The organism is Mycobacterium sp. NGS67, assembly GCF_059812185.1.
Genome location: NZ_JCALCF010000028.1, coordinates 1 through 56,499, shown reverse-complemented (window position 1 = coordinate 56,499; position 56,499 = coordinate 1). Strand labels below are relative to the sequence as shown.

Annotated in this window: 54 protein-coding genes and 3 tRNA genes (1 of these 57 only partly in view); 36 read left to right on the top strand and 21 right to left on the bottom strand. The window is 65.6% G+C overall.

Annotated features, from left to right (window positions below):
• From AC5Y4D_RS21940 to AC5Y4D_RS21915, 6 genes are all read left to right on the top strand, one after another.
• Positions 1-2,661: the 3' portion of a type I restriction endonuclease subunit R gene (locus AC5Y4D_RS21940; protein WP_500038190.1), read on the top strand. 465 nt of this gene lie to the left of the window's left edge; the window shows 2,661 of its 3,126 coding nt (coding positions 466-3,126); its start codon lies off the left edge, out of view; it ends in the stop codon at positions 2,659-2,661.
• Positions 2,658-3,392 (top strand): hypothetical protein, encoded by a 735-nt coding sequence (locus AC5Y4D_RS21935; RefSeq protein ID WP_499944318.1) that lies wholly within the window; start codon positions 2,658-2,660, stop codon positions 3,390-3,392. Before AC5Y4D_RS21940 ends, AC5Y4D_RS21935 begins: the two co-directional genes overlap by 4 nt.
• The gene (locus tag AC5Y4D_RS21930) at positions 3,392-4,216 is read left to right on the top strand and encodes a GIY-YIG nuclease family protein (RefSeq protein WP_499944319.1); all 825 of its coding nucleotides are present in this window, start codon (positions 3,392-3,394) and stop codon (positions 4,214-4,216) included. Before AC5Y4D_RS21935 ends, AC5Y4D_RS21930 begins: the two co-directional genes overlap by 1 nt.
• Positions 4,217-4,220: 4 nt before the next feature.
• Entirely contained in the window at positions 4,221-4,751 is a 531-nt protein-coding gene (locus tag AC5Y4D_RS21925; protein WP_499944320.1) for an SHOCT domain-containing protein, read from the top strand.
• Positions 4,752-4,844: 93 nt separating this feature from the next.
• A complete protein-coding gene (locus AC5Y4D_RS21920; RefSeq protein ID WP_499944322.1) occupies positions 4,845-5,258 on the top strand; it encodes a hypothetical protein in 414 nt (137 codons plus the stop codon).
• Between the two features lie 156 nt (positions 5,259-5,414).
• The gene (locus tag AC5Y4D_RS21915; protein ID WP_499944323.1) at positions 5,415-5,618 is read left to right on the top strand and encodes a zinc-ribbon domain-containing protein; all 204 of its coding nucleotides are present in this window, start codon (positions 5,415-5,417) and stop codon (positions 5,616-5,618) included.
• An 8-nt stretch (positions 5,619-5,626) separates the two neighbouring features.
• On the opposite strand, the gene AC5Y4D_RS21910 is transcribed toward AC5Y4D_RS21915, so the two are convergent.
• From AC5Y4D_RS21910 to AC5Y4D_RS21885, 6 genes are all read right to left on the bottom strand, one after another.
• A complete protein-coding gene (locus AC5Y4D_RS21910; protein ID WP_499944324.1) occupies positions 5,627-6,412 on the bottom strand; it encodes an emopamil-binding protein in 786 nt (261 codons plus the stop codon).
• Between the two features lie 91 nt (positions 6,413-6,503).
• On the bottom strand, positions 6,504-6,782 hold the full coding sequence (locus AC5Y4D_RS21905; RefSeq protein WP_499944325.1) for a hypothetical protein: 279 nt from the start codon (positions 6,780-6,782) through the stop codon (positions 6,504-6,506).
• 16 nt (positions 6,783-6,798) lie between these two features.
• Positions 6,799-7,368 (bottom strand): isomerase, encoded by a 570-nt coding sequence (locus AC5Y4D_RS21900; RefSeq protein WP_499944327.1) that lies wholly within the window; start codon positions 7,366-7,368, stop codon positions 6,799-6,801.
• A 23-nt stretch (positions 7,369-7,391) separates the two neighbouring features.
• Positions 7,392-8,369: a YihY/virulence factor BrkB family protein gene (locus tag AC5Y4D_RS21895; RefSeq protein WP_500038189.1), complete on the bottom strand. Its 978-nt coding sequence runs from the start codon at positions 8,367-8,369 to the stop codon at positions 7,392-7,394.
• Positions 8,370-8,627: 258 nt separating this feature from the next.
• Positions 8,628-9,431, bottom strand: coding sequence for a mycofactocin-coupled SDR family oxidoreductase (locus AC5Y4D_RS21890; RefSeq protein ID WP_500038188.1), 804 nt, complete (start codon positions 9,429-9,431; stop codon positions 8,628-8,630).
• Positions 9,432-9,481: 50 nt separating this feature from the next.
• A complete protein-coding gene (locus tag AC5Y4D_RS21885; RefSeq protein WP_500038187.1) occupies positions 9,482-9,748 on the bottom strand; it encodes a hypothetical protein in 267 nt (88 codons plus the stop codon).
• Positions 9,749-9,869: 121 nt separating this feature from the next.
• On the opposite strand from AC5Y4D_RS21885, the gene AC5Y4D_RS21880 reads away from it, so the two are divergent.
• Positions 9,870-10,829 (top strand): DNA polymerase domain-containing protein, encoded by a 960-nt coding sequence (locus AC5Y4D_RS21880; protein WP_500038186.1) that lies wholly within the window; start codon positions 9,870-9,872, stop codon positions 10,827-10,829.
• 13 nt (positions 10,830-10,842) lie between these two features.
• The gene (locus AC5Y4D_RS21875; protein ID WP_500038185.1) at positions 10,843-11,112 is read left to right on the top strand and encodes a hypothetical protein; all 270 of its coding nucleotides are present in this window, start codon (positions 10,843-10,845) and stop codon (positions 11,110-11,112) included.
• 6 nt (positions 11,113-11,118) lie between these two features.
• Here the strand turns inward: AC5Y4D_RS21875 and AC5Y4D_RS21870 are convergent, their stop codons facing one another.
• Entirely contained in the window at positions 11,119-12,477 is a 1,359-nt protein-coding gene (locus AC5Y4D_RS21870) for a hypothetical protein (protein ID WP_500038184.1), read from the bottom strand.
• 168 nt (positions 12,478-12,645) lie between these two features.
• Here AC5Y4D_RS21870 and AC5Y4D_RS21865 point away from each other — a divergent pair, with 168 nt between their 5' ends.
• Positions 12,646-14,088: an amidase gene (locus AC5Y4D_RS21865; protein WP_500038183.1), complete on the top strand. Its 1,443-nt coding sequence runs from the start codon at positions 12,646-12,648 to the stop codon at positions 14,086-14,088.
• A 29-nt stretch (positions 14,089-14,117) separates the two neighbouring features.
• Here AC5Y4D_RS21865 and AC5Y4D_RS21860 read toward each other — a convergent pair whose 3' ends face one another.
• On the bottom strand, positions 14,118-15,350 hold the full coding sequence (locus tag AC5Y4D_RS21860) for a cytochrome P450 (RefSeq protein ID WP_500038182.1): 1,233 nt from the start codon (positions 15,348-15,350) through the stop codon (positions 14,118-14,120).
• A 272-nt stretch (positions 15,351-15,622) separates the two neighbouring features.
• Here AC5Y4D_RS21860 and AC5Y4D_RS21855 point away from each other — a divergent pair, with 272 nt between their 5' ends.
• The 8 genes from AC5Y4D_RS21855 to AC5Y4D_RS21820 all read left to right on the top strand — a co-directional run bounded on the left by AC5Y4D_RS21855 (position 15,623) and on the right by AC5Y4D_RS21820 (position 23,518).
• Positions 15,623-16,801 (top strand): acyl-CoA dehydrogenase family protein, encoded by a 1,179-nt coding sequence (locus AC5Y4D_RS21855; protein WP_500038181.1) that lies wholly within the window; start codon positions 15,623-15,625, stop codon positions 16,799-16,801.
• Between the two features lie 4 nt (positions 16,802-16,805).
• On the top strand, positions 16,806-17,939 hold the full coding sequence (locus AC5Y4D_RS21850; protein ID WP_500038180.1) for an acyl-CoA dehydrogenase family protein: 1,134 nt from the start codon (positions 16,806-16,808) through the stop codon (positions 17,937-17,939).
• Entirely contained in the window at positions 17,932-18,432 is a 501-nt protein-coding gene (locus AC5Y4D_RS21845; RefSeq protein ID WP_499944339.1) for a MaoC family dehydratase, read from the top strand. The genes AC5Y4D_RS21850 and AC5Y4D_RS21845 overlap by 8 nt, the downstream gene beginning before the upstream one ends.
• Complete coding sequence (locus AC5Y4D_RS21840) at positions 18,429-18,854, top strand: MaoC/PaaZ C-terminal domain-containing protein (protein WP_499944340.1); 426 nt, start codon at positions 18,429-18,431, stop codon at positions 18,852-18,854. Before AC5Y4D_RS21845 ends, AC5Y4D_RS21840 begins: the two co-directional genes overlap by 4 nt.
• Positions 18,851-20,053, top strand: coding sequence for a thiolase family protein (locus AC5Y4D_RS21835; protein ID WP_499944341.1), 1,203 nt, complete (start codon positions 18,851-18,853; stop codon positions 20,051-20,053). Before AC5Y4D_RS21840 ends, AC5Y4D_RS21835 begins: the two co-directional genes overlap by 4 nt.
• 1 nt (position 20,054) lies before the next feature.
• Positions 20,055-20,462, top strand: a complete 408-nt coding sequence (locus tag AC5Y4D_RS21830) for a Zn-ribbon domain-containing OB-fold protein (RefSeq protein ID WP_499944342.1) — start codon at positions 20,055-20,057, stop codon at positions 20,460-20,462.
• On the top strand, positions 20,455-22,026 hold the full coding sequence (gene fadD1 / locus AC5Y4D_RS21825; RefSeq protein WP_499944343.1) for a fatty-acid--CoA ligase FadD1: 1,572 nt from the start codon (positions 20,455-20,457) through the stop codon (positions 22,024-22,026). Before AC5Y4D_RS21830 ends, fadD1 begins: the two co-directional genes overlap by 8 nt.
• Before the next feature lie 121 nt (positions 22,027-22,147).
• The gene (locus tag AC5Y4D_RS21820; protein WP_500038179.1) at positions 22,148-23,518 is read left to right on the top strand and encodes an HNH endonuclease signature motif containing protein; all 1,371 of its coding nucleotides are present in this window, start codon (positions 22,148-22,150) and stop codon (positions 23,516-23,518) included.
• A 15-nt stretch (positions 23,519-23,533) separates the two neighbouring features.
• Here the strand turns inward: AC5Y4D_RS21820 and AC5Y4D_RS21815 are convergent, their stop codons facing one another.
• Positions 23,534-24,778: a cytochrome P450 gene (locus tag AC5Y4D_RS21815; RefSeq protein ID WP_499944345.1), complete on the bottom strand. Its 1,245-nt coding sequence runs from the start codon at positions 24,776-24,778 to the stop codon at positions 23,534-23,536.
• Positions 24,779-24,897: 119 nt separating this feature from the next.
• On the opposite strand from AC5Y4D_RS21815, the gene AC5Y4D_RS21810 reads away from it, so the two are divergent.
• Positions 24,898-25,206 carry a hypothetical protein gene (locus AC5Y4D_RS21810; RefSeq protein WP_499944347.1) on the top strand — a complete coding sequence of 103 codons (309 nt, stop codon included), beginning with the start codon at positions 24,898-24,900 and terminating at the stop codon, positions 25,204-25,206.
• Positions 25,207-25,210: 4 nt separating this feature from the next.
• Here the strand turns inward: AC5Y4D_RS21810 and AC5Y4D_RS21805 are convergent, their stop codons facing one another.
• The 3 genes from AC5Y4D_RS21805 to AC5Y4D_RS21795 form a co-directional block, all read right to left on the bottom strand.
• Positions 25,211-27,355 (bottom strand): FUSC family protein, encoded by a 2,145-nt coding sequence (locus AC5Y4D_RS21805; protein WP_499944348.1) that lies wholly within the window; start codon positions 27,353-27,355, stop codon positions 25,211-25,213.
• 32 nt (positions 27,356-27,387) lie between these two features.
• On the bottom strand, positions 27,388-27,873 hold the full coding sequence (locus tag AC5Y4D_RS21800; RefSeq protein ID WP_499944349.1) for a hypothetical protein: 486 nt from the start codon (positions 27,871-27,873) through the stop codon (positions 27,388-27,390).
• Between the two features lie 128 nt (positions 27,874-28,001).
• Complete coding sequence (locus AC5Y4D_RS21795) at positions 28,002-30,377, bottom strand: lysylphosphatidylglycerol synthase transmembrane domain-containing protein (RefSeq protein ID WP_499944350.1); 2,376 nt, start codon at positions 30,375-30,377, stop codon at positions 28,002-28,004.
• A 181-nt stretch (positions 30,378-30,558) separates the two neighbouring features.
• On the opposite strand from AC5Y4D_RS21795, the gene AC5Y4D_RS21790 reads away from it, so the two are divergent.
• Genes AC5Y4D_RS21790 through AC5Y4D_RS21780 form a run of 3 tightly spaced genes read left to right on the top strand, consistent with a single transcriptional unit; the run spans position 30,559 to position 33,661 of the window.
• Positions 30,559-31,503, top strand: coding sequence for a class I SAM-dependent methyltransferase (locus tag AC5Y4D_RS21790; protein ID WP_499944351.1), 945 nt, complete (start codon positions 30,559-30,561; stop codon positions 31,501-31,503).
• Entirely contained in the window at positions 31,500-32,576 is a 1,077-nt protein-coding gene (gene galT, locus AC5Y4D_RS21785; RefSeq protein ID WP_499944352.1) for a galactose-1-phosphate uridylyltransferase, read from the top strand. Before AC5Y4D_RS21790 ends, galT begins: the two co-directional genes overlap by 4 nt.
• Entirely contained in the window at positions 32,573-33,661 is a 1,089-nt protein-coding gene (locus AC5Y4D_RS21780; protein WP_499944353.1) for a galactokinase, read from the top strand. The genes galT and AC5Y4D_RS21780 overlap by 4 nt, the downstream gene beginning before the upstream one ends.
• 22 nt (positions 33,662-33,683) lie before the next feature.
• On the opposite strand, the gene AC5Y4D_RS21775 is transcribed toward AC5Y4D_RS21780, so the two are convergent.
• Complete coding sequence (locus AC5Y4D_RS21775) at positions 33,684-34,808, bottom strand: DUF8808 domain-containing protein (RefSeq protein ID WP_500038178.1); 1,125 nt, start codon at positions 34,806-34,808, stop codon at positions 33,684-33,686.
• Positions 34,809-34,990: 182 nt separating this feature from the next.
• Between AC5Y4D_RS21775 and AC5Y4D_RS21770 the strand changes: the two genes are divergently transcribed.
• The gene (locus tag AC5Y4D_RS21770; RefSeq protein ID WP_499944355.1) at positions 34,991-35,956 is read left to right on the top strand and encodes a hypothetical protein; all 966 of its coding nucleotides are present in this window, start codon (positions 34,991-34,993) and stop codon (positions 35,954-35,956) included.
• Positions 35,957-36,048: 92 nt separating this feature from the next.
• Here AC5Y4D_RS21770 and recD read toward each other — a convergent pair whose 3' ends face one another.
• Genes recD through recC form a run of 3 tightly spaced genes read right to left on the bottom strand, consistent with a single transcriptional unit; the run spans position 36,049 to position 44,440 of the window.
• Positions 36,049-37,809, bottom strand: coding sequence for an exodeoxyribonuclease V subunit alpha (recD, locus tag AC5Y4D_RS21765; protein WP_500038177.1), 1,761 nt, complete (start codon positions 37,807-37,809; stop codon positions 36,049-36,051).
• Positions 37,806-41,156, bottom strand: a complete 3,351-nt coding sequence (gene recB, locus AC5Y4D_RS21760) for an exodeoxyribonuclease V subunit beta (RefSeq protein WP_500038191.1) — start codon at positions 41,154-41,156, stop codon at positions 37,806-37,808. Before recB ends, recD begins: the two co-directional genes overlap by 4 nt.
• Positions 41,156-44,440, bottom strand: a complete 3,285-nt coding sequence (recC, locus tag AC5Y4D_RS21755; protein ID WP_500038176.1) for an exodeoxyribonuclease V subunit gamma — start codon at positions 44,438-44,440, stop codon at positions 41,156-41,158. The genes recB and recC overlap by 1 nt, the downstream gene beginning before the upstream one ends.
• Positions 44,441-44,563: 123 nt before the next feature.
• Here recC and cynS point away from each other — a divergent pair, with 123 nt between their 5' ends.
• Both cynS and AC5Y4D_RS21745 read left to right on the top strand, forming a co-directional pair.
• Positions 44,564-45,022, top strand: a complete 459-nt coding sequence (gene cynS / locus AC5Y4D_RS21750; protein ID WP_499944359.1) for a cyanase — start codon at positions 44,564-44,566, stop codon at positions 45,020-45,022.
• A 19-nt stretch (positions 45,023-45,041) separates the two neighbouring features.
• The gene (locus AC5Y4D_RS21745) at positions 45,042-46,076 is read left to right on the top strand and encodes a patatin-like phospholipase family protein (RefSeq protein WP_499991170.1); all 1,035 of its coding nucleotides are present in this window, start codon (positions 45,042-45,044) and stop codon (positions 46,074-46,076) included.
• 11 nt (positions 46,077-46,087) lie between these two features.
• Here AC5Y4D_RS21745 and AC5Y4D_RS21740 read toward each other — a convergent pair whose 3' ends face one another.
• From AC5Y4D_RS21740 to AC5Y4D_RS21720, 5 genes are all read right to left on the bottom strand, one after another.
• Positions 46,088-46,567: a hypothetical protein gene (locus AC5Y4D_RS21740; RefSeq protein ID WP_499991169.1), complete on the bottom strand. Its 480-nt coding sequence runs from the start codon at positions 46,565-46,567 to the stop codon at positions 46,088-46,090.
• Complete coding sequence (locus AC5Y4D_RS21735; protein WP_499991167.1) at positions 46,564-48,900, bottom strand: molybdopterin oxidoreductase family protein; 2,337 nt, start codon at positions 48,898-48,900, stop codon at positions 46,564-46,566. The genes AC5Y4D_RS21740 and AC5Y4D_RS21735 overlap by 4 nt, the downstream gene beginning before the upstream one ends.
• A 54-nt stretch (positions 48,901-48,954) precedes the next feature.
• Positions 48,955-49,650 carry a crotonase/enoyl-CoA hydratase family protein gene (locus AC5Y4D_RS21730; protein WP_499991165.1) on the bottom strand — a complete coding sequence of 232 codons (696 nt, stop codon included), beginning with the start codon at positions 49,648-49,650 and terminating at the stop codon, positions 48,955-48,957.
• A 36-nt stretch (positions 49,651-49,686) separates the two neighbouring features.
• On the bottom strand, positions 49,687-50,520 hold the full coding sequence (locus tag AC5Y4D_RS21725; protein WP_499991164.1) for a DUF8453 domain-containing protein: 834 nt from the start codon (positions 50,518-50,520) through the stop codon (positions 49,687-49,689).
• Between the two features lie 116 nt (positions 50,521-50,636).
• Positions 50,637-51,353 carry an MBL fold metallo-hydrolase gene (locus tag AC5Y4D_RS21720; protein ID WP_499944365.1) on the bottom strand — a complete coding sequence of 239 codons (717 nt, stop codon included), beginning with the start codon at positions 51,351-51,353 and terminating at the stop codon, positions 50,637-50,639.
• A gap of 87 nt (positions 51,354-51,440) precedes the next feature.
• Here AC5Y4D_RS21720 and AC5Y4D_RS21715 point away from each other — a divergent pair, with 87 nt between their 5' ends.
• From AC5Y4D_RS21715 to rplA, 12 genes are all read left to right on the top strand, one after another.
• A complete protein-coding gene (locus AC5Y4D_RS21715) occupies positions 51,441-51,656 on the top strand; it encodes a type II toxin-antitoxin system VapB family antitoxin (RefSeq protein WP_499944366.1) in 216 nt (71 codons plus the stop codon).
• Positions 51,657-51,755: 99 nt separating this feature from the next.
• Positions 51,756-51,828 (top strand) — tRNA-Thr (locus tag AC5Y4D_RS21710).
• A 37-nt stretch (positions 51,829-51,865) separates the two neighbouring features.
• A tRNA-Met gene (locus AC5Y4D_RS21705) sits at positions 51,866-51,939 on the top strand.
• A gap of 45 nt (positions 51,940-51,984) precedes the next feature.
• Positions 51,985-52,152, top strand: coding sequence for a 50S ribosomal protein L33 (rpmG, locus tag AC5Y4D_RS21700; protein ID WP_036352522.1), 168 nt, complete (start codon positions 51,985-51,987; stop codon positions 52,150-52,152).
• A gap of 42 nt (positions 52,153-52,194) precedes the next feature.
• On the top strand, positions 52,195-52,671 hold the full coding sequence (gene hadA / locus AC5Y4D_RS21695) for a (3R)-hydroxyacyl-ACP dehydratase subunit HadA (protein WP_499991162.1): 477 nt from the start codon (positions 52,195-52,197) through the stop codon (positions 52,669-52,671).
• On the top strand, positions 52,658-53,086 hold the full coding sequence (gene hadB, locus AC5Y4D_RS21690) for a (3R)-hydroxyacyl-ACP dehydratase subunit HadB (protein WP_499944368.1): 429 nt from the start codon (positions 52,658-52,660) through the stop codon (positions 53,084-53,086). The genes hadA and hadB overlap by 14 nt, the downstream gene beginning before the upstream one ends.
• Before the next feature lie 3 nt (positions 53,087-53,089).
• Positions 53,090-53,590: a (3R)-hydroxyacyl-ACP dehydratase subunit HadC gene (gene hadC / locus AC5Y4D_RS21685; protein WP_500038175.1), complete on the top strand. Its 501-nt coding sequence runs from the start codon at positions 53,090-53,092 to the stop codon at positions 53,588-53,590.
• A 117-nt stretch (positions 53,591-53,707) separates the two neighbouring features.
• Positions 53,708-53,780 (top strand) — tRNA-Trp (locus AC5Y4D_RS21680).
• 147 nt (positions 53,781-53,927) lie between these two features.
• Positions 53,928-54,413, top strand: a complete 486-nt coding sequence (gene secE / locus AC5Y4D_RS21675; protein ID WP_499944370.1) for a preprotein translocase subunit SecE — start codon at positions 53,928-53,930, stop codon at positions 54,411-54,413.
• A gap of 31 nt (positions 54,414-54,444) precedes the next feature.
• Complete coding sequence (gene nusG, locus AC5Y4D_RS21670; protein WP_499944371.1) at positions 54,445-55,155, top strand: transcription termination/antitermination protein NusG; 711 nt, start codon at positions 54,445-54,447, stop codon at positions 55,153-55,155.
• Positions 55,156-55,196: 41 nt separating this feature from the next.
• Positions 55,197-55,628, top strand: coding sequence for a 50S ribosomal protein L11 (gene rplK, locus AC5Y4D_RS21665; protein WP_463825760.1), 432 nt, complete (start codon positions 55,197-55,199; stop codon positions 55,626-55,628).
• A gap of 78 nt (positions 55,629-55,706) precedes the next feature.
• Complete coding sequence (gene rplA / locus AC5Y4D_RS21660; protein ID WP_499991158.1) at positions 55,707-56,417, top strand: 50S ribosomal protein L1; 711 nt, start codon at positions 55,707-55,709, stop codon at positions 56,415-56,417.
• The last annotated feature ends 82 nt before the right edge of the window (positions 56,418-56,499 follow it).

Below are 56,499 nucleotides of genomic sequence, written 5' to 3'. Positions count from 1 at the left end.
GGCATCCCAGTTGCCACCGCCGAACTGAAGACTGACCTCAGCGTCCAGAACGTCACTGACGCCGTGCTGCAATACAAGCATCACCGGCTACCCAAGGGGGAACCGTTGTTGCAGTTTGGTTCTCGCGCATTGGTGCACTTCGCGGTCTCGAACTCCGAAGTGCAGATGACCACCAAGCTCGCCGGCAAGGACACCGTCTTTCTACCGTTCAACCGAGGCGATCACGGTCGTGCCGGAAACCCGGCCAACCCGCACGGCTCGTCAACGGCCTATCTGTGGCAGCAGATCCTGGACCGTAACACCTGGCTCGACATCCTCGGACGGTTCCTGCACCTGCAGATCGACGAGAAAATCGACCCGATCACCAACAAGAAGGTCCGCTCTCAAAAGATGCTGTTCCCCCGCTACCACCAGTGGGACGTCGTTACCCGACTGGTCACCGATGCGCGCGTTAAGGGGCCGGGGCAGCGCTACCTGATACAGCACTCCGCCGGCTCGGGAAAGACCAACTCTATTTCGTGGCTGGCGCATCGACTTTCGGTGCTGCACGACGACACCAACAAACCGGTATTCAACTCCGTCATCGTGATTACCGACCGAAACGTCCTCGACTCCCAGCTGCAGGAAGCGATCCGTCAGATCGACCGCACCCCAGGCGTAGTCGCCCATATCGCCGGGTTGGGCGGGCCGAAATCTCAGGAGCTGGCTGAGGCGCTGACCGGCGGGACGAAGATCATCATCGTCACCATCCAGACCTTCCCCTACGCCCTGCAACTGATTCAGGAGCAAGCCGACCTCAAAGACAAGAGCTTCGCGATCATTGCCGACGAAGCCCACTCCTCCCAGGCGGGCGACGCCTCTAAACGGCTCAAGGCTGCGCTCTCGGCAAGCGAACTCGAAGACCTGGAAGACGGTGGAACCGTCGACGCTGAAGATGTGCTGGCCGATGAGATGGCCGCCCGCGCCGAATCAAAGAACCTGTCGTTCTTCGCCTTTACTGCCACCCCCAAGGCCAAAACCTTGGAGTTGTTCGGCCACAAATCGAGCATCAACAGCAAACCGCACCCCTTTCACCTGTACTCAATGCAGCAGGCCATCGACGAGGGCTTCATCCTCGACGTACTGCGCAACTACACGCCCTACAAGACGGCATTTCGGCTCACCCACCACGGGCAGACTTTCGAGACTGAAGACACCGCCGCATCAGGCACCCTTCAGGTCTCGGGTGAATCCACCGGCGAATTGGTGGACAAGAGTGCGGCGATCAAGTCGGTGATGAACTGGGTCAAGCTGCACCCAACCAACATCAGTCAGAAGGTCGCGATCATCGTCGAGCACTTCCGCGACAACGTAGCGTGGCGGCTCGACGGGAAGGCCAAGGCCATGGTGGTCACCTCCTCGCGCAAGGCGGCAGTGCGCTACAAGCTGGCCTTCGACAAATACATTGCCGAGCGCAACTACACCAATATTGCGGCGTTGGTGGCCTTCTCCGGGGAGGTCACTGATCTCGATTCGGGGCTGGAGAAGGTCACCGAGACCAGCATGAATCCGGGACTCAAGGGTCGCGATCTGCGCGATGCGTTCGCCACCGACGAGTACCAGGTGATGTTGGTGGCCAACAAGTTTCAGACCGGCTTCGATCAACCGCTGCTGGTCGCGATGTACGTCGACAAACGCTTAGCAGGGGTGGCGGCGGTCCAGACCTTGTCGAGATTGAACCGGACTGCACCGGGGAAGGATCAGACCTTCGTCCTGGACTTCGCGAACACCGCCGAGGATATTGTGGAGGCATTCGAGCCCTACTACGCCGCTACCACCCTGGCCGATGTTACCGACCCCAATATCGTGCACCAGACGGTAAACAAGCTTGATGCTGCAGGGATTTACAAAGAGTCGGAGGTCAACGGTCTGGTCGCAGATTACCTCAAGTACGCCCAGCAGCCCGGTAAAGGCCATGAGGCACTGAACAAGTGGGTCCAGCCGGCGCGAGACGTGTTCCGGGACCGGGAACGCCGAGCTCGCGATGACGGTGACAGCCTGGCTTTGGAAAAGTTGGACATCTTTCGCAAGGACATCGGTACGTTCCTGCGCCAGTACGACTTCCTCTCTCAGATCGTCAACTACGAAGACCCCTCGATCGAGAAGCTCTCGATCTACCTACGGCACCTCGCGCCCGTGATCGCCAGCGAGCAGCTTCATCACGAGATCGACCTGTCCGGCGTCGACTTCGATTACCTAGCCCAGCACCCCGGGGGTTCCACCGACGGAAAGCTTTCCGGTGGTGTGACGCTCGAACCGGCGAAAGCCGGGGGGACCGGGATGGCCCACGATCCCGAACTAGTCGCTCTGGAGCAGGTCATCGCCCAGATCAATGACCTGTTCTCCGGAGACCACCCCGACTCCAGCGTCCGCAACGTCGTTACTCACATCAAGGACCGGCTCGAAGAAAGCGAAATCCTGCAACAGCAGGCCCAGAACAACACGCTGGCCCAGTTTTCGGTCAGCCCGGACCTGAAGAACGAGTTCGTCAGCGCCGTGATAGGCGCGATGGCCTCCTCCGAGGACTTGTCCACGCAGATCCTGGGCAATCCCGAGCTGTCGTCGAAGCTGCTCGGCGAACTTGTGCCCATCATCTATCAGGGGTTGAAGCCGACGGCATGACAGACTCCTCACCCGCAGCCTTGTTGCTGCGCAGTAGTTCTCAGTGGAGTGTGGCGATCCAGAATTTGAGCGACCTCAACCGTGCTCATGGTGCGGAAGCCCAAACAAAGGTGCTTGACTTCGTCACGAAGTATGAGAACGCGCGAGGCGCAATGATTGTCGACGTCGTTGCGTCGAGGCAACGTCGGTATACGACGCGGGTACACGACATCGTGGCAGACTGGAAAGCGCATAACGCCGAGCACACCATCGCGTGGCTAGCCGCCCACCCTCTGCAACGAGACAAGTACGGTCTTTCCGAGGACGAAGTTACGACGATTCACGAAGTGGCAAACAGGCTGTGCGCCTTTGCCTCCCAGGAGGGGCTGACTACCGCAGACCAAGAAGGCCAACTATGTCGGGTTTGGGCTGAGCGTTACGGAGCATTCGAGCATGCGCCCAAGCTCGACCCCGTAGTCGGTTCGGTCAAGGGTATCGGCGTCGCGCTCTTCGCCTATGCCCGGATGCGTTCAGGTGCCGATGCCATCAAGCCCGACACGCGCGTCGTGAAAGCACTGCGCTCACTTGGATTCTCGGTACCCGAAGATCCGCACGCGGTGCTCCTGGTGGCCCGAGCTGCTGCCGACGACATAGATGTATCACGACTTGTTCTCGACCAACTGTTGTGGTGGCAAGACAACGAGGACGTCCCAGTCTTTTCCCGACAAACCGTCACGGAAGGTCATAAATGATGGCTGCGATCCCGCTGAGGAGCTTGATCGGCGACCTTGAACCAACCGAGTGCAAATTGCACTGCGCGGTGTGGAACGGTGAAGACCACCCCATTGACGTGTTGACCCGCTCATGGGACGAGTGGGTCAATTGGAGCCAATGGCGGCCAGCTCGCGACGAGTTCAACCGGCGATACATCTTCGCGATGGCCCGAAGCCGAAATGACCCATCGCACTGGCTTTTTGGCGGTGTCTTCGAGGTACTGAACCGTCGCAACACTCCAAATGCCTATTCGTACGAGATCGCTCTTCGCGAGGATCTATTGAGTCCATTCATCAAGCGTCTATGGGTGCAGTTCCGCCCACCAGGGCGTGCCATCCGACTGAACCTGGAGACTCACCTGGACAACATCGAAGTAGTATCCATTCTCCGCCTTCCATACGCAGGGGAGCCATTTCCAGGCCATGACAGGATCAACCATTCGCTCGGAATATTGGAAACCGCAGTCACCCAAGATTGGAATGACTGGCGCGGTGCGCTTCAGTACATGAAGGGCGTGTACGTCATCCATGACCAGGAGACCGGCCAGGCTTACGTCGGCTCTGCCTGCGCCGACACCGGGATTTGGTCGCGGCTGCGTCAGTATGTCGATAGCCTGCACGGCAACAATGCCGCGCTTCGCGAGTTGGTCGGTCAGAAAGGGCCCGACTATGCGCGCAAGAATCTTCACTTCGCTCTTCTCGAGTTTTGGTCGATGCGAACCGACGACAATGAGGTGCTGGCCCGGGAGAGATATTGGAAAGACGTCCTGCTGTCGCGCAAGTTCGGCTTCAATAGGAACTAACGTCGTGCTGCAATGCCAGGTGTCCGATATTGGTGGTGTTTCTCGCGCGCTGATTAAGAACGAGGAAGGACTGAGTGCCGTGGCAGGCAAGCCAATCTCACATGGGCTGGGGTTCGGGAACGGAGGCTTGATTGAGCACCCTGACGGGACGGTCGAGTATCGGCAGACGGGGAAGCTGTTGCCTGCCTTCAGAGTGCGGGTGCGTGATGTGGCGGGATTCTCGGTTCGAAGGGTGACTCGGGACGATAAGAAGCGCCTGAAAGCGTCGAGTTTGCAGGAGGTGCTGACCGTGCAGGGATCTGGAACCACCCTCGCGGAGGTCGCGATCAACTATGGAACGGCTCAGAAAATCGAGGACTGGTTCCGTGCCCACCCAGATTTCGGACCCGCTCTGCAACCGCACGAGTCACGGCTTCCACCGCAGCAGGCGCCAACATCCGTCGCTGACGAGCTGATGAAACTTGTTCAGCTCAAGGATGCTGGCGTGCTCACACTGCAGGAATTTGAAGCGCAGAAAGCAAAGCTTCTTGGTTGAACGGGATGATCACGGAAACCGTTCGGATACAGTCTGTTCCGGTCCCGGACAAGGATCGTGGCGACTCGGAACAGATTTTGGACAGGTGGCACCGTGGCTGAGAACGAGGACCGCCTCGCAGCGCTTCGGATGCTGCCGATGTTGGCCAAGTCGCAGCGCTTCGCATCGGAGCGTGCGCAGACGCAGGATCGGGCCGAGTTCGCTGTGGTTTGCCTTCCCACCGACCGGTACTGGGACGTTGTCGAGAAGACCCGCCGCTACCCCGGCTGGGTGATCGTTTTTGTGGTGACGCTGCCTCCGGGCGGCAGTGGCGAGGCGAACGTCGATATTCGTGAGTTCTTCCCGAGGCAGTCGCAGCCGGGTGATATCGCCGCTGCAATGGATCTGACTATTGGGCAAGCGATGGCGATGTTTGCGCAGGCAGAGGCGGCGGGGATCGACCTACTCGAGCGGGACAGCCCGGTTGCCGGCTCATTCGCGCGGCAGCGTCCCGCGGCGCGTGTGTAGACGACTATTTGGCGCCTCTGGATAGTCGCGTTTACCACTTCAGACGTATTCGCATCTCAAGCACTGTTCGGCAATTCCGTCGCGAAGTTCGAACCTGTACCTGCCACCACGGCACCGTCCGCGCGTGACGCCACCGAACACCCCTACGCTGGTGTCGTGTTGCTCTTCTTCGGCTACGGCATCAAGCAGAAGTACGTTGGCGCTGGCCAAGTCCGGGACTGCCCGCGCTGCCACAACACCACGCAGTGGTCGCGGATACGGGAGTACAAGCAGATCAGTCTGTTCTTCATACCGGTCGCGCGCTGGAACCGTCAGGAGTTCGAGCTCTGCGGCATCTGCGGTGCCGCGGTCGCCGGCTGAGCGAAAAGTCACACCCGTGACGTGAGGACCCCCGCCCGCCGGGTCAGATAGTCGATCTGCCGATGGATTGAGTACAGCACCAGCGGGGGCAGCACGATGAACGGAATGTTCTCGGCGATGAACTTGAACCCCAGGCCCCACGCGCCCTGGCCGATGTGGCTGAAACCGGCGCCGACTTCGGCCAGGAAGTAGACGGCGGTGCTGCTCATCAGCACCGCGCACCCGGCGAAGGCGACCCACAGGCAGCGGATCCGCGACTCGTCCGGCAGGTTGGATCGGATCAGGCGGGTCCACATGACGAACACGGTGGTCCCGGTGATGACCCCGACCACCTCCAGGGCGAAGATCCACGGATTCCCGCTGACATAGCGGGTGTCGGCCAGCCCGTACTGCCACCACAACCACTTCCAGCCGGGATCGGTAGTGGGTGCCCAGAGTCCGAACGGATGCCCGAGCAGGAACACCAGTTCGTAGCCGATCTGGCTGCCCGCGGTGTAGGGCAGATAGAACAGGGTCAGCTCGGTCGCCTTGCCCAGCCCGGACCGATTCTCTCCCGGCGCGGTCCACAACAACACCAGCGGCAGTAGCAGCACCGGCACGCCGAAGATCAAGTTCACGACGACATCCACGGTGAAGCTGGGCGGGATGACTCCGGTGCCGACACCAACGGTCACCAACAGGAACACGGCGAAGGTGAAAAAGGCTGTGGCTTTGTAGATTCGGAGTCGATGAGGAGCCCACGGCTGGGCGAAGTCGGGTTCGCGTTGGTCGACCGTCGTCACGTCACTGTGCACGCTGCGTCCTCCGTCGCCGGTAAGTATCAACTACTTGTGATAGCGCGGAGCATACCCGTGGCGCGGTTGAGTTCGGAAGATGCGCGCTCAGTTATCGAAGGTCTCGATCCGCACGCAACTGCGAACGGACGGCCTTGACAGTGAGCACTATCCCGACCAGTGCAATCGCGGCGAACAGGAAACAGAGCGCCATGTTCGTCGCTTCTCCTTGCAGGCACGTGCCTCCGCGACTGCCGCTGCCGCAGGCGTAGGCGCGGTTGGCCTCGTCGTGCGCCAGCCACTTGTAGCCGAAGAAGGCGGCCATCGCGACGAATGCGGCGATCCCCAACGTGGCAAGCACCGCGTTCAGCCACAGTCCGGCTCTGGTCATGGCTCACGCTAACCCGTCAGCGGCGAAACCGTTTGCCGACCAGCTTGGCGAACTCCACCGCCGAACGGCGAACCGACGCGAATTCCAGCGACACTAACAACGTGTCCACCATCGCGAACGGCAACGTCGTGACGACGGCTCCTCGGCCGTATTCGATGTGCCACGAGCCGGGGTGGATCGTGAGGCCCCGGGCATGGCCTTTTTCCAGGCAGGTGTGCTCGCCCGGAAGCAACGTCATAGCAGCCGTGTCGTCGGACTCCACGTCGTAGGAGTCGATCCGGCCGGCGATCAGGAACTTGTGGACCTGCACTCGCTTGTAGCGACCCGAAAAGCCTTGCGTACCAGTGGGACTGCCGAAGATGACAATGTACTCGCGGGGACTGAAGTACAGGAATCGGACCTTGCCCAGGATGCCGCCCGCCTTGCTGGCCACCCACCGCCCGGGGGCGGGGTCGACGAGGTCGGGGTATTCGTCGGCCAATAGCCGGATCGCCTGGGCGATCAGTTCGTCGCCCTCCAATCGCAGGCCGACGACCTGCTTGGCGACCTTGCCCAACACGTCCGGATCGATCCGGTAGGAGGTCATCAGCGAACTCTAGCCGCCACTTCTCACGGCACCTGGTTCGGCTTGTGGGTGAGGTCGTCGAACTTGACGCTGACGCGCTGAAAGCCTTTGACGCGTTCGGCTTTCGCCTTCCTGGTGTAGGTCTTGCGGTCGGCTGTCGTCAGCTCGGCGTCGTCGGTGAACGGGGTGAGCAAGGCACGTGGATGCAGTTTCTCGACCAATACGACGTTGAGCTCGGCGCACAACACCAACGTCGAGGACACCAGAAACAGGAAGGCCAACATCCCGAGGACCAGCGCGAAGACGCTGTTGGTCGCACTCGATGTCTTGACGACATGCCCGATGTATCCCGCGCCGAACCATTGCAGGATCTGCCAAATGAACGCCGCCGCAACAGCTCCCGGCCACACCTGCCGGTAGGTGAGTTCTCGCGCGGTGGTCAGCCGGAACGCCACCAGGCAGATCCCCGCGTTGACGGCCACCGCGGCGACGACCACCCCGAACTTCCCCACGACCCCCAACGAGTCGGTCAAGTGGCCGATCCCGGAGAGGACGGTGGTGGCAATCACCGCCGAACCCAGCACCAACAACAGCATCAGGCTGTGACTGCGGGAGCGGAACGCGTCGCGGCGCTGGTGCCGGGGTACCGCCCACACCGAGTCCATCGCGTTCTGCACGGCCTGGCCTACGCCCAGACCGCCGTACAGTGCGCCCACGACGCCGATGATCACCGCGGCCGGTCCGCCGCTGAGTCCTTCAGGTTGCTGCAGCTGACTGCCGATGACCGGGAACTGGCTCAGGGTGCTCTGCAGGACGTGAGCCTGTAGGTCAGGTCTGCCCCGGAGCAGCACACCGAGTCCGGTGGTCAACAGCAGCAGCATCGGGAACAGCGATACGAACGCGTAATAGGTGATCAGCGCGGCCAGGTAGCTGCCCTGATCGTCGACATACTTGTAGACGACGGCGACGGCCAAACCCACGCCGCGGTTACGTCGCTGCAGCCTGTCCAGCCAGCCGACCATCGCCGCTCACTTCTGTCCCCGTCGTCGTCCCCATCCCAGGGCTGCCCGGGTAAATACCCCGAATAGGCGGTCGCCAACCGAGCCGGACTCGCTAGGGACTCCGCCAGACGAAGGCGTCGACGGGATGCTCGCGGCCCCGGGTTTCCGATCGCGGCAGCGGTTTCACCCGAGATAGCAACCACGCCGACGATCACGCGCGGCCGGCGGACGGCACATGAGGCGATTGCCTCAAGAAAGGCAACGGTTTTCGTAGATCCGTCAGTGGATGCGGGCGCTGCCGCCCAGGCCGACCTCCAGCACGCTGCCCGTCACGACGCCGCGGTCGGTGACCAGATAGAGCACCCCGTGGCTGACATCCTCGGCTTCGATCCAGGGCTGCGGTATCGGGTTGGCCTTCATCATGCGGCGCACCAATTCGTCGGGAACGCTTTCATCGCCTTCGGGCTGCACCATCGGCGTCCGGGTCGTGGTCGGACAGATGACGTTGACCGTGATGCCGTCCTTGGCCACCTCGAGCGCCACCGATTTGGCGAGCCCGATGATGCCCCACTTGGTGGCGTTGTAGGCCGCCAGTTCGGGGATGCCCATTCGGCCGCCCATCGACGAGGTCACCACGATCCTGCCGAATTGCTGGCGGCGCATCACTGGGATCGCCGCCCGCAGCGTGTGGAAGACGCCGGTCAGGTTGGTGTCGACCAGCTGCTGCCAGATGAGATCGCTGACCTGGTCCAACGGCCCGGTGCTGACCACCCCGGCGTTGGCCACCACGATGTCCAGGCTGCCCAGGTCGGTGACGGTCTGCGCGATGGCCGCGTCGACTTGCGCCGGGTCACGCACGTCGACGGTCAACGGCAGACAGCGCCCGCCCAGCTCCTCGACCAGCTTGGCCGTCACCCGCAGGTCGTCCTCGGTCCCGAGCGGGTAGGTCAGGTCCTGCATCGGCGCGGGCGCGTCGGCCGCGACGATGTCGGCGCCTTCGGCGGCCAGTGCCAGCGCGTGTGCGCGCCCCTGACCGCGAGCTCCTCCGGTGATCAGCGCGACGCGTCCGTCCAAGGCACCCATGGACGACGACGTTAACCGTTGCCCTCGAACCGGTTGCGGCGGGGCGTAGTTCAGCGTGGGGGCTTGGCCTTGGGCGGATTGGGCTTGGGGATGCACACGCCTCGGACGCACCCCAGGACACCGCGGGGGCGTTGCGGTGCTGCCGCCGGTGGCTGCGGGGCGCATCCTTGGTCACCGCAAGGCAATTCGTCGGGATCGTTGCCCACAAAGTGCATCTGGCTCGGGGCCGACGGCCCGGCTTGGACCGTCGGGACGTCCGCCAGCGTCACCGCACCCGCCAACAGCACGCCTGCCGTCAGCATCTTCAGAGCGGTCATCTTCATCGGTCCCCGACCCGTGTTACGTCCGGGTTACGACGCTACTCCGCGGCGCCCGCTTCGGGAACGTTCGGATCCGGCGCGAATTTAAGTCGCCGAGGTCCGGGCTTAGGCTGAAGGGATGGGTTCCGGGGAGCAGCGCGCCGGAGTCGATCTGAGCAATCTGGACCAGCCGCTGAGTCCCGACGCCGGAGCCAGCAAGCGCGACCTGGTGGACTATCTGGACGCCGTAGCCGATCGGATGTTGCCCGGTCTCGTCGACCGCCCGCTCACCGTGCTGAGGGTGCTGCGCGGGCGGGCGCCGTTCATGCAGAAGAACGCCCCCAAGTACACCCCGGACTGGGTGCGGACGGTCGGCATCTGGGCGGAGGCTTCGCACCGCGAGGTGCGCTATCCGGTTTGCGACGACCGGCGCACCCTGCTGTGGCTGGCCAATCAGCGCGCCGTCGAGTATCACCCGGCCCTGGGGTTGGCCGACGACATCTACCGGCCCACCCACCTGGTGCTCGATCTCGACCCGCCCGAATCGGGAGGCTTCGCCGCCGTGGTTCAGGTCGCCCACCTGGTGCGGCGGGCCCTCGCCGACTGCGGCCTGGCCGGGTCGGTCAAGACCAGTGGCGCCAAGGGCTTACACGTCTTCGTACCCATCGACGACCACGCACCCGTCGACGACGTCGCGGCGGCGACCCGCGCGCTCGCCGCTCGTGCGGAGGCGCTCGATCCCGACACGGCGACAACGGCTTTCATCGTGGAGGACCGTGCCGGCAAGGTGTTCGTCGACGCGACCCGCGCCGGCGGAGCCACCGTCGCGGCCGCCTACAGCCCACGGCTGCGACCCGGTACGCCGGTGTCGTTTCCGTTGGACTGGTCGGAACTGGATCGGGTGAGCCCCGCCGACTTCACCGTGCACACAGCTGTCGATGCCCTGTCCGGGCGCGCCTCGTGGGCCGAGTCGATGCCCGCGCCGCAGCGCCTGCCCAGTGATTTGATCGAGCAGGGCCGCGCAATTCCAGTGGCACGCGTGGCCGCCATGCATGAAGGAAAGCGACGCGCCCGGGCACGACGAGCCCACGAGAACTGAGGAGCAGCGCGAGTTGTCTACGTTCAAGCGGTACCTGGTGATTCAGGGAATGATGTTCGTCTTCGGCATCGTCGGACCGATCTTTCTGCTCATGTTCTTCGCTTCGCCACCGGATCCGGCGCTGCGGTGGGCGTTCTGGTTCGGGCTGGTCATCACCTACGCCGACATCATCATCGCGCTGGCGCTGACCAAGGGAACCGTCGCCGGTGACAAGATGCTCAAGCGCGTTCAGAGCAAGCGCGGTCAGGGCATCAGCCTCGACAAGTCCGCGTCGTCTGACTGACCGTCGTCAGAACCAGGGCCCCGGATAGCGGCCGTCGGCGTCGCGCACCAGCAGAATCTCGCGGCACTCACCGCTGGGCGGCGCGACAGTCTCGCCCTGGCACACCAGCGTCCAGCCGACTATGCGGCCGAACGGCCGGCCCGACCACGTGGACGCCACCGGATCGGTACCGGGCAACGCGAACACCGCGTAGGTGTTTCCGGCGTTGGTCACGTACAGGTGGTCGCCGAAGAAAGCCAGTTTGGAAATCGGCGGCGTCCTGGCTTCGTCCCGGCTCTTCAGCCAATCCCAATGCTGGGTACGCAGATTCCACACGCCGTACCCGAATGACGAAGTGTCCGAACCTCGGCCGTCGACGAACAGTTTGCCGTCGGACAGCGTCGCGGTCAGTCCGGCACCGGGCAGGCGGTCGGTGTCGCCGATTTTGATGGGCGACCTGGAAGTGAGGTCGAAGAACATGGTCGACTGGACCGGCGGATTGTGCGAATCCCAACGGGTGAGCTGTACGAGTTTGTCTGTGCCGTCGGACAATTCGCTGTCGACGCTGGCGATGTCGTTGTCCTGGAAGATGGGTTCCCCGGTGGGCAACCGCAATTCGAAGCCCGTCGTGCTGCCGGGCACAGTGCTGCGCGGGAAGGCCAGGACGTCCTGCCAGACACGACCGGGCTGCGGGTCGTCCCACAACGTCGACAGATCGGTATTCGACAGGATCACGGTTCTCGGTGGTGACGCAGCACCGCGCGCGTCGGCGAAAGCGTTGACCCACGCCACACCCGGAGTGGTTGGCGCCAAACGCCATTCCTTGGCCGACGCCAGTTTGAGCGCCGGGTTCGGCGGTTGCAGTTCCTTGGTCGCCAACGGCTGGCTCGACTTCAGGTCGAACACATAGCCGGTGGTCTTGGCGACTTCGGGTTGGGTGCCGTTGGCGGGTTTGACGGTCGCGACGACGTAGACGACTTTCATGTCGCTCTCGATGTTCGACAGCGCGCACATTGCGCCGGTGACGGTTTCGCCCGCGGCGACGGTCGGCACTGCCGGCATTATCAATTCGGCGGTCTTGGTATCGAGGACTTTCGGCCGGATGTCCTCGAGAGCGGATTTGCTGAGCGTGAATTCGGTGGGGCAACCGAAATAAACCGTGCCGCCATAGGTCTTCCAGTCCTTGGCGAGCGGACTGATATGCGGCGGGGGCGGCGCGACGGTGTTCGCGGCCGGCTTCGAGGTCGGTGCGGTGGTGGTCGCGGACTGGGCCGCCGGTGGTGACACGGTCGCTGAAGTGGAGCAAGATGCGGTGGCCAGGCAGGCAATGGCCGCGACCAACGCACGTATGCGCTCGGACGCGAACAACCTGTTCGGCACCTTCATCAGCGTTCCCCCCGTTGAGTGCTGGTTTCTCTGAGCCTAGGGCCGTCGGCGGTGCGGGGCGAATCGGACCATTTGCGGTGCACGGCTCGCGGTCTTACGAGTTTGCACGGATGTTTTGCTGTGATAGCGCACGCCTGATGCAAGGGCGGACCTGGTAGACCAACAGTCATGACTGGTCTTGCCGAACAGACGCGCTGGATGGACGCCACGGACCAGGCGGCGCTGGTCGCCGCCGGCGAGGTGACGCCGCACGAGCTGCTGGATGCGGCGATCGAACGGATCGAGCTGTCCAACCCTGCGCTGAACGCGGTGGTCATCGAATGGTTCGAGCATGCCCGGTCGGTGGCGGCCGACCCGTCGCTGCCCGACGGTCCGTTTCGCGGGGTGCCGTTTCTGCTCAAAGACCTCTACACGAGCTTTGCGGGTCAGACGTTGTCCAACGGCAATGTGGCGCTGAAAGAGGCGGGCAAGCGCGACACCGCCGACACCACATTGGTCTCCCGGTTCAAGGCGGCCGGACTGGTGATCGCCGGGCGGACGAACAGTCCCGAGATGGGCAGTTTGCCGACGACGCAGCCGTTGGCATGGGGCCCGACCCGCAATCCGTGGGCGCTGGACCGCACCCCGGGTGGGTCCAGTGGCGGTGCCGCGGCGGCGGTGGCGGCGGGGATGGTCCCGTTCGCCAACGCATCCGACGGCGGCGGCAGCATCCGCATTCCGGCGTCATGCTGCGGACTGGTGGGGCTCAAGCCGAGTCAGGGGCGGATCACGGTCGGCCCGCGGCGGGCCGAGGTGGGCCTGGGGGTGGAGCTGGGTGTCAGCCGTACGGTGCGTGACACGGCGGGCTTGCTCGATGCGGTGTGCGGTCCCGGAGTCGGTGACAGCGTGATCGCACCCGCACCGCAGCGGCCCTACGTCGAGGAGCTGGGCGCCGACCCGGGCAGCTTGCGGATCGGGTTGCTCGACGTCCATCCGCGCGGCGGGTTCCTGCACCCGGATTGTGTTGCGGCGGTGCGCACTTCGGCGTCGATGCTGGAGGGGCTGGGGCACATTGTCGAGCCGGCGTGGCCGTCGTGTCTTGCCGACAGCACGTTGCAACAGAAGTTCATGGCACTCTGGGCGACGCAGATGGCAATGGCGGCACGCGGATTCGCCGCGACGCTGGGCCGGGAGGTGACCGCTGCGGATATCGAGCCGGTGAACTGGGTCCTGATCGAACGGGCGCAGCAAGTGAACGCCGTCGACTACGCAGTCGCGCAGGATGCGGTGTACGCGTTTCGGCGCGCGTTGCAGCAGTGGTGGGCCGACGGCTGGGATCTGTTGCTCACTCCTACGGTGGCCGAGCCGCCCCCGGCGCTGCCAGAGTTCGACAACGACCCGGCCCACCCGACGGCTCCGATGCGCCGCGGGGGTGAATTCGCCGCATTCACCCCGCCGTTCAACATGAGCGGGCAGCCGGCGATCAGCCTCCCGCTGTACCGCAACGCCGACGGGCTGCCGATCGGTGTCCAACTTGCCGCGGCCTACGGGCGGGAGGATGTGCTGATTCGCGTTGCCGCGCAACTGGAGTCGGCTCATCCCTGGTCCTCGCACCGGCCCGCCGTGCCGTGACGCAAAGGACGCGCGCCCAGGGCCGGTGACTACCGGTTTTCGAACGAGATCGGAAGACTGACGGGCCCGCTCAGGCTCACCATCGGCTTCCACGGTGCGGGTCCGGTGATGCGCGGATTCTTGATGCGACGAGTGAGCACGGTGAGCGCTTCGGCGAGTTCGCGCCGGGCCAGGTTCGCGCCCAAGCAGTAGTGGATGCCGCCACCGAAGGTCAGGATGGCCGGAGCTCCGTCCCGGGTGATGTCGACGTGCTCCGGAGTTTCATAGACCGCCGGGTCGCGGTTGGCCGCAGCGGTATTCACCAGGATCATGGTGCCGGCGGGGAACCGGTAGCCGTCGACCTCGGCATCCTGGTTCACGAGGCGAAGGGTTCCGCAGGCGATCGGCGAGTGACGCATTGTCTCCTCGACGGCATGCATGGCCAGTTCGGGACGTTCGGTCAACAAGTCCCACTGTTCCGGATGCGCACAGAGCACCTGGACGCAGGCCGCCAGTTGATTGCGGGTGGTGTCGGTACCGGCCAGCAACAGACCCCCGGCCAGCATGCGCAACTCGGCGGGCGCGAGGCGGTCCCCGTCGTCCTCGGCGCGGATCAGGTCGGAAAGCAGGTCGTCGGTCAGGCTGTGTCGGCGGCGCGCCACCATCTCGTCGACGTACCGGTCGAGTTCGGCCCATGCGCGCATCACGGCCGGTTCGATTTCGCGGACACCCGCTATGAAGCTGAATGCCTTGAAGATCTCATCGGCCCAGAACGAAAATTGTTGCCAGTCTTCGCGGGGCGCGCCCAGCAGAGCGCAGATGATCGGCACGGGATACGGCCGCGCGAGGTCGGTGACCACGTCACAGCTGCCTCGCTGCACCACCCGATCGACCAGGCTGTCCATCGTCGACACCATCGTGTCGTGCAGGCGCGAAGTCGCTCTCGGCGTGAACGCCTTCGACGTCAGGCTGCGCAGCCGATGGTGTGCAGCGCCATCCAGGCACAACAAGCTGTTGGTCACCTTGTCCCACAGCGACCCCGAAGTGATGCCCTGCACAACGAGATTCAGGCCGGGTGGGATCTGAAAGCGCGGATCGCGCAGCACCGAGCGGACCAGGTGATAGGAGAGCACCTCGGGACCGAAAGGGCCCAGCGCAATCGGCGCCTGGCGCTGCGCGGTCCGGATGCGCGGGTAGACATCGGCAGGGATCTCGGTGGCCTCGTAGGCCAGGGTCGGCAGATCGGCCTCGAAAACACTTGGCGCAGCGGTGCCCACGGTCATAGCGGTCTCCTCGAGTTCGAACTGCAGGTGCCCGCCGACTGAACGCGAATCCGCCGGCACACCGCCGCGCGGACAACATCTCCAACAATGTATGGCCGATAGCGGGCACTGTCAACGACATCACTGCGGGAGGCTGGCCCGATCGCCCGCGCGGCATACAGAATGTGAACAACGTATGGTCTAGAACCGGTCGGGGGTATTGACCGGGTCGAAGCGCGCCGCCGTGGGCCTGTCCGACCAGGTGCAACCGGGGTGGGACTAGTGTCGCCGGTGTGGACTTCGAGCTCGACGACGAGCAGCGCGCCTGGCTGGCCGAGGTGCGTGAGTTCCTTCGGCAGAACGTCACTGCGGCGTTGCGCGCCGAGCTGGCCGAGCATGACCTCGAGTTTCGCGGCGGCGAGGTGTCGGCATTCCGTCGCAAGATCGGCGAGCGCGGCTGGTTCGGCCTGAACTGGCCGCGCGAGTACGGCGGACTCGGGCTCACCGCCATGCATCAGCACCTGTTGATGAGTGAGTTCGAATACTGGGGCGTGCCGGGGCCCGACCTGACCGTCACCTCGGTCGCACCGATGATCATGCGCCACGGCACCGAACAGAACAAGACCGAGTTCCTGCCGCCGATCGCACGCGGCGAGATCATCTGCGCCGTCGGCTATTCCGAGCCCAACGCCGGCACCGACCTTGCCGCTCTGAAAACCCGCGCGGTACGCGTCGGCGACGAATGGGTGATCAACGGATCCAAGATCTGGAACAGCGGGGCTCAACGCTGCACCCACGAATGGTTGTGCGTGCGAACCGATCCCGATGCACCGCGACATCGCGGCATCTCGGTGATCATGGTGCCCATCGACGCGGCCGGCATCGAAATCCGCCCGCTGTACGCATGGTCGGGCTACCGCACCAACGAGACGTTCTTCCACGACGTGCGAGTGCCGGTCACCAACCTGATCGGTGAGGTCGACAAGGGTTGGACCTACATCACCGGGGCGTTGGACCTGGAGCGCGGGGCGCTGACCAATGCCGGGGATCTGCGCCGCGCCCTCGACGATGTGATCGCGCTGGCGGTGCGACCACTTCGCGACGGGACGGTGCCCGCCCACGACCCGGCGTTCCGGCGCCGTCTCGCCGCGGCGGAGGCCGACGTCGAAGTTGCCAAGCTGATGGGCTACGAGGCGGCCTCGCTGCTCGACTCCGGTGCCATCCCCACCGTCGAGGTCAGCGTCGAGAAGATCTTCACCAGCGAATTGCGCCAGCGGATAGCGGATTTGGCGATCGACCTACTGGGACCCGACGGGCTGCTCGCGCATCGCAGTACCGCCGCGCCGCTCGACGGCTTCTTCGAGCGCCTGTACCGGGTGTCGCCGCTGATGCGGTTCGGTGGCGGCACCAACGAGGTGTTGCGCGATGTGATCGCCCAGCGGGGATACCGCCTGCCCTCCTACGGCCGGTGATCGCATGCGGCTGATACCCGATCAGGACGAACGTGACCTTGCGGCGATGTGCCGCAAGCTGCTGGCCGCCGGGTGTCCGGCGCCTCCGGCTCGCGGGTTGCAGCCACCGGACGGGGACCGCGTCACGCCATCGCTGTGGAAGGCGCTGGGCGAGTCCGGCGTGCTGGGGCTCGCGGTCGAGGAAGCGCTCGGAGGTGCTGGCGGCGGACTCGGTGAACTTGGCGTGTTCAGCGTGGAGGCCGGGCGTGCGTTGTGCCCGATGATCGTGCACAGCAGCATCCATGCCGCGCTCGCCATCGACTGGTTGGGCGGAGGTGACGCCCGGAAAGCGTGGCTGCCGGCGCTGGCGTCCGGCAGCGCCCGCGGGACGGTTGCGTTGTGCAATCCGCGCGACGCGGCCGACCTCACGCCGTCATTACAGGCACGCCGCGACGCCGACGGCCGCTACCGTCTGGACGGCACGGTGGATTTCGTCGCCGACGCCGACCTGGCCGACTTGATTGTCGTCACTGCCGACACCGGCGGCGCCGCACAGGGACTCGTGGTCGACACCTCGTCGTCCGGAATCTCGGCGGAACCCTTGAAAGTGATGGGGGCGCACCCCGTTTTCGCGTTGCGCTTCGAGGACGTGCTGATCGACGACCCCCGCCGAATTCTCGCCGGCGCTGCGGGTCTGACCCAGTCGGACCTGCGCCGGGTGGTCAACGCCACCCTGGCGCTGCTCTGCCTGGATCTGACCGGGGTGGCCGAAGGGGTGCTGCAGCGCACGGTCGACCACACCAAGATGCGTGAGCAGTTCGGGCGTCCCATCGCGTCGTTCCAGGCCGCTCAGCACCTGGTGGCCGACATGCACATCGCGCTGACGGCTGCCCGGCTGGCCGCCCACTCGGCGGTGTGCTGGATCGGCCGCGGCCGCACCGGCACCCGGGAGACAGCGATCGCGCGGATGCACGCAAGTCGGGTCAAGCAGATCACGCTGGATGCCCACCAGTTGCACGGCGGCATGGGTTATGTCGTCGACACCGACCTGCACCTGTTCTCCGAGCGTGCCCGAGTGCTCGCGACCCTGGGAGGCGGCGCCGATATTGCCGCGAGATGGCTTGAGGACGAGATGAATTGGGATGCAACCAGTGACTGACAGTCTCATCGATCCGGAAACCGCCGCGAGCGTCGGCACCGTCGTCGCCACCGCCAGCGGCGAAGTGAACCAGCGGGACTGGCAACGTTGGGCCGCCGCGGTCGATGATCGCAACCCGCTGTGGTTCGACGCCGACCACGCACGCGCGCACGGCTACCGCGACGTGATTTGTCCGCCGTTGTTTCTGCAGTACGCGGTCCTCGGTGTGGCCACACTGGACAACCTGCGCCCAGACGGATCTTCGGGCGCCGTCACCGGCAGCCTGGCCTTCCCGCGGGCGCCAAGGCGGATGGCTGGCGGTGAGAGCACCACGTTCCATCTGCCCGCCTATCATCGGGATCAGGTCGAACTGGTGCGTACCGTCGACGCCATCACCGAAAAGGAGGGCAGGTCAGGCAGGTTCGTGCTGGTGACCTGGCGCAGCGAATACCGCAATCAGCGCGGTGACCTGCTCGCCGAGGCGACCACCTCGATGATCGCGAGGCCCGCATGACCGGACAGCTGTACTACGAGGACATCGAAATCGGTTCTTCGGTAACGCCGTTGACAGTCACGGTGACCGAGACGCAGATGTTCTTCTTCAGCGCCGCGACCTACAACGGGCACCGCATCCACTACGACAAGGCGTGGGCCCGCGACGTCGAAGGTTACGACGACGTACTGGTCCAGGGACCACTGCAGGCGGCGCTGTTGTCGCGTGCCCTGACCGACTGGATCGGTGGTGCCGGGCGGTTGCTGCGTTTCTCGGTGCAGAATCGCGCGATCGCCTACCCCGGGCAGGAGTTGACCTTCGGAGGTGTCGTGACGGGGAAGGGGGAGGGCATCGTGGACCTGGACATCTCCTGTCGACGCGGCGACGAGGTGTTGATGCCCGGCACAGCCAGCGTCTTGTTGCCCCGCAGGAACATTCGGTGAGCGGCCTGCGCGGCGAGGCCGCCATCATAGGCATCGCAGAACTACCGGCGGAGCGGCGCCAGACCCGCCCGGCGTCCTTCACGTTGGATCAGTATGCGTTGCTCGCCAAGCTGGTGATCGAGGATGCCGGCGTGGAACCCACTGTGGTGAACGGACTGTCGTGCCATGGCATCGCCGAGTCGGACATGTTCGCACCGGCGACGCTGTCGGAGTATCTCGGGATCCCGCTGGATTTCGGTGACCGGGTGGACCTGGGCGGTGCGACGGCCGCCGGGATGGTGTGGCGCGCCGCAGCGGCGGTCGAACTGGGCGTGTGCGATGCGGTGCTCGCGGTGGTGCCGGGATCCCTGGAGATCCCCCGCTCGGAGCAACGACCCGGCCGCACGCTGGGCTGGTACGGCGCGTCGAGCAACAACTACGGCTCGCCGCAGGCTGAATTCGAGATCCCGTACGGCAACGTCGGCCAGAACGCCCCGTACGCGCAGATCGCCCAACGCTACGCCGCCGAATACGGTTACGATGCAGCCGCTTTGGCCAGGATCGCGGTGCAGCAACGGACCAATGCCTGCGCCCACCCCGGCGCGGTGTTCCACGGCAAACCGCTCACCGTCGACGACGTCTTGACCAGTCCGGTCATCGCCGACCCAATCCACATGCTGGAGACCGTGATGCGGGTTCAGGGCGGGGCCGGCGTGCTGGTGGCCAACGCCGAGATAGCGCGCCGCGCCCGCCACCGGCCGGTCTGGATCAAAGGCTTCGGCGAACACATCCGGTTCAAGACCCCCACTTACGCCGACGATCTCATGCGCACGCCGATCGCCCGTGCCGCCGAAAAAGCCTTCGCAATGGCGGGACTGGACCGTGCCGACGTCGACGTCGCCTCGATCTACGACTGCTACACCATCACGGTGCTGATGACCCTCGAGGACGCCGGCTTCTGCGGCAAAGGCGAAGGCATGCAATGGTTGACCGAGCACGACCTGACCTTCCGCGGCGACTTTCCGGTCAACACGGCCGGGGGCCAATTGTCGTTCGGGCAGGCCGGCATGGCCGGCGGCATGCATCACGTGGTCGACGGGGCGCGGCAAGTGATGGGCCGCTCCGGCGATGCTCAGGTGCGCGACTGCGACACCGCGTTCGTGACCGGCAACGGCGGCATCATGAGCGAGCAGGTGGCCCTGGTGCTAGGAGGTGACTGACATGAGCCGACCGTTGCCTGAGCCGACACCGGTATCCCAACCGTTCTGGGATGCGTTGCGCGAGCACAAGATACTGATCCAGTACTCGCCGTCGTCGCGCCGGTACGTGTTCTATCCGCGCACACTGGCACCAGGCACCCTGGCCGACGACCTGGAATGGCGCGAGATCGACGGCGCGGGAACGCTGTACACCTACACCGTTGCGCGGCGCCCGACGGGGCCGCCATGGGCTGAGCAGCTGCCGCAGCTGCTCGCCGTCGTGCAATGGGATGCCGGACCGCGGGTCAGCGCCGAGTTGGTGGATGTCGACCCGCAGGACATCCGTATCGGCATGCGGGTTGCGCCCGTCTTCTGTGACGTCCCAGGCCATGAGATCACGCTGTTGCGATACCGGCCGGCCGATGTTTGAGACGGTGCAGCAATTGCTGCGATCGCGGATGGACGACGACACCGTCGCGGTGCGGGACGGGGATCGGACGTGGACCTGGCGCGAGCACCTCGGCGAAGCTGCGGCCGAGGCGTCGGTGCTGCTGGAGCGGCTCGATCCGGCGCGGCCGCTGCATGTCGCTGCGCTGCTGGGCAATTCGCCGGCCATGCTGCGGTCGATGGCCGCGGCTGCGCTCGGCGGGTATGTGCTGTGTGGGATCAACACGACCCGCCGCGGGCAAGGGCTGGCCGCCGACATCAGGAGGTCGGACAGTCAACTGGTGCTCGTCGATACCGAACACCTGGCGTTGCTCGACGGGCTGGATCTGCCCGTCCTGAATGTCGACGGCGCCGAATACCGCGAGGCGGTGACTGCCGCGCAACCCCTTGTGCCGATTCAGGTTTCCGGCGCCGACCCGGTGATGATGATCTTCACCTCCGGCACCAGCGGCGACCCCAAGGCGGTGCGTTTCGCACACGCGATGGCGGTCATGTGCGGCGCCAGCCTGGCCGAGCGGTTCGAGCTGACCGCCGCGGACGTGTGCTATCTCGCGATGCCGCTGTTTCACTCCAACGGTGTCGCGGCCGGGTGGGCCGTTGCCATCAGCGCCGGTGCCGCGATGGTGCCCGCCAGATTCTCCCCGTCACGATTCCTCGCCGACATCCGGGGCTACGGCGTCACCTACATGAACTACGTCGGCAAGCCGCTGGCGCTGGTGCTGGCCACCCCGGAGCGTCCCGACGACGCCCACAACACGCTGCGCGCCGCGTTCGGCAACGAGGCAACCGAGCGTGACCTCGACGAGTTCGCCAGGCGTTTCGGATGCCGGGTGGTGGACAGTTTCGGATCCAGCGAGTTCGCCGTCGTCGTGATGCGTGAGGACGGGACACCGCCGGGTTCCATCGGCAAGGGATATCCGGGTGTCAGCGTGTACCACCCGGAAACCCGGACCGAGTGCGCCGCAGCGGTTTTCGATCAGCACGGTGCGCTGGCCAATTTCGACGACGCCGTCGGTGAACTGGTGAATACTTATGGCGCAGGCGGTTTCAGCGGCTACTACAACGACGCCGCCGCCACCGACGAGCGGATGCGACACGGTATGTACTGGTCGGGTGACCTCGCCTACCGCGACGCCGAGGGCTGGATCTACTTGGCCGGACGCACCGCGGACTGGATGCGAGTGGACGGTGAGAACCTGGCGGCGGGTCCTGTCGAGCGCATCCTGCAGCGCCTGCCGGAGATCAACCACGTTGCGGTGTACGCCGTTCCCGACGAGCGGGTAGGGGATCAGGTGATGGCCGCAATCGTGCTCAACAGCGGAGCGTCGCTGTCTCCCAGCCAGTTCGGCGATTTCCTGGCTGCCCAGCCCGACTTGTCGCCGAAGGCGTGGCCGAGATATGTGCGGATCAACGCCGAGTTGCCGCGCACCGCGACCAACAAGATCCTCAAGCGCGAGCTGATCAGGGATGGCGTGTCTGCCGGGGACGGGGTGCTCTGGGAGCGGGCCGAGCGTGGACGCGAGTACCGCCGCGAGGATGTTGGGTGAATTTCACGATTCCGCAATGAATTTGGAGCCACCACACGGGCTTATGCACAGTTGCAGGTTTATGCACAGGTATGTCGTCGGGGCCGGGGAGTTGTCGGTGCCGGTTCCTAGAATTTGAGGTATGGCAGCGAGCACGCGTGAAGAGATCGTGGAGGTCTTCGATGCACTCGATGCAGATGTGGATCGTTTGTGCGCGTTGTCCTTTGAGGTGTTCACCACCCCGGAGCGGATGCGGGCTCTGGCGCGCCTGGAACGGGCAGCCCGCCAACTGCGCACACCCCAGCACGCGGTGATCAACCAACTCGCCGCCCACGCCGCCGAGGAGGAGTTAGGCGGCAAGCTGCGCAGCGCGTTGGCTGATCGGTTGCGGATCTCTAAAGCCGAAGCCGGCCGGCGCATCGCCGAAGCCAAAGATCTCGGCGCGCGCCGGGCGCTGTCCGGGGAGCCGCTGGGGCCGCTGCTCACCGCGACCGCGACCGCCCAAGGCGCCGGACTCATCGGTGATGAACACATCCGCTTGATCCGCAAATTCCTGGCCCATCTGCCGGACACGGTCGATGCGGGCACCCGGCAGGACGCCGAAGCCGACCTGGTCGACAAGGCCACCCACTTTCGCCCCGAACAAGTGCAGACCTATGCCCAGGAAGTGATGGCCTATTTGCACCCCGACGGCAACTACTCCGAGGAGGAGCGCGCCCGCCGGCGCGGCCTGATGCTGGGCAAGCAGGAGTTCGACGGGATGTCGCGCCTGAGCGGGCTGGTCACCCCGGAACTGCGGGCCGCGATCGAAGCGGCGTGGACGAAGTTGGCCGCACCGGGGATGTGCAACCCGAACGACGAGGCACCGCGCGTGGACGGCGAACCCGACGCCGATGAGGCGCAGCGCGATACCCGCTCGGGACCCCAACGCCAGCACGACGCGCTGCTGGCCGGGCTACGCGCACTGCTGGCCTCCGGGCAGTTGGGCCGCCACCGCGGGCTGCCGGTGACCATCATCGCCACCACCACCGTGGCAGAACTGGAAGCCGCCGCGGGATGGGCGCGCACCGGCGGCGGCTCCCGCCTACCCATGAGTGATCTGATCCGCATGGCCGGCGGCGGCGCCCACCACTATTTGGCGATCTTCGACGGCGCCAAACCCCAAGCCCTCTATCACACCAAACGTTTGGCCTCCCCGGCCCAACGGATCATGCTGTGCGCCAAAGACCTCGGCTGCACCAGACCCGGCTGTGACGCCCCGGCCTACCACAGCGAAGTCCACCACGTCACCGCCTGGCGCCAAACCGGCCGCACCGACATCAACGACCTCACCCTGGCCTGTGGCCCCGATAACAGACTGGCCGAAAAAGGCTGGACCACCCGCACCAACACCCAAGGCCACACCGAATGGATCCCCCCACCACACCTCGACCACGGCCAACCCAGAATCAACACCTTCCACCACGCCGAGAAACTGCTGATACCCGACGACGACGACGACGAACCCGATTGATCGGGACGGCCTCGATCAGACCGGGCACCTCGTCCCGTACTCGACCTGCCAGTGCTTTATGCCGGTGATGAATGGTGATCGCAGCCGCTCGGGTTCGCCCAGCGAGGTCAGATCCGGCATCGTGTCGGCGATCGCGTTGAACATCAGGTCGATCGTCATGCGGGCCAGATTCGCGCCGATGCAGTAATGCGCGCCGGTGCCGCCGAATCCGACATGGGGATTCGGGAACCGCAGAATGTTGAAGGTGTAGGGGTCGTCGAACACCTCTTCGTCGAAGTTGGCCGAGCGGTAGAACATCACCAGCCGTTGGCCCTTCTTGATCGAGACTCCGCCAACTTCGGTGTCCACCAACGCGGTTCGCTGAAACGCGGTGATCGGCGTCGCCCAACGAATGATCTCGTCGGCCGCGGTGCCCGGTCGCTGGGCCTTGAACAGCTCCCATTGGGCGGGGAAGTCGGTGAACGCCATCATTCCGTGGGTGATCGAATTGCGAGTCGTCTCGTTGCCGGCGATCGCCAACGTCACCACGAACATGCCGAACTCGGCCTCGGATAACCGGTGCCCGTCGGCGTCCGGCTGGATGAGCGTCGTGACGATGTCTGCGCCCGGGTCCTTGGCTCTGCGCTCCGCCAATTGCATGGCATACCACATCATTTCGGCCGCCGATGTCAGCGAATCGTGGTCGGCGAACTCCGGATCGTCGCTGCCGATCATCTGGTTGGACCAGTCGAAAAGCTGTTCGCGGTCTTCCAGCGGAACCCCGAGCAGTCCCGCGATCGCCTGCAGCGGCAACTCGCAGGCGACCTGCCGGACGAAATCGCCCGATCCTTCCGCAGCTGCCCGCGCGGCGATCTGCCGCGCTCGCTCGGTCAGGTCGGCGCGCAGCCGCTCGACGGCGCGGGGGGTGAACCCGCGCGCGACGATCTTGCGCAGTCGGCTGTGCTCGGGGTCGTCCATCATGATCATCGACGTCCGTCCGAGCTCGATCTGGGCCTGCGCCAACTCTTCCGGGTAGCGCGGCACCACCGACTTCTCCGCCGAGGAGAAGACGTCGCTGCGCAGCGATACGTCGCGAACGTCGCGATGCTTGCTCACCACCCAGTAGCCACCGTCGCCGAATCCGCCCCGATCCGGCGGTTGCTCGTTCCACCAGATCGGTGCTGTCGAGCGCAGTTCGGCGAACTCCGCCACCGGCAACCGGTGCGCGTAGATGTCGGGATCGGTGAAATCGAAGCCCGGCGGCAAGTTCGGGGCGGCCATTCAAACCTCCTCGGCGAGGTGCAGAACGCAACGATCAGGCTGATCGTAACGAGGCACCAGCCCCCGGATGCAACAGTTACGCAAGAATCAGGCAAGCGGAGCCCGGCAGGGTGGCGTTCATGAGAGTCACCGCGATAGTGGGAGCCCTGTTGATCGGCGCGCTGGTGGCAGCCAGTCCGGCAAGGGCCGATCCCCGCGCCGAGGTGCAACAGCTGCAGCAGCAGACATCGGATTTGCACGCCAGCTGGGACAGTCTGAGTCCGGCGGAGCGACAGCAGCGGTTGAACCAACTGAGTCAGCAGACGACCATCGTGCAGCGGGGTGTCGACGCCCTGCCCCCGGAGCAGCGGCCGGAGGTTCAGTTGATGCTCAGTCAGGTCGCCATCCAGCTGGCCGACCTGCTCGGCAGATCATGGCCGCGTCAGTAGGTCTTCAATGATGTTGTGCACCAATGAAAAGCGCATCCGGGTCCAGGTGAGTTGCGGCGGCGACGACGATCCGGTCTATCTGGCGCAGCGGGTACAGGGCCGATAAATCCCGAGCCAGTGCCTCGGCGGCGTCGAGGGCGTCGGCCGCCGAGACCAGGCCCTCCGGCTGCGTGCCGTCGAGGGTCTCGATCAGCACATCGATGTTGTGCTGGACCTGCACAGCGGCGCCGGTCACGGCGTCGGCGACCTCGTCGGGGCAGTCGAGGTTTCGGTACTGTTCGCTGCGCCGGGCCAGGACTCGGGCGTAACGATCGCAGGCCGCGAACAACCGAAGCTCGCGCTGGATGCTGCGGCGGCCCGCCAACCCGGCGACACCGGCCAGGAGCGGTTTGGCGGTCGCCCGGTACTGCCGCAGCTTCCGGTCGAGTTGGCGTGCCTGTTCGGTGGGGCTGCCCGCTGCGTCGTGTTCGAACATTATCGCGATGGACGTTTCGATCAGGGCGCACAATGCAGTGAGGAACTCATGGGTGTCGTTGCGGATTGTGGTGCCGATATTGGTGGGCAGCACCAGGATCGCGACGGCGACGCCGATGACCGCCCCGACCGCAGTCTCCTCGATCCGCACCACCAAGACGTCGAGGCTGAACTGGCCCATCAGTCCGTACAGCAGCGCCAGCATCGTGGTGATCCAGAAGGCCATCAGACTCTGGGTGACCTGCATGAAGTAGAACGTGCAGAACAGGCAGACGAAGACCATCACCACCGACCCGACCGTGTTGCCGTCGAAGGCGGTGGCGACCAGCATTCCACAGGGCACGCCCAGCGCCGTGCCCAGCAGGCGCTGCCAACCTTTGGTGAGGGTGTCGCCCCACGTGTTGGTGCCGGCGAAGACCACGAACGCCGCGATCACCGCCCAGTACCAGCGATCCGGTGACACCACGTCGCCGGCGACGATGGCCAGCGACGCCGCGGTGCAGGCCTGGATGGCTTGCCGCGTCGTGGGCAGCAGGCCGCTTCGGGCCGCCTGGACGTCGTCATCGGAATCGTCGTCCGGCTCCGTCGCGGGTCCGGTGGCGTCGGCGGCTTCCTCGATCAGCGACCGCACCTCCGAAGTGGCTGTGGCAGCGCCGATTATCGCCATGGCAAGCCGACGGACGGCAGCGTCGCCGGGCTCTTCTGAGGTGGCGGGCTGGCCGTCGAGCACACCCTGGGCCCGGTCGGCTGCGGCCCGTAGGCCGTCGGGACTGGGAACCCTGATGGCCCAGCCGAGTTCGGAAAGGGCGGCGACGAGTTCGGCGCGGACGGCAGTCGGGATGGCCGGCCCGTGCATGGCGGCCAGCGCCACCCGCTGACCGGCGATCGCCACCCATTCGACGGCGAGTTCGGCGTCGAACAGCCACGGGGCCAAGCGTTCCCCGAGCGAAGTAGCGGCCGGATTGGACTTGTCTTCGAGCCGGTCCTGCACCATCAACGCGGTGTCGTTGAGCCGCGCGATGCGGGTGCGCATCCGGCGTCGGCGTCGCTCGTTGAGCCGGTCCGCCCGCAATACTTCGGCGGTGGCGTCGACCAGGATCGCCATCCGGGCCCGCAGCGAGCGAATGGTGGCTTGTAGCAAACGATCCGGATGGTCGGGCAGCACATAGGTCGTCGTCAGGAAGGTGCACAACGTGCCCACCAGCACGGCGGCGATCATCCACGGCAACTCATGCGGGCCCGCACGTAGATACAGGGCAAAGAAGTAAGCCATGAACGCGACCATGCCCAGTGCCTGTCCACGCGCACCGAACCGGCGGATGTAGACCGCGACGAACACCACTGCCACGAAGACGATGTCGCTGACGAGCTGGTGGCGCGACAGCAGGGCGGCCGCGGTGATGGACAGCGTCGCCGGCACCGGCAGCAACGCCATGGTGATGCGTTGCCGCCGCGGGTCCGGCTCGTTGACCGACCGGGCCGCGACCATGGTGATGACAGCTCCGAGCAGCGCGACGGTCAGGGATTGCCTTGTCGCGGTGGTCAACACGTACATCGCCAGCAGCGAACAACCCAACGCTGTGGTGGCGCGGATGGCCAGTCTGAGGCGAAGCAAGCCGGGATCGGAACCGATCGTCCAGGTTCGTACCCGCTGGAATGTGGCGGCGAGCGTCATCCGCTCAACAACGTTGTGCGCAAAGAGAACTGCTACCCGGCCGGGGTGAACTTGATCGCTACCAGTTTCAGCCGGTCGATCGCCTCGGCGAACTCCTCCCGGGCCGGCACGCGGTCATCGCGGAATTTCAGCCCCATCATCCGCTGCGCCTGCTTGACTCCGTAGGACTGCGCGCAGCGCAGATAGAGGTCGTACGTGGTGCCACGGTCTTCGACGACTTCGCCACGCATCGTGCGGGTCTTGCCGCCGTAGACCACCTGCGCGGGGGCGCCGCCCTTGAAGTTGTACTTCCAGTTGGCGCCGGCCAGCGCATACAGATCGTTGTCGATCACGTGGGCGCTCACCGGGATCGAGAACGATTTTCCCGACTTTCGTCCGGTGAAGTTCAGCACCATCAGCTGCTTGCGCAGCGGCCCCGCGAGCGGAGTGCGTAACAAGGACTTCAACACGGGGTTGACCGCGCGAAGCAAGGGTTCTGGAGGATGTCCGATGTCTACCGCATACGACTGATCTGTCATGTCCACCACCGTAAGTCCATTTGCCGAAAAAGGAACGCCGCGGCGGGGGACGGGCAGGTCGCCGCGGTGGACCGGGACTTGATTGATGTTCTTCTCCGGGATGTAGTGGTCCTGAACGGCGCGCGTGCTCAGACCATCTCGTTCTTGGTGAGCCAGCGCATCACCGGCCAGCCGAGGAACACCGGTAGCCAGCAGGTGAGCACCCGGTACAGCAACACCGAGGGCACCCCGATCGCCGCGGGAACGCCGAAGGCGGCGAGCCCACCGATGAGCGCCGCCTCGACGGCGCCGACCCCGCCGGGTGTGGGGGCGGCCGATGCAAGGGTCCCGCCCACCATCGTCACCACCGTGACGGTGACGAACGTCGTGCCGCCACCGAATGCTTCGACGCTGGCCCACAAAGCCAGTGCCGCGCCGAGAGTTGTTCCGGCACTGCCCAATACGATCAGCGCGAAGCGTCTCGGCTCCTTGGCGAGCTCGACGAGGTCGTTGGTCACCTCTTTGAGTTTCGGCCGTAGTTCGGTGGCCAGCCAGCGCCGCAGGTTGGGCACGAACAAGAAGGTGCCGACGATGCCCAGCGCGACGCCGGCGATCAGGTACAGCACAGTGGCATCCGGGACGAAATGCGAGAGGTCCGTCGACGTCCCGGCCACCGCGCTGAACATGATCAGCAGCGCGACGTGGACGATCACCTGCACGGCTTGTTGAAGCGCGACCGCGGCGGTGGCCCGCAGCGCGGTCAGCCCACCCTTCTGCAGGAAGCGGGTACTGAGGGCAAGCCCACCCACTCCGGCCGGGGTGGTGGTGGCCGCAAAGGTGTTGGCTATCTGGACGATTGTCAACTTCCAGAAACCCACCAACCCGTCCGCGCAGGCCCACAACGCGGCGGCCGCACCGACGTAGGTCAGCGCCGACACCGCCAGGCCCAGCAGCGCCCACGACCAGTTGGCGTGACTGAGTTCGGAGAAGAACGTCGGCGCGGTGCTGAGGAAGGGGTACGCGACATAGACCAGCGCCCCGATCAGGACCAGTTGAATGACCTGGCCACGGGTGAACCTGGTGATCGTCTCGTCTTTGATCTGATCGGCACCCGTCTGGCGTTTCACCTCCGCCCGGGCTTCGGAGATGACGCCCTTCGGGTTGGCGACCGACTGCCGGATGCGTTTCGGCACAGCGGATTTCGTCAGCCTCCGAGAAGCGATGAGGATGGTTTCCTTGCCGAACGTGTCGATCGCGGCGGCCACCGCGGAGTGCGCGTCGTACAACGCCGAGGTCGTCACGAGCAGGTGGGCGATGTCGGACTGCAGTTGGGCGTCGGTGGCACCGTATTCGGCCGAACCGAAACCGCCGAACAGCACGGAGCCGTCGGCGACGGTGATCTCGTTGCAGCGCAGGTCTCCGTGGGAGATCTGGTGATCGTTGAGGACTCGCAGGGATTCCCACGCTTTTGCGACCGGCGTCTGGCCGGCACATTCGTCCAGCGGCACCCCTCGGACGGGCTTGTGCGCGTAGAGCGTCCAGCCGCGGTCGAGTGCGGCCAGCGCGATGGTCGCGGTGTTGGCAACGCCGATGTCCCCGATGGCGATGGCCATCAGCGCGCGATGCTCGACGGCGCGGCGCAGCGAGGTCTGCAGCGGTGCCGTCTCGGATCCGCGCAGCCGCAACTTCCACCACAGTTGCCGCAGGGCGCCACCGCTGCGTTGATGAGGCCCGTACAGCTCGACCGCCGCTCTGGCTTCGGGATCGGTGGATTCCGCGGACAGCACCAGAGGACCGGGCCCGCCCGGCCGGACCACCAGCAGCCTGGACACCAGGAAGCCACGCTTGGCCATCGCGCGGACCGCACCCTCCAGCGGCACCTCCAGGGCGGGGGTCCCCACGACCAGCACCACGAACGCGCCGACGAACCAGCCCACCGCCAGCCCGACCACCGCGCGCGCCGGGACGATGGCGCTGACGACGAGGTGAATCGGTACGAACGCCAGCAGCAGTCCCCACCACCAGTGCCGCCAGCGGGCCGGTAGCCAGGGCCCCGACACGGTCAGCACCGCGGAGAGCATCGCGATCCAGCGCGGGTCGTCGAGGAACTGCTCTGGCAGCGAACTGAGTTTGTCGGACAGGTCGAAGTGCCAGCGCGGCGCGGCGATGCGGTTGCTGCTGATGGACAGCGGGAGAACGGCCATCAGCGCGGCGGCGCCGTATGCGCCGAGCAGCTTCCATTGGCGCGAGACGATCAGGCCGATCAGGATCACGAACGGCAGCGCCAGGATCGCGATGCCATAGACCAGGTACACCAGGTCGGACTGGGTCTGGGTCAGCACTCCGACGATTTGGGAGATGGATTTCTCCAGCGCCACCCACCGAGGACGGGTGATCAGCGAACTGGTCACCACTGCCACCAGCGCGACGGCCGCCAGCGCCAGCCGGATGATGTCGTTGGTGCGCCGGGTCATCGGTTGCAGCAAGCTGCCGGACACCGTGATGTCGCGTCCGTCAACTCGCATGTCCATAGATCCTTCGGCTGCGCCGTGTCTCTTAGCGGCCCGCACACAACTTAACCGGAGTCATGCGTCATGGGGCTGATGGACACCGGCGACGCGCTGTGATCAATCGCGAAGCCGGGGTGCGCATCTGCGCAGGCTGAGGCGTTCTAATGTCGAGTGTCGACAACGGAAGGGCGCGGACGTGGCGAGGACAGACGACGACAGCTGGGAAATCACCGAAAGCGTGGGAGCTACTGCGTTGGGGGTGGCCGCGGCCCGCGCGGCGGAAACGGAGAGCGACGATCCGCTGATCAGCGATCCGTTCGCACGGGTATTCCTGGACGCTGTCGGCGATGGCGTGTGGAACTGGTTCGCCGGACCAGATCTGCCCGAGAAGGTTCTCGAGGCCGATCCCGAACTGCGGACCCGGATGGGGTCGATGAGGGGCTACATGGCTTCTCGCACAGCCTTTTTCGACACGTTCTTCACCGATGCCGCCGGATCGGGGATCGATCAGGTGGTGATATTGGCCGCGGGATTGGATTCGCGGGCCTGGCGGTTGGCGTGGCCGGATGGCACGACCGTCTACGAGCTCGACCAACCGAAGGTACTGGACTTCAAGGCCTCGACACTGGCCGAACATGGTGCGTCGCCCACCTGCAAGCGGGTCGCTGTCGCGGTGGACCTACGCCAGGATTGGCCGGCCGCACTGCAACAGGCCGGGTTCGATCCTTCGCGACCGAGTGCCTGGTCGGTGGAAGGGCTGCTGCCCTACCTGCCGGCGACTGCCCACGAGCTACTGTTCGACCGTATCCAGGGGCTCAGTGCGGCCGGTAGCCGGATCGCGGTGGAGGCGCCCGGCCCGGACTGGATGGACCCGGAAGTGCGTGCGCGACGCCGCGACCGGATGGATCGCCTGCGCGTCTTGCTGGCCGAAGTCGAACCGCAGCGCGAGATCCCGAGAACCGACGAGTTGTGGTATTTCGAGGAACGCGAGGACGTGGGCGGCTGGTTGGGCCGGCACGGCTGGGATGCGACGGTGACGCCGGCGCAAGAGTTGATGGCCGGCTATGGGCGCGGAGTGCCTGCCGGGGTCGAGGACACCACCCCGCGCACTGTGTTCGTCAACGCCCTGCGACGGCCGTGACGGAGCCGACGCGGTGGACCCTGGCCGACGGCCGCGATCTCCTTTTCTTCGCGCTGCCCTCGCACGTTCCCGCGCCGGTACCCGATCGCCGGCCACTGCCTGGCCGCGACCCGGCCCCATCGCAACTGCGGTACGACCGGACCACCGGCCAGTGGGTGATCGTTGCCGCACAGCGGCAGGACCGCACCTATAAGCCGCCGGCCGAATCGTGTCCGCTGTGCCCGGGCGAGACCGGGATGACCAGCGAGGTCCCGGCCGCCGACTACGACGTGGTCGTGTTTGAGAATCGGTTTCCCAGCCTCTGCGGCGTCGGGCCCGTCGCACCACCGCAGGAACCCGGGTTCGTCTCTGCGCCGGGGCACGGCCGCTGCGAGGTGATCTGCTTCTCCGCCGAACACACCGGATCCTTCGCGGACCTGGACCCGGCCCACGCCCGGCTGGTGGTCGAGGCGTGGCGGCACCGCACCGCCGAGTTGATGGCGCGGCCCGGGATCGAGCAGGTGTTCTGCTTCGAGAACCGCGGCGAGGAGATCGGGGTGACCCTGACCCATCCGCACGGCCAGATCTACGCCTACCCCTATCTGACCCCCCGCACCGACACCATGCTGAGGCAAGCCCGCCTGCACCGGAAACTGAACGGCGACAACCTGTTTGCGCACCTGCTGGCGGCCGAGTTGGCGGACGGCAGTCGCGTCGTCGCTCGCGACGAACTGTTCACCGCGTTCGTGCCGTTCGCCGCACGCTGGCCGGTAGAGGTGCACATTTACCCAAATCGGTTGTTGCGCAACCTTACTGACTTCAGTGCCGCAGAGTTGGACGGGTTCGCCCGGATTTATCTGGACATGCTGCGCAGGTTTGACCGGATGTATTCGGCGCCGCTGCCGTACATGTCGGCGCTGCACCAGTACACCGATGCGCAACAGGACGGCTATTTCCACGTCGAGTTGATGTCGATTCGGCGCAGCGCCACCAAACTGAAGTATCTGGCGTCCGCCGAGTCGGCGATGGGTGCCTTCATCGGCGACGTCATCCCGGAGACGGTGGCCGCACGATTGCGGGAATCAGGCGCATGACCGTCCGTTACGCCGCGCCGGGGCGGGTCAACCTGATCGGCGAGCACACCGACTACAACCTGGGGTTCGCGCTGCCGATCGCGTTGCCGCAGCGTACCGTCGCCGCGTTCGCACCTGAGCGCACCGACGCGGTCACCGTGACCAGCGATCGTGCGCAGGGCGCGGTTCGGATCCCGCTGGACACCGAGCCGGGCGAGGTGGCGGGTTGGGCCGCCTATGTCGCGGGGGCGATCTGGGCGCTTCGGTCGGCCGGCCACGTGCTTCCCGGCGGGACGATGTCGATAACCAGCGACGTCGAAAGCGGTTCGGGCTTGGCCTCTTCGGCCGCGCTGGTGTGCGCGGTCCTCGGCGCGGTGGGTGCGGCCGCGGGCGTCGATCTCGGCGCCACCGAGTTGGCCAGGGTGGCGCAGCGGGCAGAGAACGACTACATCGGTGCCCCAACGGGTTTGCTCGATCAGTTGGCGGTGCTGCAGGGCAGGCCGAAAACCGCGCTACAGATCGATTTCCGGGATATCAGCGTCCAACCGGTACCGTTCGACCCCGACGCTTCGGGTGTCACGCTGCTGCTCATCGACTCCCGGTCCCGGCACCGACACGTCGACGGAGAGTATGCGGCGCGACGGGCGGCGTGCGAACGGGCGGCCAGGGACCTGGGTGCGTCGTCGCTGCGCGTCGTCCAGGACCGCGGCTTAGCGGCGCTGGATGCGGTGATCGATCCGATCGATGCGCGACGTGCCCGTCACGTGCTGACCGAGAACGACCGGGTGCTGGAATTCATTGCCGCACTGAGTGATTCGGACTTGATTCGGGCCGGACAGATCATGACCGCCTCCCAGCGGTCGATGCGCGACGACTTCGGCATCACCACCGAGCACATCGATCTGCTGGCTGACAGCGCACTGCACGCGGGTGCGCTCGGTGCCCGGATGACCGGGGGCGGTTTCGGAGGCACCGTGATCGCGCTGGCGCCTGCCGACCGAGCGCCGGTGGTCGCGGACGCGGTGCGACGGGCGGCTGCCGACGCCGGCTACCCGGAACCGGCGATTCGCCGGACTTTCGCCGCGGGGGGTGCGGGCCGATGCTGACGATCCGTTCTTTCGGCCGGCGTCAGCAATCGATTCGGATCCACCACGGCGGCGTGCTGATGTCCAGACGTGTACTCGTGCGGTACCCGGACCACGTCGGTACACCGGACGGTTGGCCGCGGTAGATACCCCGGGCGGCGGCGACAACCCGGCTGCGTTGGGTCGGCCATTGGATCTCGCTTGCGATCTGTTCCAACAGATTCCGGTCGCGCCCCAGGACGCGGTCGATGATATCGACGGCGGGCAATGCGCCGCTCTTGTCGCCATTACAGCGCGCGCACGCCAGCACCAGGTTGGCCAAACCGTCGATGCCGACCAGTGACCAAGGCAGCACATGGTCGATCGGGTTGCTCGCCGGCAGGTCGGCGCCGCAGTAGAAACAGCGGGCACCGAAAGCATCCTTGAGGGGTTCGCGGACCATCGCCAAAGCTGTTCGCTCGCGGCCGAAGAGGTGACCCGCGACGTCGGGAACCTCGGCATCCAAGAACTTGTTCATGCGCCGTACGTCCTCGACCCACATCATCTCCAGTGCGGGCTTGAGTAGCCCCGCGAGCCGTGCCAGGCCGTAGGCCACGCCGGGGCGCAGTTCTATCGAGTCGCCGTGGGCCCGCAGCGTCGACCGGGATACCTGGTCGTGCAGGAACGAGTCGTCGTAGAGGAACGAGTCGCTGCATGATGCTCCGGGCAATCGTTGCAGTCGGTGCAGCGGTTGCTGGGCCAGACACAGCGCGATCTTGTCGATCGTCTCCTGGTAGACCTCGGGGACTCTCGTCATCGCTACTTCCAGCGCCAAGCCGCTTCCGCCGGCCCCGGAAGCTGACCGCAAGTGATTGGTAGCCATCAGGATTCGTGCTTTCGAACCGTGGACCTGCCGTAGTTCATGCCCGTCGAACGGCCGGACCTGTCGCCAGTAGATCTGCAGCACCCGGTGGGCCAGGTCCGGGATCGAAACCCGCAGCGCCCGGTCGGGATGGTCGGGAAGGTTCTCGATGCTGAAGTCGACGAGCGCCATCAGGGTGGCGAGCTTGTAGGTCGCGCTACGCAGACCCGTTTCCAGAATCGCGACGACGCGCTGTCCCAGCAGTAGCGGGTCCATGCCTTGCTCTGTCATTGCGTCGCTCGCGTCGGTGCCTGGTGTCTCGGCCATGGTACGGGGCCAAGAACTCCGCCTGTGGACAAGTTGCCCACTGTGGATGACTCCGTCGTGCGCGGCGGATTGCCGGCGTTGTTGTCGGACCCCTGCGTGATGCTTGGCTCAGTCGGCGCGATGTCAGAAGCGCGCCAGTGCGGATTGGGGCCGAGATGGGAAACCGGGCGAACTTCGTGATCGTGAAAGATCAAGACTGGCAACTGTATTACTCGCATTGGGCGGGTTGTCGGATGCTTGATGCGCTGATCGGTGGACCGGATCTCGCGCTGCGCTATGTGCAGTCGCTGCGACCGTGCGCGAAGAACGACTGGGTGGATCCGCTGTGGGCCGACGGCGGTGCAGTGGTCGACCTCGACCGCCGCCGGCTGCTGTTCTTCGGCGACGGGTTGATGGTGAGCATGCCCGAACGCCGGGCGATGATGAGCGTGCTTGCCGCGGTGTGGCCGGGTTACTCGATCGGGTGGGCCTACGACGGAACCATCGAACTGGCCGGTTACGTCGGCGCGCAGTTGCGACTCCAATCCTGGGACGACCAGCCGGGGATCAAGCTCGCCGACGACCTGAACGTCATGTGCCACTTGGTGTCCGTCGTCGATGCCGCCGGCCGCGTTCGGATGTGGCCGCTGTGGTGGGGCGATCTCAACAAGTCCTGGCACGGACCCGCACTGCTCGACCTGCTGCCCGGTCGCGGCCTGCGGCGGGTGGCTCTCGGCAAGATCCCGGAGGGGGGCGTCCACATCGACGTTGCGCGCAAGACGGTCGGAGTGTGGCAGACCGCGGATGCGATGGGAATCTTCAAAGCCCTTCCGGAAGTGTGGAGGGGTTGGGCCACCGAGTGTTGGGAAGACCGCTTCGATCAGCAGGTTCTCGGATGCAATGGAGCACTGCGGGTCCCCGCATTGGACTTGGCGGCCGGTGTGGACGATGCGCTGGCATGGATCCGCAAAAGGGTATTCGAGAGCTTCGCCGACAGCCCGGCGGGACAGATCAGAATGATCGCGGGATTGCTGGCGCCGCTCGCGCCGGGAATGCAGGTAGGTAGCTACGCCCTGGTCAACGACGGGGTGCGGCCACGTCCCGACGAGTGGGCGCGTTTCGAGGCCGCGTGTGATGCATTGCGGGGACAGCGTGCGGCGTCTGCGTGAGCGGGCTGCGCAGGAAACCGCAACGGAAGGTTGGTGACTCTCCACACCGCGCTGGCTCACCTGCACCATGGATGTCGCGGTGCTTGTCGCCGTCAGTGGAGGGTCCGGGTGGCCTGGAGGCGATGGGCGAGGCCGCTGGCTCGCATCGCGCGCCGCTCGATTGCGGCGCGCACGGTCGCCTCCGACCCCACCACCCGGACCTTCTTCTTGGCGCGAGTGACCGCGGTGTAGAACAGCTCACGGGTCAACAACCGCGAATCCTCTTGCGGCATCAGCACAGTCACCTCATCGGCCTGGCTGCCCTGGCTCTTGTGGATCGTCATGGTGTGCATGGTTTCGACGTCGGAGAGCCGACTGGTGGCGAACTCGAGCAACTCGTCGGCACCGGCGACGACCGCGCGTAGCTGCCCTTCGCTGTCCAGCACCGTCACCCCGGTGTCGCCGTTGTAGACGCCCAGCCCGTAGTCGTTGGTCGTGACGAGCACCGGTCGGCCGGCATACCACGAGGACCAGATCGGTTCGCCCGTCGCTTCGGTTATCCAGCGCTCGATCTGCCGGTTCCAGTGCTGGACGCCGAATGGACCGCGCCGGTGCGCACACAGCAGCCGGTGCTCGTCCAGCGTGGCCAGCGCGGTCGCCGCATCGCCGAGCACGGCCGCCTGTCGCAGCCGCAACGCATGCGGCACCAGCACAGCACGCAGCCGGTCGGCAGAATCATCGCTGTCGATCCACTCGACGTGATCCCCGCCCGCCCGCAGCACGTCGATGGCCGTGCCGGTGTCGCCGGATCGGATCGCGGCCGCCAGCTCGCCGATGGATTCTCCGAACCGGTGCGAAGTCCGCAGCGCCGCGAGTGCGGCGTCCCGGGGTCCCAGCCCGTCGACCAGGTCGGCCAGCACCGCGCCGGCCTCCACCGAGGCCAACTGGTCGGGATCCCCTACCAGCAACAGCCGCGCCTGAGGACGTACCGATTCCAGCAGCCGGGCCATCATGGTCAGCGACACCATCGACGTCTCGTCGACCACGATGACATCGTGCGGCAACCGGTTACCACGATGGTGGTAGAACCGCGACGAGGTATCGGGCCGCCTGCCCAGCAGCCGGTGCAAGGTCGTTGCCCGCAATCCCGAGACCCGTTGCCGGTCAACCGGTTCCAGCTTGTCGATTTCCAACTGCACGGCCTCGTTCAACCGCGCCGCGGCCTTGCCCGTGGGTGCAGACAAGGCGATGCGCAGCGGCGGTTTGCCGTCCAGTTGCGCCTGTTCGGCGAACAGTGCCAGCAGCCGCGCCACGGTGGTCGTCTTGCCGGTCCCTGGACCGCCGGTCAATACGGTCAGGCCTTGTCGTAGCGCGACGGCCGCCGCCGCGCGCTGTTCCTCGTAGCCGTCCGGAAACAGACGGTTGATTCCCGGCGGATCCGGCGCCGCGTGCGCCGACAGCAGAGCAGAAAAGTCCTCGGCGACCTGTTGCTCCTCGAGCCAGTATCTGTCCAGGTACAGCAGCCGGCCGTCGTAAACTCTCAATACCGGTGGGGATCCGGCCAGCGGGCTGGCCGAGACCGCCGCGAGCAACTCGTCACCCGTCGGCCACGGCAAACCGGCCACGCCGACCTGCGCTTCGACCGATCCCAAGTCGACGCACACCGAGCCGCCCCGCAGCGCGCGCACCGCCAGCGCGACAGCCAGCGCAACCGTCGGGTTCGACTCACCGGCCATCGTGGTGAGTCGTTGCGCGACATGCACATCCGCGGACTCGATCACCCCGGCCTCGTTGAAAATGAGCAAGATGCCGGTGGCGCTGACCACCCGCCGCCGGTCGGCGGGGTCGATGATCTCGGTCGACGGCGCCGTCATGCCGCCGCCGTGCGCGCGTCGAGCAGATCGGATAACTCGCTGATCAGTGCGGTCGGCGGTGCCCAGCTGAAGACCCCCGCCGGATGGCCGTCCACCATCGGAGTGGCGGGCCCGCACATCCCCCGCAGGAACAGGTACAGCACACCACCGAGATGCCGCTCCGGATCGTAATCGGGCTGCCGCCAGCGCAGAAACCGGTGCAGCACAACGCTGTACAGCAATGCCTGCAGCGGGTAGTCCGAGTGCAGCATCGCCTCGGCCAGAGGCCGGCGCGTGTAGTCGGCGGCGCTCAACGGCCGGTCCGGGTCACCGAGCCAGTTGGTTTTGTAATCCACGACCAGGTAGCGGGGGCCGCAGTCGGTGGAAATCCGCAGCACCGCGTCGATCGAACCGCTTAGGTAGCCGCGCAGCGACTGTCCGCCCAGCGGTTCGCCGGCCAGACGCTCGGCATACGACGCCAGCGGGTCGTCGGCGGGCAGGTGTGACCGTAGCAGCCGCCCCACGTCGGCGAGTCGGATGTCGGCGGCGTCGACCCGAACGTCGCCGCCCGCGACCCGAACGTCGCCGCCCGCCACCCGAACGTCGCCGCCCGCCAGCGGGAACTCGAAGTCCAACTCGCGCAACCGGTCTCGCAGACCGATCTGACGCAACGTCAGCCCGTCGGCCAGCGGTCCCAGGGGAGTGTCGTGCATCGGGACCATGGCGGCGGCCAACTCGGCGGCCGACACGTCCACCGGCCACCACACCGCATGGGCACGGATCTGCGCCTCGAGTTCACCGGCCAGATTCGCCGCGAACGGGTCGGCGGTCTCCAGCACCGCGTGCACCAGCGTGCCGAACTTCGCACCGGTCGGCAGCGCGCCCATCGGCGAGGGCACATCCGGCACCGCAGCGACCTCGGTCAACGGGATGTCGCTGACTTCGTCGTCCAATTCGGCGACCTCGGGCTCGCTGGTCACGCCGAGGGGTGCCGCCTGCTCGGTCACCCGGATCAGGCCCGAGTAGGAGGTGCGCCGCCAGGCGGTGTCGATCGGGCGATGGAAGTGCCGGATATCCAGGTCGTGCGGCAGTAGCGGCGCGGAAACGCTTGGGGCGGAACCGATCACGGACTCCTCCAGCACCGGACCGCCGGCGGTCTCCCACTCCTGCAGCCGGGCCCACGCCTGGTCGTCGTCGATCTTGGTCGGAATGCAGCGGTCCGGAACCACCGACTCCCCGGGTCGCCTGCCCCGCAACAGTCGCGACAGACCGCCATTGGGCTCGTCGTGCGCAGGTGACCACCAGGCCACCACCTGTGACTGGGCTCGGGTCATCGCGACATAGGTGAGCCGGCTGTCGTCGTTGGCGGACTCCTGGACACCGAGTTGTTCGACTTCGGCGAAGTCCGGACTGTCCTTGCCGCCGACGTGCAGACAGCGCACTTCCCCGTCGTGGAACAGCACCGGCTCGCGTTGCTGGATGTTGCGATTGAACGCGAAAGGCAGATACACGATCGGGTATTGCAGGCCCTTGCTCACCCACACCGTCATGACCTGGACGGCGGCTGCGTCGCTGTCGATCCTGCGGTTGCGTTCGCCGCCGCTACCCCGATCCTCGCGCTGGTCGCGCAGCCAATCCCGCAATGCCGGCAACGAATAGCGCTCGCGGTGGGCGGTCTCCTGCAACAGTTGCGTGACGTGGGCCAGGTCGGTCATGTGCCGCTCGCCGCCCTGCCACGACAACACCCGGTCGCTCATGCCGCTGCGTTGCGCGGCCTCGTAGATGGCGGCCACCCCGCGTTCCCGGGCATGATCCGCCCACTCGCGCAACGTATCTGCCACCCGGTCGGTCAGCTGGTCACCGCCGGCGGCGAGGTCTTCGGCGCAGTGGCCGAAGAACATCGTCGCTGCGGCGGCACGCACCACGCCGGGGCGGTGCGGCTGGTCGAACGCCTCCAATAAGCACAACCAGTCGTCGGCGGCCGCCGAATCGAACAGATCGGAGTCGCCGGTATACACCGCCGGGATGCCTGCGCCGGTCAGAGCGCGGTGGCAGATGCGGGCGTCTCTATGAGTCTCGACGATCACCGCGACATCGCGCGCCGCGACCGGGTTGCCGTCGTAGGTTGCCCGGCTGGCCAACAGCCCGCCGATGTCGGCGGCGAGGTCGCGACCGATGTGCTCGCGCAGGTCGTCGATCTGAATGTTCTGAATCCCCTTACGGCCGAACGTAGCTCGGCGGACCACGCGAAGCCGGAACGGATCATTGCGCGGGGCGCCGACCAGCCGATGACCCCGGTGATACGCCTGCACATCGTGGACCACGATCTGCGGGTCACCCAACTCGGCCCCGTTCAGCACCGCTTGTAACCGCTCGACCAGCGCGCTGTCGCTGCGCCAGTTCGTGACCAGTGTTCGCTTTTCGCCGGCGGTTTTCGCCGCGTGCAGATAGGTGACGATATCGCCGCCACGAAACGCATAGATGGCCTGCTTCGGGTCGCCGATCAGGATCAGCGTGGACCGTCCGCTGAACGCGCGTTCGAGAACCTGCCATTGCACCGGGTCGGTGTCTTGGAACTCGTCGACCATGACGATCGGCCAGCGCTGGTGCATGCGCGCTCTGGCCGGGGAGTCGCCGGTGTCCAGCGCCTCGGCCAGCCGGCTGAGCAGATCGTCGTACCCGAGGATGCCGCGCCTACGCTTGCGGATCTCCAACTCGGACAGGACTCTTCTCGCGAAGTCGACACGCAATGCCGCAGGGGAGCCGGGTTGGGGTGCCAGGGGCCGCAGCTGCGCGCACGGGTTGTTGACCACCTTGCGGGCCATTCTGAGCGCATCCGGGTAGCTCAGTGCGGGATTGTCGCGCTGATGACCGAAATGGGCGAGATACAGATCGTCGACGATCTCGGTGATCAACTCGTCGAGGTCCTCCACCAGCGTGACACCCGCATCGGTATCACCGGCTACGCCAAGGGATTTGAGGACCAACTGGCAGAACTGATGGATGGTGGCGATCGTCGCGGCGTCGAAGCCGGCCAACGCGTCGCGCAACCGCTGCTTGCGTTCGTCGCGCTGTGTTTGGCTGCCCTCGAGCAGATGGGCGACCAGCTGGTTGTCGCCTACGGTGGTTTCGTCATCGAAAGCGACCAGCGCAGCCAGGATTTGGCAACGCACACGCTCGCGGAGTTCGAGGCTGGCCGCCCGTCCGAACGTGACGAGCAGCATCTGGTCGAGGGTGGCTCGGCCTTCGGCGATATAGCGGGTCACCAGCCCGGCCAGCGCGAACGTTTTGCCGGTGCCGGCGCTGGCTTCCAGCACCGTGGTGGACCGGTCCTTCGGAAGCGGACCCAGCAGATCGAACGGTTGCATCAGCCGGGACTCCTGGCGGCGCGCAGCATGGGCAGCCACAGACGTGCGGCGTAGGCGCCTAGACGGTTGTCCTCGCCGTCGTACTCCTCGCCCGGTCGCAGCGGTTGCATGAGTTTCGACAGCGGCGCGTACCGGCCCCAGGCGCGCTCGTGAGCGGGCGCCTTGTCCTCCCCGGGATACCGGCCGGATTTCCATCGGTATTCGGCCGGTGTCACGGGGTAGTCCCCGCTGTGCCGAGCCTCCGCCCAGGCGTAGGAAGTCTTGACAGGCAACGGGATCGGCTCGCGTCGCCCCGCGTCGTAGATCGCCACCAGCTCCCGCAGCACCTCGATCGCCGACTCCTGCGGGGGACCCAGTCCCAGCTGCCGTGGACTCGTGCCGCGCTTCGGCCGACCGATGCACACCGCCGACCAATCCCGGCCGGGGTAGTGGGCGAACAAGGCCAACAACGGGATCCACGATCCGAGTAGATGCTTGCCGTCCAGCTTGGAGTATGTCACCGACACCAGTCGGTCGCCGAACACCTCAGGCACGGTGCCGGTAAGCCGTCTGGATCCGAGGTCGATGTCGACGTCGTAGGGTTTGGCTTCGTCGCCGCGGAACTTGCGGGCGGCCGCGGCCAGCAATCCGGCCTGATCCCGGATCTCGTTCACCTTGCGCCAGCCGAGCTGACCGGGCGGCAGGGTGCCCCGGCGCCACTCCGCCTGTCTGGCCTCGTCCGGAGCCATGCCGGCCAGGATGTCGTTGAGCATCCGGTCGCCGACCGTCCATTCCTCGAGCGCGTCGATATCGACCGGCATGGCGTCGGCCACGCCGTCGACGTCCCACGGCAGTGTGTATTCGAGGGCCCGGAAAAACCCCTTGACCGGGTCCTTGAAGAAAGTGATCAAGTCGGCGAGGACGACGTCATCCGGCGGAGGCGGCGGCAGCGGTTCGCCGATGAACTGCGGCTGCGGGGCCCGTGATCCGGTGAGCGAACGGGCCGCCCGCAGGACGATCAGGTCGAAACTGAACGGCACTGCGGGCACGAGTCGGCCGGGCTGTACATTGCGAATGTCGAAGGGCTGCAACGGATGTTCGACGACGATGCGGGAGCGGACCTTTTCCTGCGTCGTGACGTCCAGGGTGTCGAGCAGCTCGGCCAACGGTACCGCGGGTGGTCGACGCTGACCCGAGTATTCGTTGGCGCCGGTGTAGGTGATGACCAGATGTGTGGTGGCCGCGCCGATGGCGTCGAGCAGCAGTTGGCGGTCTTCGGAACGGATGTCACGCTCACCGGTCAGCGGGCGGCGGGCCAGGACGTCGTCACCGTCGACGACACCGAGTCGCGGGAACACGCCGTCGTCGAGTCCGACCAGGCAGATCACCCGGTGCGGAACCGAACGCATCGGGACCATGGTGCAGACGGTCAGGGTGCCGGTGCGGAAGTTGGCGCGGGTGGGCCGGCCGGCGAGGTGACGCTGCAGCAACGCGCGGATGTCGGTCAGCCGCATCGGGGTTTCCGACCGCATCCCCGCGGTGTGGAGCACGTCGGCGAACTCGCGCTGCATCTGGCTGGTCTGCCAGATGTCGGCGTCGTCGATGCGGGTCAACAGGGCGATACCCTCCGACAGCGCCGCCAACCACTCGCGCAACGGCCGCGTACCGGTGAGGGAGACGACCACCCGCTGCAACCGGTCGACGAATTCGGCGAATCGACCCACCAATTCGATGCTGTTGCTGCCGACGTCGTCGAGCGGCAACGTCGAATCGATCCAGGCGTGCGAGGCCTCCGACATCGCGACGCCGGCCAGCACCCGGTCGATGCCGAATCGCCAAGTGTTGTGGACGAAGTCGACGCCAAACGGCTGCCGGTGCTCTCGGTCGAAACCCCATCGGATGTTCGCCTGCCGGACCCAGCTGGTGATGTCCTCGAGATCGTCGTCGCTGAAGCCGAACCGGGCGCGCACCGGTGTCGCCTGGGCGAGGTTGAGCACCTCACTTGCGGTGGCACGACCCCCGGCCAACGCAAGCAGCTGCGAAGCGACACCCAGCAGCGGATTGGTCTGCAACAGGGAACGGTCGGCCAGGCGCACCCGCAGCCGATGCCCGGGATGCGAGTCGTGGATCACGTCACCCATACCGAAGTCCGCGACGATCAACGGCGCGTAGGTCTCGATGTCCGGGCACATGACCAGGATGTCGCGCGGCTCCAGCGTCGGGTCGTCAGCCAGCAAGCCGAGCAATACCTCGCGCAGCACGTCGATCTGGCGGGCGGGACCGTGGCAGCTGTGCACCTGGATGGAGCGATCGTCGTGGGCCAACGAGCGTCCTTGCGCGCGGACGGCATTGGCCGTCAGGTCGGATTGCAGCCAGCCCAGCAGGGTGTTCGGGCGGTCGGCCCCGCCGAGCGCCTCATCGGTGGCCGGGCGGGCCGGCAACGCGCGTTGCAGTTCGCGCAGATCCCGACCCAGCGTCGCCAGCAGGGGGTGGCCTACCTTGCGATGGCTGGTGTCCTCGCGCCGCGGCAGGGCGCCGTGATCGCCGGCCAGGGACCGCCAGAGGTCGTCGCTGGGATGCGGCAGCCACAGATGCAACTCGTGATGGGTCGCCACGGCGTCCAGTAATTCGATGTCGGTGCACGCCAGCCGGGTGTGACCGAACAGCGAAAGCCGGGAAGGCAGATCGGCGCGGCCCGCACGCAAGCCGGCAACCGTCTTGGCGTGCCTGATGTGTGGCGGGTCGGCCGGAACCAGCCTCACCAAGGCTCGCCACAATTCGGGCTGCCAGGCCAGATCATCATCGAGGTCGGCTACCTCCCCGGCCAACCAGTCGACCAGCAGCCCGGGCCGTTGCCGGGCATAGGACGCGAACAACCCGGCCAGCCGGCGCGCGACCGCATACCGCCGGCCCCGACGCAATTCGGCTTCGTCGTCGACGTCGAAATGCCCGAGATGTCTTGCCAGCGTGCGGCACCACGGCTCGTCCATCGAGCAATCGATCACCTGCAGCAGCGGCCAGGTCATCGCCTCCGGCGACCACGGGTCGTCCTCGACGGTGCCGGTGATCTCGGCGATCAGCGACGCGGGATTGCGGAACGACACGCCGGCGCACACCCCGTCGCCGCGGTCCGGCGCCGACCCCAATCGGTGGGAAAGTCGCTGGCTCAACCAGCGCTCCACGCCGCGGGCCGGCACCAGCACCAGATCCTCGGCAAACGGGTCCGACGGCGGCTCGGCCAACAGTTCGGCGAGACCGTCGGCAAGGAGATCTGTCCGTTCGGCACGGTGGAGATGAAGCGCCATTGCGGGCCACCATAGACCGGGGGGCCGACAAGTGGGCACGATGGTCGCGACCGGCCCGTTCGCCGGAGCCGTCCCTCGTGGCCGCTGGTTAACGCCGCACCGTTGACGGGCATGCTGAAACCCATGAACCGAAACGAGCTCACCGAGAAGATCGTGATTGCCCGGCTGGCCAAGGGACTGAGCTGGCAGGAACTCGCCGACGCCATCGAGCGCCCGCTGCTGTGGACGACGTCGGCGCTGCTCGGTCAGCACCCGATCCCAACCGAACAGGGCAAGGTCTTGGTGGAGATCCTGGGTTTGGACGAGTCGGCGATACCGGTGCTGGCGGCGCCTCCGATCCGCGGCGGCCTGCCCGATTCGGGAGTGCCGACCGATCCGACCATCTACCGCTTCTACGAAGCCCTGCAGGTCTACGGCGGCGCGCTCAAGGAGGTCATCCACGAACAATTCGGCGACGGCATCATGAGCGCGATCAACTTCAGTATGGACCTGCAAAAGAAGCCGCATCCGTCGGGCGATCGCGTCGTGGTCACCTTCGACGGCAAATTCCTTCCCTACCAATGGACTTCGGCACAGGACTGAAGCCCGCCAAGGAGAGACGATGACGAAACGACGTTCCAGGATGCCGCGTCGCAAACCCGTCGACCTGGTGCTGTCCGGCGGCGGTGTGAAGGGTGTCGGATTGGTAGGGGCCGTGGTCGCCGTGATGGACGCGGGCTACGCGGTGAAACGCGTGTCGGGTGTCTCCGCCGGTTCGCTGGTCGGTTCGATCCTGGCCGCAGCGTCCAACGGCGACCAGTTGACCACCGACCAGATCAAGGAGATCGCGCTCACCCTGCCGTATCAGAGATTCCGCGATACCGGACCGGTCGGGCACCTGCCCGTGGTCGGACAGGCCTGGGGACTACTGCGCGAAAACGGCTTGTACAAAGGCGATTTCGCCCACGAATGGATCCGCGGGGAGCTGAAGAACCTCGGCGTCACGACGTTCGGTGACCTCGCCCTGAACGACCGCCAGATCAGTGCCGAGCGCCGCTACCGGTTGGCGGTCACCGTCACCGACATCACGACCGGACAACTGGTGCGACTGCCCTGGGACTACCAGCGGCTGTACGGGCTGGATCCCGACGAGCAGTCGGTGGCCGACGCGGTGCGCGCGTCGATGTCGATTCCGTTCTACTTCCGGCCGGTCACGTTGACCAGTTCCGAGGGACTCACCTCGACGCTCGTCGACGGCGGCGTGCTGTCGAACTTCCCGATCGACTCGTTCGACCGACCCGATTGCAGGCCGCCGCGCTGGCCGACGTTCGGTATCACGGTGGTGCCCGATCTCCCCGAAGGCAACGACCAGTTGATCCCGGGGCTGGGCGCGCTGCGCCTGCTGGGTCCGCCGTCGGTGCTGCTCGAGCAGCTGATCACCACAATGTTCGTCGGCCACGACCAGACTTATCTGAACCAGCCCTGGGTCAGTGCCCGCGCGATCCGGGTCGATTCGACCGCGGTCAACTTCCTGGATTTCGGGATCTCGCGCCGGGACGCGGAAGCGTTGTACGACAAGGGATATGCCGCGGCCCAGGCGTTCCTGTCGACCTGGAACTGGGTCGAGTACCTCGAACAGTTCCGGCAGTACCAGTAGCCGTCGGGCGATCAGCTCGTCAAAATCTGCGGTGAGAGCTCCTTGAGCATCGCATTCGCCCAGCGCATCTGCCGTAACGTCTCGGGATGGCACCGCGAGGTCACGTCCAGCAGTTCCTCGTCTTTGGCAGCCTGGGCCGCCTGGCTGAGCAGTTCCCAGTCGAGGGACACTCCTGCGGCCAATCGGTGGACGTGGCGCAGTTCAGCCAAGAGCAGCAGTGCGGGTTCGGGGCGGTGTCGCAACATCTCACTCAGTGCGGACTGGTACCGGCCGGCGAGGGCTGAGGTGCGCGGCGTCGCGGACAGTCGCACGCCGTAGTGACGGCCGTGCTCGGCCAGCGCCCGCAGATGGCTCTGGGACCAGCCGGCGAGGTCTTGCGCCAGATGAGAGATGTCCTGATCGGACCGGTGCCGTGCCGCGATGCCGTTGAGCGTGCGCGCCAGTCTGCGTTCCGAGCGGTGCAGTTCACGGATTGCCAACTTGAGTTTCATCGTCGACCTGCCTGTCGATCTGCCGGTCGGCATGCCTGCACCTGTGCTGCGGCGGTCTTGAAGATGGGTTGCTTGGACACCGGGTCCCAATCGGTCAGGGTGAGTTCGTTGCCGGCTCGGTGGTGGCCCTGGCCGCCCGCGTCCCAGTAGCCGTAATGGAAGGGCACGAACAGCACGCCCGGACGGATCCGCCCGATCCGGGCGGCGCAAATGATGCAGCCACGCGCTGTGGTTACTTCGACGAGTTGACCTTCTTGAATGCTCAGATGCTGGGCATCGGGTTCGGAGATCTCTACCCAGACCTCCGGTGCGGCACGCTGAAGTTCCGGTGTCCGTGCGGTCTTGGTGCGGGTGTGGAAGTGGTAGACGGTGCGTCCGGTGATCAGCACGAACGGATAGTCGCCGGACGGCTTCTCGTGCGGCGGAATGTATTCCGCAGCCTTGATGATCGCTTTGCCGTACGGGTTCATGGCCCGGTATTCGGTGGGTTCCAACGGTGCGCCGGTGATCAGGTCCTTCCCGTAGGCCTCGCAGTATCCCGGGTCTGCCCAGAACTCCCCGTTGCAGTAGAGACGTTCGGTCCCGTCGGGATGCTCTGCGTTGCAAGGCCATTGGATTCCGCTGCCGCCGCGCAGTTTGGTATATGTGAGGCCGGTGTAGTCACAGGGACGACCCGCGCTGCACTTCTTCCAAGCCTCGAACGCCGATTCGGCGTCATTCCAGTAGACCAGTGGCCGGTCGTCTTTGTTGCGAAAGTCCATGCGCCGCGCGTAATCCAGGAAAATGTCCAGATCCGAGCGGGCCAGACCTGGTGGCTCGACGGCCTTTTCGGATATGTGCACGGTCCGGTCGGCATTGGTGAAGGTCCCGGTCTTCTCGCCCCAGGCCGCCGCCGGCAACACCACGTCGGCCAGTTCGGCGGTCTCGGTCAAGAAGATGTCCTGGACGACGAGGAACAGCCGGTCCTGGGAAAGTATCGTGCGGATGCGTGCCAGTTCCGGCAGAGACACCGCTGGGTTGGTCGCGGTGACCCAGAGCATGCGCAACGTGCCCTCTTCGGCGAAGCGAAACATCTGCATCGCGTGCGTGGGCGGCGCGTAGTGCGGAATCTGTTGTGGCTCGACGTTCCAGAGCTGGGCGAGTTCGGCGATGTGATCGGGGTTCGCCCAATTGCGAAACCCGGCGAGGTCGCCGTCGGCACCACACTCGCGGGTGTTCTCCGCAGTGGGTTGCCCGTTCATCTGCAGAATCCCGCAGCCCGGCCGCCCGAGCATGCCTCGCACCAGATGGATGTTGTTGACCTGAACGCTGGCAGCCGTGGCCTGGTGGGACTGGTAGAAGCCCTGCAACACCGTGGAAAGCAGTCGGTCGGCAGTACCGAGAAGCCGTGCAGCACAACGAATGTCATCAGCTTCGACACCGCAGATCTCGGCCGCGCGGCTTGGCGGGAACTCGGCCACCCGGCGACGCAGCTCGTCAAAACCGACCGTGTGCGCGGCGATGTAGTCGTGGTCCACCCAGTCGTGGGCGAGGATCTCGTGCAACAGCGCATTCATCAGCGCGACATTGGTGCCGGGCAGCGGCGCCAGATGGACGGTGGCGTGCTCGGCGACGGGAGTGCACCTCGGGTCGACGCACACGATCGCCGGCGGGTCGGATCCGGCCAGTCGATCCAGCATCCGTGCCCACAACACGGTCTGTGTTTCGGCGACGTTGTGACCGAACAGCGCGATGACGTCGGCGTGGTCGACGTCGGCGTACGAACCTGGCTGCCCGTCGCATCCGAACGATTCCTTGAGGGCCTCAGCGGCCGTGGCGGTGCACAACCGGGTGTTGCCGTCGACGTGGTTAGTCCCGATCGCCGCGTGCGAGATCACCGCCTGCGTGTAGTACTCCTCGAGAAAGAGCTGCCCGGAGGTGTAGAAGCCGATCGCGCGGGGCCCCAGCTCATTCAGAAGTTCCTTGCTACGCGCGACGATCCGCTCCATCGCGGTGTCCCAGTCGGTGGGCTGCAACTGGCCGCCAACGCGCACGAGGGGAGTGGTGAGCCGGTCTGACGAGGCGTTGGCCTGCCAACCGAACAGATCCTTCGGATCCAGCCGGCCGCGGTTCACCCGGTCCGCCACCCGGCCCCGCACCCCGACCATGCGATCGTCCTTGACAGCGATGTCGAGGCCGTCGCCGTTGGAATGCAACACCGCTGCGGACTGCACCCAACGGTCCACGGACCCGACACCGGGGGCGAGGAATTCGTCGAAGCGCTCAGGCCACTGCTCGCCCGCTCCGTACGGAGTCCGCGTTCCCCATGGGTCGGCAATGCGATCCACCGCCATGACGGACGCTTACCCGGCGGCGGGTGGTCGAAACGCTGCAGCCGGGTGTCTAGCTCAGAGCCCGAACTCCTTCTCGATCCCGTCGATGCCGGCACGGATCGCTTTGAGCGCGTCCCTGCGGGCACGCAACTTGGTCGCGGCATGAGCCTGCTGATTGAGGCGGGCGAATTCGTGCGCGGCTTCCTCGGCGCGGGCGACCACCATGTCCGGCAGCGCCATCTCGTCGATGAGCCCGCCAGCCAGCGCGGTCTCCCCGAAGAATGTCTTGGCCAGGCCGGTGGCCTGTTGGTAAGCCGCGCGCGTCAGGCGCAACTGCAGGATCTCCAAAGCGGCCCACGGGATGACCATCCCGATGGCGACCTCGTTGGCCTGAATGTTGTAGGCGTGGGCGGCAATTCGGTGATCGCCGGAGCACAGCAGGAACGCGCCCATCGCAATGGCCGGGCCAGTGCAGGCCATCACGACCGGCTTGGGGTAGGACAGCAGCCGGTACGCCAGCTCGAATCCGCCGCGCAGCATGTCGATTGCGGGCTGCGCTTCACCGGACGTCAGGATTTTCAGGTCGAATCCGCCGCTGAACACCCGCTCGTTGCCCGTGATCACCAGCGCCCCGACGTTGTCGCTGTCGGCCTGGTCGATGGCGTCGTTGAGGGCCTGCTGCATGCCGGGACCCAGTGCGTTGACTTTGCCGTCGTCCATCCGGATCACCCCGATCGATTGGTCGTGGGTGTAGACGACCGGACCGCTCATGGGTGACTCCTTCGCTGCGGGCAACGGGGTCGATTCTTACACGCGCTGGCTGCGGTGCTTACCCAGCTCGTTCTCGGCGTCGCCCCAGCGCAGACTGACGTCGGTGGGCTCGTCGAGCTGCCGGGTCCGCCACCGGTCCTGGGTTTCCTGAACGGCGCGGTTGATGCGGTCGATCTCGCCGCGGAACACCTCCGGGCGGGTCTCCTTGCTGGCGTAGTGGAAGTAGGTCAGCAGGCTGCGCAGCAACTCCAGCTTCTGCTTCTCCCGCTTGGCCAGGTCGTGCGTCGTCATCAACTCGATGCGCTGAACCGGCGGCAGCGCATCCCAGTCCAGCACCACCTTGGTCTGCAGGGGGCGCCGGTCCCGCTGCCAGAACCTCCAGCCGCGCGGCGACTCGGGACGGTCGTAGTAGGTCACCGTGCCTTCGAAGCGGGACTCGACGCCGTGGCCGATCTCGGCGCGGTCCAGCGCCGAATCCCACACCATCCGCCACTCCTGGCCGGGAGCCAGCGTCGGCAACTCCCGGGGCAGCTGAAGCTCCACCACGTCGGCGTAGCCGTCGGAAGCATTCTCGTACTCGGCGACAGTCGGGGGGTGCGGAAAGTTGAACCGAACGTCGTAGGCCGCGGTGCGCCCGAAATTGCGCACGACCAGTTCGATGACGTGCCAGTCCGCGACGTGCGGCTCCATCAACATGCCGACGTAGGGCCTGGTCTTCTCGGCGGCCAGGGCACGGTTCCGTTGCAGTTGCCGGTGGGTGAAGATCAGCGCGGCGACGCCCAGCGCCAGAGCCGCCCACGCGGCCCACGCCAGCCAGGTGCTGGACTCCACGTCCTCGATCCCGTGCCAGCTGCCTTGGACCCACCCCATGGAATCCGCCCTCCGCTCGCCGAATATAGCTGTGATGATCGTAGAGGGGCTTCCTGTGTATTGCTGCCAGACCTATCGACCGTGCACAGAATAATTCTCTGTGTTCGCCGGAGTGGTCAGCCGCCCATCAGCATCCGCCATTGGTCGAGGTTGGCGGGGCGGTACACGTAGTTGGTGCGTTTGACCTCCGACAGCGCGGCGCTCGGATCCGCCGCATACCAGTGCCCGGGGAAAACCGTCGGGTCACCCGGGAGCGTGGCGAGCTGCTGCAGGCTGCGATACATCTCGTCGGAATCGCCGCCGGGGAAATCGGTCCGCCCGCACCCTTCCAGGAACAGCGTGTCTCCGGCGACCAGCCGTCCGTCGAGCAGGAAACACTGGCTGCCCGGTGTGTGACCCGGTGTATGCAGCAACTCGATCTCGATGTCGCCGATGCTGATCTTGTCCCGGTGTTCGTGGGTGGTCAGGTCAGTCATCGGGATGCCGGTGATCCGGGAAACCCACAGCGCCTCATGGGTATTGACGTGCACCGGCACGTTCACCCGCTCCAGCAACTCGGCCAGACCTTTGAGCTCGAATCCCATCATCGAGCCGCCGATGTGGTCCGGGTGGTGGTGCGTCACCAACACTCCGGACAGATGCAGGCCGTCGGCTTCCAAGGCGTCGACCAGATCGTTTGCGGCGTAGGCCGGGTCGACCACGACGCAGTCACCGGTCTGACGGTCACCGATCAGGTAGGCGAAGTTGCGCATCTGGGCGGCGATCGGGTCGCCGGCGGCGAAGTCGCGACCCGAGAGCAATTGGCGGAAATAGAGGCGTTCCGAGTCAGGCACGTCACCAGGGTATGGGGCGCCGGAAATGCGGCTCAACCTGGCCTTCAACCAGGTGCGGGGCACCTGCGTAGTGAGTAAAGTTGGTACATGCTGAAGAGGGTCGAAATCGTGGTTGACGACTCTTTGCTGCAAGAGGTCATCCACAAGCACCACCTGGCCGACGCGCGCGAAGCGGTCTATCTCGCGCTGAAGGCTTTGCTCGACGACGCGGACAACATGGAGCACGAACCGCAGGACGAAGAATACGACGAGTTCAGCGACATGGGTGCCTGGCGTCTGCACCCGAGCAGCGGCTCCGTCTGACCCCGTCGCCGACCGGCGGTTTGGTGACGTTGTGCGCCAGGTTGTACCCTCTCTTGAGCCCTTGAAGCGCACCCGCACGACTGGTCGCTACGGGTGACGGCCCCCTTAGCTCAGTCGGTAGAGCGTTTCCATGGTAAGGAAAAGGTCAACGGTTCGATTCCGTTAGGGGGCTCGGCGGACGCCGAGCAAGGCGGACGGCACGTACCAGAGGCGATGTAGCTCAGTCGGTTAGAGCGAACGACTCATAATCGTTAGGTCGCCGGTTCGAGTCCGGCCATCGCTACAAGACAACATTGGGACTTCGAAAGAGATTCGAGAGAGAAAACTCATGGCTTCCAGTACCGACGTCCGGCCGAAGATCACCCTGGCGTGCGAGGTGTGCAAGCACCGCAACTACATCACCAAGAAGAACCGCCGCAACGACCCGGACCGGCTCGAGCTGAAGAAATTCTGCCCGAATTGCGGCAAGCATCAGGGCCACCGCGAGACGCGGTAACTGCGCAGGTGCCCACAATCTGAGTAGTTAGGTTCAAAAGCCGTGCCGTTGAGCGCAGACATCGTCGGGATGCACTATCGCTACCCCGACCATTACGTGGTCGAACGGGAGAAGATCCGCGAGTACGCCGTCGCGGTTCAGAATGACGACGCCGCATTCTTCACCGAGGAAGCCGCCGCCGAACTGGGCTACTCGGGCCTGGCTGCCCCGCTGACCTTCATCTGCGTCTTCGGGTACAAGGCCCAGTCGGCCTTCTTCGATCACGCGAATATCGCGATCTCCGACGAGAAGATCGTGCAGATCGACCAGATCCTGAAATTCGAGCGTCCGATCGTGGCGGGCGACAAGCTTTATTGCGATGTCACCGTAGATTCAGTACGCGAGGCGCACGGTACGCAAATCATCGTGACCAAGAACATCATCACCAACGAAGCCGGTGAGATCGTTCAGGAGACTTACACAACTCTGGCGGGTCGCGCCGGCGAGGACGGAGAGGGATTTTCTGATGGCTCTGCGTGAGTTCAGTTCGGTGCAGGTGGGTGACCAGCTCCCGGAGCGGACCTACCCGCTGACCCGCCAGGACCTGGTCAACTACGCCGGGGTGTCTGGTGACCTGAACCCCATCCACTGGGACGACGAGATCGCCAAGGTGGTGGGGCTGGACACCGTGATCGCGCACGGCATGTTGACGATGGGAATCGGCGGCGGTTACGTCACCTCGTGGGTCGGGGATCCCGGTGCCGTGACCGAATACAACGTGCGCTTCACCGCGATCGTCCCGGTGCCCAACGACGGCAAGGGCGCCGAGCTGGTGTTCAGCGGCCGGATCAAGTCCGTCGACCCGGAGAGCAAGTCGGTGACCATCGCCCTGACGGCCACCACCGGGGGCAAGAAGATTTTCGGCCGGGCCATCGCCTCGGCGAAGTTGGCATAGCGGATGGCACTCAAGACCGACATCCGCGGAATGACCTGGAAATATCCAGATTATTTCGAGGTGGGACGCGAACAGGTGCGTCAGTTCTCCCGCGCGGTCAAGAGCGACCACGAGGCGTACTACAACGAAGCCGCGGCCGCCGAATTCGGCTACGACGGCATCCTCGCCCCACTGACCTTCGTGTCGATCCTTGCCAAATTGATCCAAGACGATTTCTTCCGCAATGTCGACGTGGGCTTCGAGACCATGCAGATCGTGCAGGTCGACCAGAAATTCGTCTACCACAAGCAGATCAAAGTCGGCGACAAGCTGTATGGCAGCCTGCGCATTGAATCGGTCGACGAGCGTTTCGGCGCCGACATCGTCGTCACGAAGAACTTCTGTCACAACCAGGACGGCGAGCTGGTTCTGGAGGCATACACGACCCTGATGGGCCACGAAGGCGACAACTCGATTCAGCTCAAATGGGACAAGGAATCGGGCCAGGTCGTCAGGACCGCGTAATTAGTATCTGGGACCTGCGTGGATGTACACTCGGACCTCGGGTTTTCCCATCACCAGCGCGCTGTCCGTCGGTTCGCAGTACCGAACGGGGAGCGCGCGAGTCATGTAAGCCCGCAAAGGGGCGTAGCTCAACTGGCAGAGCAGCGGTCTCCAAAACCGCAGGTTGCAGGTTCAAGTCCTGTCGCCCCTGCTGAACGACGCGTCTGGTGACGACGCAGGCCGGCATGGCCTGAGGAGGAGCCGGACCGGAGGGGTGTCGTGCCATGGTGGACACTGGGAAGAGTGGCCATCCGCGAGGCACGGCCCGCGGGACAGCAGACGAACGAAGGAGCGTGCGGTGAGCGACGAAGGCGACGTTGCCGACGACGCCGCAAGCGACGGCGGTGACACCGACGACAGCGGTGGTCGTACGGCCGTGGTGACCAAGGCAGCGGCGCGGCCGCAACGGCCGACGGGCAAGCGGTCCCGTCAGCGCGCGGTGACGGTCGACGAAGACGGCGACGACGAGTCAACCGCGGTCGACCTCGCCAAGAAGGAGTCGGGCAAGAAAGACACCGGCAAGACTGCCAAAGGTAAGTCGGTTCAGAAGGACAAGGCCAAGAAGTCGAAGAAGGCCGGTTCGTCCAGCACGGTCAACCCGTTCGTTTTCGTCTACAACTACCTCAAGCAGGTTGTGGCCGAGATGCGCAAGGTGATTTGGCCCAACCGCAAGCAGATGCTCACCTACACCTCGGTGGTGCTGATCTTCCTGGCCTTCATGGTTGCGCTGGTATCCGGCGCGGACCTGGGCTTGAGCAAGCTCGTGCTGCTGGTGTTCGGCTGAGACTTTCCAGTAATAGAGAGGACTGAAAACCGTGACTACCTTCGACGGTGACACGTCCGCGGGTGAGGCGGTCGACGTGCAGGAGGCCCCGGAAGACGCCGCGACTCCGGCCGAGGAGGTCGACCCGGCCGCCGCGCTCAAAGCGGAGCTGCGCGCCAAGCCCGGCGACTGGTACGTCATCCACTCCTACGCGGGTTACGAGAACAAGGTGAAAGCCAACCTCGAAACCCGGGTGCAGAACCTCGACGTCGGCGACTACATCTTCCAGGTGGAGGTGCCCACCGAAGAGGTCACCGAGATCAAGAACGGCCAGCGCAAGCAGGTCAACCGCAAGGTGCTGCCCGGCTACATCCTGGTGCGGATGGACCTCACCGACGACTCGTGGGCCGCGGTGCGCAACACGCCCGGGGTGACCGGGTTCGTCGGCGCGACGTCGCGCCCGTCGGCGCTGTCGCTGGACGACGTGGTGAAGTTCCTGCTGCCGCCGGGGTCGGCCAAGAAGGCCGCCAAGGGCGCGGCCAGCACCGCCGCAGCTGCGGAAACGGGCGGTCTGGAGCGTCCGGTCGTCGAGGTCGACTACGAGGTCGGCGAATCGGTGACGGTGATGGACGGGCCGTTTGCCACGCTGCCGGCCACCATCAACGAGGTCAACGCCGAACAGCAGAAGCTCAAGGTGCTGGTCTCCATCTTCGGCCGCGAAACACCGGTCGAGCTGACCTTCAGCCAGGTCTCCAAGATCTAGCCCGCCGGGCAATCGATTTCAGGAAGGAACGTAGAACACTCATGGCCCCGAAGAAGAAGAAAGTCGTCGGGCTGATCAAGTTGCAGATCACCGCCGGGCAGGCCAACCCTGCCCCGCCGGTCGGTCCCGCGCTCGGCCAGCACGGCGTCAACATCATGGAGTTCTGCAAGGCGTACAACGCCGCGACGGAGAACCAGCGCGGCAACGTGATCCCGGTGGAGATCACGGTCTACGAGGACCGCAGCTTCACGTTCGCGTTGAAGACGCCGCCCGCGGCCAAGCTGCTGCTCAAGGCGGCCGGTGTGCAGAAGGGCTCGGCGGAGCCGCACAAGACCAAGGTCGCCAAGGTCACCTGGGACCAGGTCCGCGAGATCGCCGAGACCAAGAAGACCGACCTCAACGCCAACGACGTCGACGCCGCCGCCAAGATCATCGCCGGCACCGCCCGGTCGATGGGCATCACCGTCGAATAGTTCTCGACACAGCAGAACGCGTGGGAGGGCCAGCTTCGGCCCGATCAACCACGAACCCAACACAGATTGGACAGGTCAATGAGCAAGAACAGCAAGGCATACCGCGCGGCCGCCGAGAAGGTGGACCGCAGCAACCTCTACACCCCGCTGCAGGCGGCCAAGCTGGCCAAGGAGACGTCGTCGACCAAACAGGACGCAACCGTCGAGGTGGCGATCCGGCTCGGCGTCGACCCGCGCAAGGCCGACCAGATGGTCCGCGGCACGGTGAACCTGCCGCACGGCACCGGTAAGACGGCGCGGGTCGCGGTGTTCGCGGTCGGTGAGAAGGCCGATGCTGCCGTCGCCGCGGGGGCTGACATTGTCGGCAGCGACGACTTGATCGAGAAGATCCAGGGCGGCTTCCTGGACTTCGACGCCGCGATCGCCACCCCCGACCAGATGGCCAAGGTGGGGCGTATCGCCCGGGTGCTGGGCCCGCGTGGCCTGATGCCCAACCCCAAGACCGGGACCGTCACGCCCGACGTCGCCAAGGCCGTCAGCGACATCAAGGGCGGCAAGATCAACTTCCGCGTCGACAAGCAGGCCAACCTGCACTTCGTCATCGGCAAAGCGTCGTTCGACGAGAAGAAGCTGGCCGAGAACTACGGCGCCGCGCTGGACGAGGTGCTGCGGCACAAGCCGTCGTCGTCCAAGGGGCGCTACTTGAAGAAGGTGACCGTGTCGACCACGACGGGCCCCGGCATCCCGGTGGACCCGTCGATCACGCGCAACTTCACCGCCGAGGGGTAGGTTTTTCTGCGCGAGCAGCTAACCAGGGGGCTGCGCCCCGCCGTGGAGGATGAAAATTCTGCGGTGTGGTTCGGCTTGGTGG

Coding starts and splice junctions, on each gene's coding strand:
- AC5Y4D_RS21830 (WP_499944342.1), top strand. CDS start 20,055: ATGAGCCGACCGTTGCCTGAGCCGACACCGGTATCCCAACCGTTCTGG.
- recB (WP_500038191.1), bottom strand. CDS start 41,156: ATGCAACCGTTCGATCTGCTGGGTCCGCTTCCGAAGGACCGGTCCACC.
- AC5Y4D_RS21820 (WP_500038179.1), top strand. CDS start 22,148: ATGGCAGCGAGCACGCGTGAAGAGATCGTGGAGGTCTTCGATGCACTC.
- AC5Y4D_RS21885 (WP_500038187.1), bottom strand. CDS start 9,748: ATGACCGCTCTGAAGATGCTGACGGCAGGCGTGCTGTTGGCGGGTGCG.
- hadC (WP_500038175.1), top strand. CDS start 53,090: ATGGCACTCAAGACCGACATCCGCGGAATGACCTGGAAATATCCAGAT.
- AC5Y4D_RS21780 (WP_499944353.1), top strand. CDS start 32,573: ATGACCGTCCGTTACGCCGCGCCGGGGCGGGTCAACCTGATCGGCGAG.
- rplA (WP_499991158.1), top strand. CDS start 55,707: ATGAGCAAGAACAGCAAGGCATACCGCGCGGCCGCCGAGAAGGTGGAC.
- AC5Y4D_RS21860 (WP_500038182.1), bottom strand. CDS start 15,350: ATGACCGTGGGCACCGCTGCGCCAAGTGTTTTCGAGGCCGATCTGCCG.
- AC5Y4D_RS21890 (WP_500038188.1), bottom strand. CDS start 9,431: ATGGGTGCCTTGGACGGACGCGTCGCGCTGATCACCGGAGGAGCTCGC.
- AC5Y4D_RS21870 (WP_500038184.1), bottom strand. CDS start 12,477: ATGAAGGTGCCGAACAGGTTGTTCGCGTCCGAGCGCATACGTGCGTTG.
- fadD1 (WP_499944343.1), top strand. CDS start 20,455: ATGTTTGAGACGGTGCAGCAATTGCTGCGATCGCGGATGGACGACGAC.
- AC5Y4D_RS21805 (WP_499944348.1), bottom strand. CDS start 27,355: ATGACGCTCGCCGCCACATTCCAGCGGGTACGAACCTGGACGATCGGT.
- hadB (WP_499944368.1), top strand. CDS start 52,658: ATGGCTCTGCGTGAGTTCAGTTCGGTGCAGGTGGGTGACCAGCTCCCG.
- AC5Y4D_RS21905 (WP_499944325.1), bottom strand. CDS start 6,782: ATGACCAGAGCCGGACTGTGGCTGAACGCGGTGCTTGCCACGTTGGGG.
- cynS (WP_499944359.1), top strand. CDS start 44,564: ATGAACCGAAACGAGCTCACCGAGAAGATCGTGATTGCCCGGCTGGCC.
- recD (WP_500038177.1), bottom strand. CDS start 37,809: ATGACGGCGCCGTCGACCGAGATCATCGACCCCGCCGACCGGCGGCGG.
- AC5Y4D_RS21800 (WP_499944349.1), bottom strand. CDS start 27,873: ATGACAGATCAGTCGTATGCGGTAGACATCGGACATCCTCCAGAACCC.
- AC5Y4D_RS21745 (WP_499991170.1), top strand. CDS start 45,042: ATGACGAAACGACGTTCCAGGATGCCGCGTCGCAAACCCGTCGACCTG.
- AC5Y4D_RS21865 (WP_500038183.1), top strand. CDS start 12,646: ATGACTGGTCTTGCCGAACAGACGCGCTGGATGGACGCCACGGACCAG.
- AC5Y4D_RS21930 (WP_499944319.1), top strand. CDS start 3,392: ATGGCTGCGATCCCGCTGAGGAGCTTGATCGGCGACCTTGAACCAACC.
- AC5Y4D_RS21850 (WP_500038180.1), top strand. CDS start 16,806: ATGCGGCTGATACCCGATCAGGACGAACGTGACCTTGCGGCGATGTGC.
- AC5Y4D_RS21895 (WP_500038189.1), bottom strand. CDS start 8,369: ATGGTCGGCTGGCTGGACAGGCTGCAGCGACGTAACCGCGGCGTGGGT.
- rplK (WP_463825760.1), top strand. CDS start 55,197: ATGGCCCCGAAGAAGAAGAAAGTCGTCGGGCTGATCAAGTTGCAGATC.
- AC5Y4D_RS21725 (WP_499991164.1), bottom strand. CDS start 50,520: ATGGGGTGGGTCCAAGGCAGCTGGCACGGGATCGAGGACGTGGAGTCC.
- AC5Y4D_RS21715 (WP_499944366.1), top strand. CDS start 51,441: ATGCTGAAGAGGGTCGAAATCGTGGTTGACGACTCTTTGCTGCAAGAG.
- AC5Y4D_RS21840 (WP_499944340.1), top strand. CDS start 18,429: ATGACCGGACAGCTGTACTACGAGGACATCGAAATCGGTTCTTCGGTA.
- AC5Y4D_RS21815 (WP_499944345.1), bottom strand. CDS start 24,778: ATGGCCGCCCCGAACTTGCCGCCGGGCTTCGATTTCACCGATCCCGAC.
- AC5Y4D_RS21795 (WP_499944350.1), bottom strand. CDS start 30,377: ATGCGAGTTGACGGACGCGACATCACGGTGTCCGGCAGCTTGCTGCAA.
- AC5Y4D_RS21880 (WP_500038186.1), top strand. CDS start 9,870: ATGGGTTCCGGGGAGCAGCGCGCCGGAGTCGATCTGAGCAATCTGGAC.
- rpmG (WP_036352522.1), top strand. CDS start 51,985: ATGGCTTCCAGTACCGACGTCCGGCCGAAGATCACCCTGGCGTGCGAG.
- AC5Y4D_RS21810 (WP_499944347.1), top strand. CDS start 24,898: ATGAGAGTCACCGCGATAGTGGGAGCCCTGTTGATCGGCGCGCTGGTG.
- AC5Y4D_RS21730 (WP_499991165.1), bottom strand. CDS start 49,650: ATGAGCGGTCCGGTCGTCTACACCCACGACCAATCGATCGGGGTGATC.
- AC5Y4D_RS21935 (WP_499944318.1), top strand. CDS start 2,658: ATGACAGACTCCTCACCCGCAGCCTTGTTGCTGCGCAGTAGTTCTCAG.
- AC5Y4D_RS21735 (WP_499991167.1), bottom strand. CDS start 48,900: ATGGCGGTGGATCGCATTGCCGACCCATGGGGAACGCGGACTCCGTAC.
- AC5Y4D_RS21900 (WP_499944327.1), bottom strand. CDS start 7,368: ATGACCTCCTACCGGATCGATCCGGACGTGTTGGGCAAGGTCGCCAAG.
- recC (WP_500038176.1), bottom strand. CDS start 44,440: ATGGCGCTTCATCTCCACCGTGCCGAACGGACAGATCTCCTTGCCGAC.
- AC5Y4D_RS21740 (WP_499991169.1), bottom strand. CDS start 46,567: ATGAAACTCAAGTTGGCAATCCGTGAACTGCACCGCTCGGAACGCAGA.
- AC5Y4D_RS21775 (WP_500038178.1), bottom strand. CDS start 34,808: ATGGCCGAGACACCAGGCACCGACGCGAGCGACGCAATGACAGAGCAA.